Here is a 55,101-nt window from a genome sequence, read left to right on the forward strand (position 1 = left end):
GCTTTTTCGACACGCCCGAGGAGCGGCCCGCGATCTGGGCGAAGTAGAGCTCTGGCATGCCGTCGTTCATCAGGTCGGCCACCTTGATCGCCATGGTCGTGGTGGTGGTGTGGGGCAGCTTGGCATCGGCATGGGTGATCTGGCGCAGCCCGCCCGCGCCGTCGCCCATGTAGAGGTAATCGGGGATTTCGAAATCGTTGCCCACCAGCAGGTCTGCGGCGCCGTCGCGGTCGACATCCGAAAACAGGATCGACAGGGTTTCGCCGGGAATGCCGGGCAGGTCGGTATAGGCGGCCCCGTCGAGCGTGCCGCCGGTGTCGTGGCTGTTCCAGACGATGCGGTTGCGGCTTTCCTCGCCCGGCACGCGGCGGTACCAGCCCGAGGTCCAGTTGCCCAAGGCGAGATCCAGGTCGCCGTCGCGGTCGGGATCGCCAAGGCTCAGGGCGAGCGACAGCACGGCGTTGTCGCGATTCTGAATCGGCGTGGGGGCGTCCGCAAAGCGGCCCTGCAGGTTGCGCCAGAGGTAATTGCCCTCGCCGTAGCTGGCGAGGATCAGGTCGCGCCAGCCGTCGTTGTCCACATCCGCCAGCACCGCGTTGAAGATGGCCATGTCGGCCAGCGGGCCCAGATCGACACTGATCCGGGCGAATTGCCCGGTGCCGTCGTTGGCATAAAGGTAAAGCCCGGCCTCGGTCGAGGCGACGACAAGGTCGAGATCGCCGTCGTTGTCGATGTCGCCCGAGGCCAGGCTGCGGCCTTCCCAGAAGGGCGGCCACATGTCGGTCATGGAGAATTCGAGCGGCTTGTCGATGCCGATCTGCGCCGCTTCCATCCGGGTGAAGCCGGTGTCGGTATCGGCGGCCGGGGATTTGGCGGCAAAGGGCGTGGCGGTGAGGCTGACGCGGTCCGCATCGGCGCTGGTCACGCTCCAGGGATCGGCGGTGGCGGCTTCGGCCGCCCAGATCAGCCGCGGGGCGTCGGTCTGCGCCTCGCCGGTCAGCATCCGCAGCGCCGCGTCGGATTTGTAGTCGTGCCAGGCCTGCGCGCCCCAGCCCGCGATCATGCCGAAGACCATCACCGTCACGGCCAGCATCCAGGCGGCGCGGCGGCCCACCGACTGCGCCACGATGAACCACGAATAGACACTGAAACTGCCCAATGTGAACAAGAGCGCCATGACGTAGCCCTGGCTCATGCCCGAGGAGAGCAGCACCCCCGCCATCACCACGTCGAACCCGATGGGCACCGGCAGGAACACCCCGACAGCGGCCACAGCGATCAGGATCAGAAGCGAAAAGCCTGCGCCCATCACCGCCTCGGTCGGCAGGAAGATCGCCACAACCGTGCCCAGGAACCCGGCGAGGATCATCAGCGGCACGGTCATCTTGACGATGTACCAGAGGTTCTTTGCATAGGCCTTGGCCACTTCCCAGACCGCCACGTGCAGACCTTCGGCGGTGGGCGCGCCCAGCCCCAGTTCCGCCGCCGTCCAGGGCGTGTCGATCCGGTGTTCGGGGGCAATCTCCACCCGCGGCAGGACCCGCGCCATCAGCGGCACCACCGCGAGGATGATGACGAGGCTCAGCGCGATCTTGGTCAGCGCCATGTAGAGCGGCAGCAGCGAAAAGAGCATCGTCAGCACCACGACGTTGAGCGTGGGCGAGGCGATCATCGCCGACAGCGTCGTTTCGGCCCGAAGCCCGCTGGTGTACATGCCCCGCGCGATCGGGGCGGCGCAGTTGACGCAGACCCCCAGCGGCGTGCCGATGACAAGGCCGAGGACCGAGTTCGAGAACCTTCCCTTGAAGCTTTTGGTGCGCAGGTAGCTGGCGGCGGTCAGAAAGGCGGCGGCGAAGAGCACGCCGAAGGTCATGCCCTTCTTGTTGGTGTTGATCCAGTTGAGCGTCGACCAGAAGATCCGCTCGTAGATCGTCATGTCGCCGGTGATCGGGAATTTCGCCTCGAAGCTCAGCGCGTCCTCGAGCTGGATCGCGCCCGACATCATCGCCTTTTCGTTGAGCGCGGGATAGCGCGAGCCGGTCCAGAAGAGATAGGCCAGAATGGCGACGATCAGGACGGCAAGCAGGAAGCGTTTTTCATAGGGTTTGGCGATGAGGCTGGACATGGCGGGTGTGTCACCTGGGGCTGTGGGAAATGGGTTGAGCAAAGGCAATGGACGACGCGGAAACCAATGGCGAAAGGTTAACGGCTTTGTCCGTTTCGCGCCAGTCCCAAGAGCAGGGGCCGACAGCCGGATGGGCGGCATGAGACGGGGCATCGGCGGGCCGCGGTGCGGCGATCCGGGCCTTTGAGCGGCGCGGTTCATGCCTGCCACATCCGGACTCCGTTCCCGCGGTGCGCCAGGCTTTGCCAAATCGCCGTGCCGGGGGGCGGCCCGGCGATGGCGCGGCGGCCTTCGGCCTTGTTCCGCGCCAGGCGTGCGTGCCCCCGGTCCGGCAACCAGATGCGGGGCTAGCCCGTTTTGTCGGCCTCCCGGATCGCGCCTGCCGCGCCAGCGATGAACCGGATCACCCGGCAGATCTCGGCCACGTCGGCCAGATCCGCGGCCCCGCCCCCGGGCAGCAGCATGACCCGGTCGCAAAGCGCCTCGGTCCGGGGCAGCGACAGCTCCGGGTTGGCGGCGGCATGCGGCGGGCTGCGGTGGCCGCCGGGATAGAAATAGCGCCGCGCCCAGATGCCTTCGGCGGTCAGCAGCGCGACCAGCCGGTCGCGGGTCAGGCCAAAGGCCCGGGCATCGACCTCGGTCACCACGTAGTGGTGGTTGTTGTCCTCGGCCTCGGGCGGGCATTTGAGCCGCAGACCGGCCAGCCCCGCCAGCCCGTCGCGATAGGCGGCATGCACCGCGCGGGCCGCTTGCCGCGTGGCGGGAAAGGCGTCGAGATTGGCCAGCCCCATCGCCGCATGCAGTTCCGACATCTTGGCGTTGACCCCCAGACATTCGACCCTGTCACTGCCCGAAAAGCCGAAATTGCGCGCCAGCCGCAGCTGGTCGGCCAGGGCCGCGTCGCAGGTGGTGATCAGCCCGCCCTCGCAGGCGTGAAAGGCCTTGGTGGCGTGCAGGGAAAACACCTCGGCCCGGCCGAACCGGCCCAGCGGGTGGCCGTTGTGACGCGCGCCGAAGGCATGGGCGGCATCGAAGAGCAGCGGAATGCCCGCCGTGTCGCAGAGTGCCTGCAGCGCGTCGATGTCGCAGGGGCTGCCCCAGACATGGGTGGCCACGACCGCGCCGGTACGCCCGGTCAGCCGGGCGGCGGCGTCGGCGGGGTCGAGCGCCATGTCGGCGCCGACCTCGCAAAAGACCGGGGTGAGGCCGCGCAGCGCCAGCAGATGCGCGGTCGAGATGAAGGTGTAGGAGGGCAGCAGCACCTCGCCGCGGATGTCCAGGCAGTGCATCACCAGATCGAGCCCGGCGGTGGCGTTGCTGGTCAGCACGCAGTCCGGCACGTCAAGAAATTCCGACAGGCGGTGTTCCAGCTCCTGCACCAGCGGGCCGTCGTTGGTGAACCAGCGCCGGTCCCAGATGTCGTCGATCATCGCGTCAAAGGCGGCGCGGTCGGGCGCCATGGGGCGGTTGACGTGGCGCGGCGTGTCAAAGACCGGCGGCGCGCCGAACAGCGCCAGATCCTCCGGCCCGGCGAGGGGCTTGTAAGTGTACGCGGGGGCGGGGCTGTCGGGCATTCGGGATCGCGCGCTGGGAAGGTTCGAATATCCCTGACACGTTTCCCCGGGCATCTCAATCGTGCGGGCTGCGGCTCAATCGCCGGAAAACGCCGCCCCCGGGGCGCGGTAGGCGGGAAAGAAGCCACCCGTGGGCACGGCCCCGCCGCACAGGTCGCGGTACCGGGCCGCATCCAGCACCTTGCCGCAGATCAGCGCACTGCGGGTGTCGGTGGTCCAGCCTTTCTTGAACCGCGCCAGCCCGTCGCGGGCGGCGTCGTCATGTCCTGCGGCTCCGCCCAGGTTCGCGTGGTGCAACCCGCGTGCCTCCAGCTCTTCAAGCGTGGCGTGGATCAGCGCATAGCTGGTGTTCTGCCGGTGCGCCCGGGGATCCAGGAACATCAGGTGCAGATTGGCGGTGGCCCCGTGGCAGAAGGTCAGCATCGCCCCGGCCAGACCCGTCGCGTCATGCGCCGCCATCAAAAGTCCGCCGGGCACGGCCAGTTGCTGTGCCACGACATCGCGCGACAGGGCCTGGATGCCGCGCACGTCGTGGCGGGCCACCGTGGTCTGGTAAAGCGCCCAGAGGGCATCTGTCAGCGGCACCGGGTCGGCGACGATCTGCATCTCGTGCGCTTCGAGCGCGCGGCGGGCGATGCGCCGCATTTCCTTTGGCCGGGCCCGACGCCAGTCGGTGCGCAGGTCGGTGACATAATGGGTCTTGAAGGGCCTGCAGAGCGCCCAGTCGCCGGTCGCCTCTTGCACCTCAGCTGCGGCAAACGGATCGCCCACGAAGGTCACCGACACCGCGCCGGGCTGCGCCAGATCGGGCAGGTCGGCGGCCAGTGCGGACCAGTCGGCGCACATGGCGTAAGGATAAAGGCCCATGTAATCGAAGCTGTCCGCCCCCAGCGGTCGCCGCAGAAGTTGCAGGCCGGAGCGGGGCAGCACGAGAGATGTGCCGAATTCCGCGTAGCTTTGTCCAAAGGCGGGCGACAGGTAGCCGGTCATCGCCCGATCAGGATGTCGTGCCGATACCAGGCTCCGGCGACGGCCGGATCGACCGGCGCGAAGCTGGCCGAAAGGCCCAGATCGGCGCAGATCCCGCGCACCTCGTCCTGGCCGTACCAGTGGGTGACAAGGTCCCGGCCCAGCCAGCGGCGCAGCCGCAGTGCAAGGCCTGGGTTCAGCCGCTGGTCGAACTCGGCGCGCCGTGCGGCATCGGGCACGAAGGCAAAGAGCATCTTCGCCCCCGGCGTCGTCATCTCCATGAGCCGGGTCAGCAGCCTGCGGAATTCGGATTTGGAGAAATGCTGGAGGGCGGCGTTCATCAGCACCCGGTCAAAGGGGCCGTCGGCGGCCAGGCCCGTGGGCAGGCTTTTTACATCCACGACCTTGTAGGTCAGATCGGGTGCGGTGCATTCGGCTTGCGCCACCTTGATCATCGCGGGCGAGAAATCCACCGCCAGGGTGCGCGCCACGCTCTGCGCCAGCGGCTTGGTAAAGACACCGTTGCCGCAGCACAGTTCCAGAAGGTTCGTGTCTGGCGCAAGGTCCAGCTGTGCCCTGAGCGCACCCAGCATGGCGTCGAACTGGTCGGGGGTGATCGGTTTGCCCGCCTTGGTGTGGCCGACCTGCCAGAACAGCCCCTTGTCGGCCCCGGCGGCGACGCGGCGGTCGTAATATCTTGAGACCCAATTCATTTGTCGGCTTTCCGGTAAAGACGGCTTTGCAATTACCGTGCGCGGTTTCGTCTTGTCCAGTGTCCATTGCGAAGGGGTGGACGTGCGGGCGCCGCGCGCGGTTTTGGCGGCATCGGAGGGGACGCTCGATTTCCCCTGTCCGAGAATTGTTCTATGACGCAATGACAGGGGACGATGCCGGAGACGATTGAGCGACATGAAGCTGGAATTTTTGCTGTGCGGCAGCCCCACCGACGGGTTCTTTTCCCAGATGGCGTTCTTCCGGCTGTGCCTTGATGCGCTTGGCGGTGACGAGGCGCAGGCGCGGCTGGTCTGTACCTTCGGCGATCATACGGTCGAAGAGATCCCGGCCCGCTGGCAGCCCTGGTTCGAGCGGATCGAGGTGCATTGGGCGCATCCCCCGGGGGCGCCGAACCCCGCCCATATGCATCAGCACGAGATGCGGTTCGACCTGCTGGATCCCGGGGCCGATCTGTCGGTGCTGTGCGATGCCGATGTGACGGTGCTGGCGCCCGTCGGTGCGATGGCGCGGGAACTGCTGACCGAGCAGGCCCTGGGCGGGGTGATCGCGCATTACCATTTCCCCTGGGAGGGGCGTGACCGGAACCCCGGGCGCGACTGGCCCGAGATCGCCCGGGCGGTTCTGGGGCGCGATATCGCCACGCCTTACCGCTATACGCTGGTGCCGCAGGAGGGCCCGCCGGAGACACCGTTCTACATCAACTACGGCATGTTTGCCGGACCGCCGGCGCAATTGGCCGCCTTTCATGCCCGTGACCGGGCGCTGCGCCCCGGGGTGGTGGCGCAGATTGGCGACTGGTGGGCACCGCAGGTGTCTCTGGCGCTGACCTGCATCGATCTGGGCCTGCCGGTGCGCGCCCTGCCGATGCGCTGGAACTTTCCCAACGACCCCATCGCCGACCGGCTGTATCCGCAGGAACTGGAGCAGATCGTGTTCCTGCACTATCTGCGCAGCCGGGGGTTCCGCCGCGACCGTGTGTTTGCCGATGCGCAGGCCTTTGCGCAGTTTCTGGATCAGCCCATGGACGGGTCGAACGCGGTTTTCCAGCGCGCAGTCGCCCGGATCACCGGCGGCCGCTATCCATTCCCGGGATAGGGCCTGCCGCGCCGGGACCCAGTGCCTGTACCTGTGCAAAAAGCCGGTCGCGGGTGGCGTCGTCATGGCGCCGTCCGCCCAGGTCGCCGGTCTGGCATGCGGCATGCGCGGGGTCCAGAAAGCTGCGGGCAAAGCGCCTGTTGCTCTCGGCGAAGTCTGCGCGGATGGCGCGGGCCTGCGCGGCGTCCAGCAGCACCGCGGGCAGATCGCCCGCCGCCTCGAACCCGGCAAAGAGCTTGCGGTAAAGCGACTCGCGGCCCTCGATCTCGATCCCGTTGAGCAGCCGTGCGGCCAGCAGCGCCCGCGCCCCGACAGAGCGGTTGGCATAGGCCGCATCGCCCGCGGGGTCGGGGGCGGGCAGGCCGCTGACCGGCAGGCAGGACAGAAACTGCGCCACCGCGTCGCCCGCGGATGCGTCGTAGACCCGGGCGTGGATGGCATCCGCGCCGAAGCGGTCCCGCCAGGCGGTGCATTCGGCGTCGTAATCGGCCCCCTCCATGGTGGCGGCATAGGCGTCAACGCTGCGTGTCTCGCGCTTGAGCTTGACCATCTGGTTGTACTCGGATTCCGCCAGCTCGTCCTGCGAGCGCACCAGAAAGATCACCTCGAACCGCAAGCGCACCGGCAGGGCGTCGAACCAGGCGCGCAGGTCGCCCAGGTTGGCCAGCGGAAGGTTTTCCGAACTGAGCAGGATCGCGGGCGCGGGGCTGGCGCAGATCTCGGCGGCGGTCTGCTCGCGGATGCCCGCCGGATCCCTGGCGGGGATCATGATGCCGGGCATGTCGGTGATGAAGCTCTTGGCGAAGGCCTGGTGGCCGACGCCGCGCCCGCGGTCGCCCGCCAGCAGATAGTCGACCCCCGCGGCCAGCAGCGCGTCGCGGTTGCGCCCCAGGTAGGCCTGTTGCGCGGTGGTGCCGGTCTTGCCGCGACCGATATGCAGATAGAGGGTTTTCAAGGGGCCGGGTCCGCTGCGAACATCGGCGCCATAGGCCCCCGGGCGGGGACCGCTGTCAACCCCGCAGGCTCAGTCGCGCCGGGCCAGATGCGCCTCGACCGCGGCCAGCCGGGCCTCGAGCTCGGCGATGTAAAGATGCGCTTTCTCCAGCTCGTTGAGCATGCCGCCGGTCATGGCGGTGATGTTGAAGGGGCCATCCTCGGGCGTCGGGCCGACGGCGGGCAGGTGCTTGTTGACGCGCATCATCGCCGCCTGCTCGGCAATCGTGGGCAGCGGATAATCCGGCTCAAAAACCCGGTCGCACCCGGCGGCACAGGACCCGGCGGTAAAAAGCTGGCCCTGGATCGTGAGGTTGCCGCCCGCGGTCAGGCTCATCTCGGCGCCATCGGCCACCGCGTCGGCGATGATGAAACGGTTGGGACTGGCCTGTTCATGGGTGAAGAACCAGGTGGTGCCGGCCTGGGTGTTGTCCATGGTGAAGAACGACCCGCCGTTGCTGCGCATGGTGAACATGCCGCGCGCCGCAGAGGGGCCTGCGGTGTTTTCCACCAGCACCTCGGCTGTGCCATTGGCGCGCTGCACATGCAGCGGTACGGCGGGCGTGCCGGTGCCGATGCCGACACGGGTCGTGCCGGCATCGGCATAGATCAGCGGGGCGAGGCTTACGCCTCGAACCTCGAAATCGTAGTCGTGCCGCCCGGTGTTGAACGAGGTGACCGAGGGTCCGATCACCTGCGTCAGGTCCGGTGCCGAGACACTCAGGGAGAATATCCCCTCTTCGCTGGTCGGGCGTTTGATGGCGAACGCCCCGAAATCCTCGATACCGATCTCATAGCTCAGTCCCCCACCCGCACCGATGTCCGTCCGGTCGATCCGGATCGCGGAGCTGGAGGCTGTCAGCATGTTCAGCCGCGCCTGGGGGAGCGACGTGCCAAGGCCCAGATCGCCATCGGGGGCAATGAAAAACGCGTTGGTGGGGGCCGCGGCGCTGACGGTCAGCGGGGTGGTGCCGTTGGTCAGATCCTGCAGCATGAACTGATCGCGCTGACCGCTCAAGACCTCGTTGGCCTGCAGCGCCCAATCGGCGGTGGGAAAGCCGGAGGTCGTTGAAATGTCTTCGAATTCGATCCGGTTCACGGCGCTTTTCAGCTTGATCTGATTGAAATCGCTGCTGAAGCTTTCGTTGACCGCACAGGCACTGCCCACACACAGATTGTTGAAGATGGTGGGGTTCGTGCTGGACAAGACCTCGGCGCTGGTCAGGCCGGGCAGCAGGCAAAGCGTGGTGGCGAAAAGATGTCTGAAGGTCATTTTACGATCTCCGCCCCTGGGCTTAGCGGGTGGCTTGCAAAAGGGTTTCAATCTGCGCGAGCCGGGCCTCGATCCCGCGCAGGCGGGTCAGTTCGGCCTCCTGCTCGAGCGTATAAAGCGTCAGCTCCTCGACCTTTTTCAGCAGCGCCATCTGCATGGCGGTCATGTCGAGGCCGGTGTCGGCGATCTCTGCTGCCGAGGGCACGTCGGGCAGGTGGGAATGCGCGTCGATGAAGCTTGCAACCTCCGACAGCGGTCGCAGGGCATAATCCTCGGCAAAGACGTAGTCGGGCACATTGAGCGTGGTATTGCCCGAGATGAAGTTGCCCGGGATGGTCACGTCGCCTCCGGCCGTCAGGGTGAACTCCGGCCCGTCGGCCACCGCGTCGGCGATGATGAAGCGGTTGGGCGATGCCTGTTCATGGGTGAAGAACCAGGTGGTGCCGGCGTTCGTGTTGTCGAGCGTGAAGTAGGACCCGCCGTTGTTGCGCATCGCGAACATCTCGCGCGCGGCGACGGGGGCGGCGGCGGTGTTTTCCACCAGCAGCCCGGCGCTGCCGTCGGTGCGCTGGACATGCAGCGCGGCGGCGGGCGTGGAGGTGCCCATGCCAACCCGGTTGCCACTGGTGAGATAGAGGCTGTGGGTTCTCGCGCCGTTTTCAACCGTGAAAGGCAGGAGGCTCAAGATGGTCCCGACGTCGACCAGTTGAAACCCGAAGTCGGACACCTGCACATCCCAGATCTGCGATCCGTTGCCTTCGGACGCATCCTGTTCGAGCCGCAGGGTCGCACCCACGCCATCGACCACGTGCAGTTCGCGCTGCGGCAGGCTGGTGCCAAAACCCACGCCCGCCGGCTCGACGACAAACGACGAGTCGGGCGACTGGCCGTTGATCAGGAACGGCGTCGTCGTGCCGCCGGTCACGCGGGTCGCGGACAGGGCAAAATCCCTGGCCCCGCCGTTTGTCGCAGACCCGGTCAGGGACCAGTCCGTCACCGTGCTGTTGCCGCTGTCGAACAGGATCTTGGGCACTGCGGATTTGATGATGATCCCGTTATAGGGCGCGGCATCGCCATCCCCGGCCACGCATTGCGGACCGATACAGGCGTTGCCGATCACGTTCAGATTGTCGTTGACGAGGTCTTCGGCACTGGCCTGCGTGGCCAGGGGCACGGCCAGGGCAAGGGCGAACAAGGTGGAAATCGGGCGGGTCATGCAATGCTCCTGTCAATCAAATATCGGGCGCCCCCGGGGGCGCCCGGTGGGTCCGGCTTTATGTCAGTCGGCCGTCTCGAGCGCCTCCAGCCGCGCGACAAGCATGACCGACAGCGCCTGTTGGTCTTTTATCACCTCTTTCATCGCGGCGATGTCGTCGTCGCGGGCGGTCAGCCGTTCCTCGAGCTCGGCGATGTAAAGATGCGCCTTTTCCAGCTCGTTGAGCATGCCCCCGGTCATCGCGGTGATGTTGAAGGGGCCGTCCTCGGGCGTGGGGCCGACATTGGGCAGATGCTTGAGATCGCGCATCATCGCCGCTTGCTCGGCGATCGTCGGCAGCGGGTAATCCGCATCGAACACCCGGTCGCATCCCGCCGCGCAGGAGCCGCCGGTGAAAAGCTGGCCGGGAATGGTGAGGTCGCCATCCGCCGTCAGCGTCATCTCCGGCCCGTCGGCGACGCCGTCGGCGATGATGAAGCGGTTGGGGGAGGCGTCTTCGTGAGTGAAGAACCAGGTGGTGCCCGAGGCGGCATTCTCGAAGGTGAAGTAGGACCCGCCGTTGTTGGAGAGCTTGAACAGTTCCTGCGCGCCCGACGCGCCGGTATCCTCGACCAGCACCCGCGCGCTGTTGTCGGTGCGCCGGACGTGCACGGGGGCTGCGGGGGCGGACGTGCCCATGCCGATATTGCCGTCGCTGTCGATGTCTATGGAAGATGAGGGCGCGCCCGGACGGACCTGAAAGGGCAGCCGTAATGTCGTGGCATCGTAGAGATAGAACCCGCTGCTATTGCCCCTCAGGTCCCAGATGTAGGGCGTGCCGGTATTCTCCTCGAGGCGCAGGCGGGCCTCACCGAAAAAGCCGGTGTCGACGATATGCAGGTTCGATTGCGGAATGGACGTCCTCATCCCGATATTGCCGTCGTCGCTGATGAAAAGCGCGTTGCTGGGCGCCTCTTCATCGATCACCAGCGGGTAACGGAACAGGCTCTCGTTCTTGATCGAAAAGCCGTTATTGACCCCCGAGGAGGTGTCGTCGACGGTCATGGTCCAGATGCTGTCACCGCTCGTGGTGTCGTGGAACTGGATCTCGGGGATCGATCCCTTGATCTTGATGTCGGTGGCGCCGAAGCTTTCCCCGTTCTGGCACGTGTTTTCGCCTGCGCAGATGTTGCCGGTGACAATGAGATCGTCGGTGATGACCTGGTCGGCCTGCGCGGCGGAGGACAGGAAAAGGACAAGCGCGCCGCTGCTGGCAATCGGGCGGAACATGAAAAAACTCCTTTGAACATTCTGAAAATGAATGCGTCCGCCCCCGGGGGCGGTGCGGGCACAAAGGTTAACGCCTTCGGGAAACCTGTCAACGCGCGTGGTGCGGCGTCACCGCTCCCGCGCTTCGAGCCGTTCGAGACGGGCCAGCAGGGCCGCGTTGGTGGCATCCTGCGCGGCGATCCGCGCCTCCTGTTCGAGCGTGTAGAGCGTGAGCTCCTCGACCTTCTGCAAGAGCCGCATCTGCATGTCGGTCATGTCGAGGCCGTCCTTGGCGATGTCCGCCGCCGAGGGCACGTCGGGCAGGTGGGAATGCGTGTCGATGAAGGCCTGCACCTCGCTGAGGGGGCGCAGCGCGTAGTCCGGTTCAAACACGTAATCCGGCACGTTGAGCGTGGTGTTGTTCACCACGAACCCGCCCGGCACGGTCAGAATGCCGTCGGCGCTCAGGCTCATCTCCGGCCCGTCGGCCACGGCGTCGGCGATGATGAAGCGGTTGGGGGCATTGTTCTCATGGGTGAAATACCAGGTGGTGCCGGAGTTGGTGTTGGCCAATGTGAAATAGGATCCGCCGTTGTTGCGCATCTCCAGCATCTCGCGCGCGGTGCTGATGCCGGTTTCCTCCTCCACCCGGATCTTGGCCGTGCCATTGTCGCGCCGGATGTGCAGCGACGCGACGGGGGTTCCGGTGCCGTTGCCGAGGTTGCCGTCCTGGGTGATGCGCATGGAATTGGTCGGCGCGTTCTTGAAGATGGAAAACGGCGTCGTGCCCAGGTTCACATCGCGAATGTAGATGTTGCCGTGGTTGAACAGCATGTCCCAGGTCTGCGCAGGCAGGCCGCCCGCGGCGCTTTGTTCCATGCGCAGGGTCGGCGACGTGGTCGAGACGATGTGCAGCTCTCTTTGCGGCATGAAGGTGCCAAAGCCGATCTGACCATCCTCCGCGACGACAAGGCTGTTGGTGGGGGCGGCGCCCAGCAGGGCGAAGGGCCGTGTGTTCTCCGACAGGTTCTCGACCGCGAAAAGCTCGTTGCCGAATTGGAAGTTATCATTCGCCCGCAGCCGCCAGTTGTTCGACGGAAAATCGCCGCTGGGCGTGGAGGTGTCGATGAATTCGAGCCGGGTGTACACGTCCTTCAACCGGACGGTGGCCTCGCCGCCCAGGTAGTTTTCAGGATCGTTGCAGGCCGCGCCGACGCAGAGGTTGTCTTGGATGATGGTGTTGGAATTGATGATGTTGTCGGCGGGGGCCTGGGCCGCGAAAAGGGCCAGTCCAGTGGTCAGGGCTGTAAGGCGCATGTTTCAAACTCCTTTGCGAAATGCCCGGAGTATACAACAGCGGGCGCCGGAATCAGACCCTGGAGTCATTGGTCCTGTCAGGCTTATTTCCGGCTGGCGGTGATCTCTTCCGACAGCGCCGCGACCTGCGCGCGCAGGTCGGCCATCTCATCGCGGTCCCTCTCCAGAACAGCGAGCCGCTCTTCGAGCCGGGCGATGTAAAGATGCGCCTTCTCCAGCTCGTTCAGCATGCCGCCGGTCATCGCGGTGATGTTGAAGGGGCCGTCCTCGGGCGTCGGGCCGACGGCGGGCAGGTGCTTGAGATCGCGCATCATCGCCGCCTGTTCGGCGATGCTTGGCAGCGGATAGTCTGCGTCGAACACCCGGTCGCAGCCCGCGGCACAGGAGCCGCCGGTGAAAAGCTGGCCGGGGATGGTGAGGTCCCCGTCCGCCGTCAGCGACATCTCGGGGCCATCGGCCACCGCGTCGGCGATGATGAAGCGGTTGGGGGCGGCGTTTTCGTGGGTGAAGAACCAGGTGGTGCCCGACGCCGCGTTCTCGAAGGTGAAGAACGACCCGCCGTTGTTCTTGAGCCTGAACATCTCCTGCGCGCCGTTGTTGCCGCTGTCCTCGATCAGGATGCGCGCGCTGTTGTCGGCGCGCAGGATGTGCAGCGGCGCAGCGGGCGTGGTGGTGCCCATACCGGTGTTGCCGTCGGTATTTTCGACGAAGAGGGCCACACCTTCGTCGGAACTGACCTGGAAGTCCACCGTCGACAGGAAGGGCACGGGGTTGACGTGGAACTTGGTCGCATTGGCCTCGAAAAGATAGGGTGCGTCCTGTTCGATGAGAAATACCAAGGCTCTTTCCGTGCGGTTGCTCAGGGAAAATCCGCCTTGGAGATTGACATACATTTCAAAGGCCTGTCGTGGGCCGACGGTGGTGGGGCTGCTGATCGTCAGCCCCTCGTTGATGGACGTTTCGATATGAAGCGCGGTTTCCGGCAGGCTGGTGCCCAGCCCGATATAGCCGTTCTCGGCCATGAAAAAGGCGTTCTCGGGCGCAGAATTGCCGATGTGAAACACCTTGCGCCCGGTCGAGATGTCCACCACCCCGAAATATTCCTGGCCATTGGCGAAACTGTCGCCCAGTCGGATTTCCCAATCGTCGTTGGGGATATTCGAGCCGGTGGTGTCGTCGTCGACAAAGCGGATGCCCACATTGGCGCCCTTGAGCCGCAGCGCCTCGGTGGCGGTAAAGCTTTCGGCAGCGGTGCAGCTGAGGCCCGCGCACAGCCTGCCATCGACGCTGTGATCGCCTGACAAAAGGGTCTGGGCGCTGGCGCCACCGGGCAGCAGGGCGCACAGGGCGAGGGCGGGCAAAAGGCGGGGCATGGGCAAATCCTTTGACAAGACCTTGGGATGAATGCCGGAAAGCCTAGCCGCACATGGCTATTTCACAAGGAAAACATGGTGTTGTTCTGCCCAGGGTTGCGCACCCCCGCCCGACTGCCCGGGGCGGTGTCGCGCGGGGGGCGCGCGGTGGCAAAGCGGTCGAGCCCGCGCCCCGGTCGGGGAGGGGCGCGATGCCGCCCCCGCGCGCGGGGGCGGCGGTCGGCTTATTTCAGCGCGGCGACCTCGGCGCGCAGGGCGGCCAGGGCGCGGTCCTGTTCGGCCAGCCGGTCGTTGAGCGTGGCGATGTAGATATGCGCCTTTTCCAGCTCGTTCAGCATTCCGGCCACCTTCTGCGTGACGTTGAACGGCCCGTCCTCGTCGGTGGGGCCGACATTGGGCAGGTGGCGGTTTTCAAACATCATCGCCGCCTGTTCGCTGATGCTGGGCAGCGGATAGTCGGCATCGAAGACCCGGTCGCAGCCCGCGCCGCAGACAGCCCCCGTGGTGGTCAGATCGCCCGTCAGCACCATGTCGCCGCCTTCGGTCAGCGTCATCACCAGCCCGGTGCTGGAATGGCTGAGCAGAAAGCGGTTGGGGGCGTTGTTCTCATGGGTGAAGAACCACGATTTCCCGGTGCTGGTGTTCTCCATCGTGATGAACGACCCGCCGTTGTTGACGATCTTGACCGCATCCAGCGCGCCGCCGGTGGTGCGGTTGATGTGCACCGCGGCGGTGGCATCGAGGATACCGACGCCGACGTTGTTGTCGTTGTCGATCACCAGCGAATTGCTGTCCGCGCCCGGGCGCACCCGGAACGGCAGGGTCGAGCCGTTGGAGGCGTCGCGCAGGAAGAAGCTGGTTTCGTTCCCGGCCAGGTCCCAGGTCTGCGCGGCAAAGCCCGAAGAGGTGTTCTGTTCCAGCCGCAGGGTCGGTGTGTCGCCGTTGCTGGTGTGCAGTTCCGTCACCGGATTGGCGACACCGAACCCGGCGCGGCCGCCGCTGTCGATCACCAGCGCGTTGTTGGGGGCGTTGGCCTCGAAGGTGGCGACGCTGCGGTTCGCGGTGGCGTCGACGATGCGGAAATACTCGCCCCCGCCGTTGACGTTGGAATTGGCCTCGAGCCGCCAGTCCTGGTTGGGAAAGCTGCCGGCGGTCGAGGTGTCGTCGAAATGGACCCGCAGGTTGTTTTCCTTCAGGCGGATCGTGTCGGCGCCGTAGGTTTCGCTGTTGGCGCAGTCGAAGCCGACGCAGAGGCTGTTGTAGATCGTGGTGTTGGAATTGATCACGTTCTGCGCGCCGACGGTCGTCGCCAGCAGGCACAGGGCCGCCGCCACACCGGCGGGGATCGGGGAAAATCGTGTCATCTGGAATTCTCCTGTCAAAAAGACTTGGGCGTTCTAAAGAGCAGGGACCCCCTGCAATGCCGGGATTTATCGCCCCCGGGGCGGGGGTCGGTCAAGATGTCAGTTCCGTCTGGTCGGTCCCGGCCAGGCCCGCCCGCGCCGCGATCCGGGGTCAACGCGCGGCCAGCGCCGCCTCGAGCCGGGCGATCCGGTCCTCCTGTTCCAGGGTGTAGAGCGTCAGCTCCTCAACCTTTTTCAGAAGCGCCATCTGCATGTCGGTCAGGTCCAGGCCGTCCGCCGCGATCTCGGCCGCCGAGGGTACGTCGGGCAGGTGGCGGTTGGTGCCGATGAACGCCGCAACCTCCGCAAGCGGCCGCAGCGCGTAGTCGGGGCCAAAGACGTAATCCGGCACATTGAGCGTGGTGGCACCCGAGATGAAGTTGCCCTGCACCGTGAGGTCCCCGCCCGCGGTCAGACTCATCTCGGCACCGTCGGGCACGGCGTCGGCGATGATGAACCGGTTGGGCGCGGCCTGTTCATGGGTGAAGAACCAGGAGGTGTTGCTGTCGGTGTTCTCGAGCGTGAAATACGACCCGCCGTTGTTGCGCATCTTGAACATCTCGCGCGCCGCCGCGGTGCTGAGGGCGGTGTTTTCCACAAGGATCGCCGCCGCGCCGTCGTTGCGCTGCAGATGCAGCGCGGTCTCGGGCCCGAAGGTGCCCAGCCCCAGGCGGCTGTTGGCGGCATTGCTGTGCAGGATCATCGCTGTGTCGCCCCACAGGGTGAAATCGTAGTCGCGGTTGTCGGCGTTGATCACCGCCCCGCCCGAGAGCAGTTCGAGCGCCCCGGGCGGTGTGGCCAGGGCCACGCGGAAGGGCACCCAGGAAAAGTTGCCGACATCGATCAGGCTGAGGCCCCCGGCACTGACCGACAGCTCGAAGGCTTCGTTGCCCATCACGGTGCCCGTGTCGGTGGCGTTCAGGCGCAGCCCGGCAGAGCTGCTGCCGACGACATGCAGGTCGGTCTGCGGCAGCGCCGTGCCCAGGCCGACATCGCCGTCGCTGGCCAGGCGGAACCCGTTGGTCGGGGCGCCCGCGTCGATCCGGAAGGGGATGCGAAAGGCGGTGGTGTCCTGGATCGAGAAATAGTTCGCGCCGCTAGACGATATGTCATTGGTGATCAGCGCCCAGTCGTTGCCGGGAAAGGTGGTCGAGGTGTCGACGAAATCGATCCGGGTGCGGTTGTCCATGATATGAAGACCGCCGGAGGCGTTGTCCGGCAGGATCGGTGTCGGGTCGTCCGGGCAGCCAAGTCCGACGCAGAGGGTTTCGCGGATGGTGGCATCCGACAGGGCCTGCAGCACCTGGGCGCTTGCCCCCTGGCTGGACAGGATCAGTGCGGCCAGCGCCAGCGCCGGGCGGACGGGTTGGAACAGACGGGTCATGAAAATCTCCTTTGGAAAAGACTGCGGCGGTCAAGGGCCTGACAGGGCGTCCCGCCTGGCCACAGGGTTGAAAATGAACGGATACGGCGCGTCTGCGGTCGATCCTGTCGCGGCATCAGCGGCTTTCGCGGCGCGTCAACAGCGCCTCGATGCGGGCGACGCGCAGTTGCAGGGCGTGGTTCTCGGCCGCCAGCGCCCGGTCGCGCGCCTCGAGCTCGGCGATGTAAAGATGCGCCTTCTCCAGCTCGTTGAGCATGCCCCCGGTCATCGCGGTGATGTTGAAGGGGCCATCCTCGGGCGTCGGGCCGACGGCGGGCAGGTGCTTGAGATCGCGCATCATCGCCGCCTGCTCGGCGATCGTGGGCAGCGGATAATCCGCATCGAAGACCCTGTCGCAGCCTGCCGCACAGGAGCCGGCGGTGAAAAGCTGGCCGGGGATGGTGAGGTCCCCATCCGCCGTCAGCGACATCTCCGGCCCGTCGGCCACCGCGTCGGCGATGATGAAGCGGTTGGGGCTGGCATCCTCGTGGGTGAAGAACCAGGTGGTGCCCGCATCGGTGTTCTCGAAGGTGAAATACGACCCGCCGTTGTTGGATAGCTTGAAGAGTTCCTGTGCGCCGCTCGCCCCTGTATCCTCGACCAGCACCCGCGCGGTGTTGTCGCTGCGCGCCACGTGCAGGGCGGCGTTGGGGGCGGCGGTGCCCAGGCCGATGTTTCCGTTATAGAAGATGTGCAGGGCGCTATCCGGCGCTCCGGCCCTTATCTCGAAGGGGATATCTAAGGTCTGCGGGTTGGAGACATAAAAGCCCGAGCTGTCGCCCGAGAGATACCAGGAATAGGGGCTGAAGCCGGTATCCTCGAACCGGATGCCCGGATCGCCGCCAGAATCGGCGATGTGCAGATTGGCCTGCGGCAACATCGTGCCCAACCCGATGTTACCGGTTTTCTGGACATAAAGCGCGTTGCTCCGCGTGCCCCCCTCGATCAGGAACGGGACCGAATTGTTGTCCAGATCCCGCACCGCGAAATATTCCCTGCCGCCGTTGGAGAAGGGCAGCGTGGAATTGATCTCGAGCCGCCAGTCGCGGAATGGAAGGGTGCCGTTGTCGGTGGAGCTGTCGATGAACTGGATGCTGGGGCGTGACCAGTTGATCTTGAGCGTGTAGTCGGTGCTGAAACTTTCCGCCCGTACGCAGCTGAAGCCCATGCAGACCTGATCGTCGAGCACGGTATCGTCCTGGACATAAAGCGCGGCACTGCCCGTGTCGCTGTCGCTGATGGTGACGCCGTTGCTGAAAACGTCCTGCGCCGTAGCGGGCAGGGCCGTCAGGGCGGCGCCCAAAGACACGAGGCCGAAGGCAAAAGGGCTGGGAAAGAGGGGATGGATCATCGGCGGGCTCCCGAAAAGGGCGCCAGCCTATGCCGGGGCGCGGCGCGACAAATGGAACGGTCTGAAATCCCGCCACCCCGGACGGCGGGTGGGGCAAAGGTTAACAGGGCAAAAGCCTGCCCTGTCAAATCTTTCGCCCTGCCTCAGCGCGCCGCGAGATTCGCGACAAGCGCCTCGAGCCGGGACACACGCGCGGCCAGGGCGGCGTTCTGGGCCTCCTGCGCGGCGTTGCGCGCCCGCTCGGCGGTCAGCGCGCCGTCCAACTCGGCGATATAAAGATGCGCCTTTTCCAGCTCGTTGAGCATGCCGCCGGTCATCGCGGTGATGTTGAAGGGGCCATCCTCGGGGGTGGGGCCGACAGCTGGAAGGTGCTTGAGATCGCGCATCATCGCGGCCTGTTCCGCGATGGTCGGCAGCGGATAATCCGCATCGAACACCCGGTCGCAGCCCGCCGCACAGCTGCCTGCGGTGAAAAGCTGCCCCGGAATGGTCAGATCGCCCTCTGCCGTCAGCGTCATCTCCGGCCCGTCGGGCACCGCGTCGGTGATGATGAAGCGGTTGGGGGCGGCGTCTTCGTGCACGAAGAACCAGCTGGTTTCGGCACGGGTGTTCTCCAGCGTGAAGTAGGAGCCCGCGTTGTTGACCATCGCGAACATCTCGCGCGGGGCCGGCGGGCTGGACCTGGCATTTTCCACCCGCACCGCGGCGGTGCCGTCATTGCGCGAGATGTGCAAGGGGGCGATCGGGGCGGCGGTGCCCAGCCCCATGCTGCCGCTGTCGCCGGCCACGAACAGCGCGTCGAGGCTCTGCGCCGAGGAATAGTGCAGACCGAAATCCGCCTGGCCCGCGTTCAGCCGCAGCGCGTCCGCTTCGAGGGTCAGACCGTCGTCCGGCGCACCGACGTCGATGGCGAAGGGCGTGAGGCCTGCCGTACGGTTGACCAGTCCCAGCTGGCCAGCCGTGTCGATGTAAATGTCATAGGCCTGTGAACCCAGATCGAAGGGGATGCGCTCGACCAGCACACCGGCATCTGCAGAAGCGCCATTGGGCGCGATCAACACGTGCAGCGGTGCCAGAGGTTCCCGCGTGCCCAGCCCGATATCGCCGCTGCTGTCCACATAAATCGCATGGGTCGGGGCACTGGCTTCGATCGTGAAGGGTCGGCTTGTCGCGTTGAATCCGCGATCCTGCTGGATGGAAAAGAAATTCTCTCCCCCCTGCGCAAGCGGGTCGTAAAAATCATTGGTCCGGATGAACCAGTCCGAGGTCGGGAAAGACGGCGCGGAGGTGTCGTTGAGATGGATCTGCGTGCGCAGGGCACTCAGCTCCAGCGTCGCGATATTGCTATCGGTCTCATCGGGTTCGTCGAAGACCGGATCGTCGATACAATCGGCGCCCAGGCAGAGGCTGTTGCGGATCGTGGCATCGGCGTTCGACAGCACTTGCGCGCCCGCCACCTGGGCGGAAAGCGCCAGCATGGCGGTTCTGGTCAGCCACAGGAGGGCGGTTGCACGGAGGTGGGGCATCGGCATTCCTTTCGTGGGGTCGGCAGGGTACGGGGCGGGGCCCGCGAGGGGGCTACCGGCGGGGCTGCGCGGCCTCGAGCCGCCGCAACCGTGCCGCCTGTTCGGTCAGCCGGGCGTCTTGCCGCGCTAGCCGGGCCTCTTGGGCCCGGTTGGTCCTTTCCAGGTCCAGCGTGTAAAGCGTCAGCTCCTCGACCTTCTGCAAGAGTCGCATCTGCATGGCGGTCATGTCGAGGCCGTCCTGGGCGATCTGGTCTGCCGAGGGCACGTCCGGCAGGTGGCGGTGTTCGGCGATGAAGGCCTGCACCTCCGACAGCGGGCGCAGCGCGTAGCCGTCCTCGAACACGTAATCCGGCACATTGAGCGTGGTGGCGCCCGAGATGAAGTTGCCCGGAATGGTGATATCGCCGCCCGCGGTCAGGGTGAATTCCGGCCCGTCGGCGACCGCGTCGGCGATGATGAACCGGTTGGGCGGCGCGTTTTCATGGGTGAAGAACCAGGTCGTCCCGGCCTGGGTGTTGTCGAGCGTGAAATACGACCCGCCGTTGTTGCGCATGGTCAGCAACCCGCGAGTGGCGGTCGTGCCGCTGGTGTTCCGCACCAGGATGCCCTGCAGGTCATTGGCGGCGGGGCTGTCGCTGAGGATGTCCAGCGGCGCCATGGGGTTGCTGGTGCCCATGCCCACATCGCCGGTCTCCTCGACCCAGAGCGCGTTATTGGGCGCGCTGTTTTCCACGAAGAACGGGAAGGATAGGGCATTGCGTTCGAAATAGCCGATGCCGTCATTGCCGACGCTGACCTCCCAATCGGCGTTGGAGGTGGTCTCTTGCAGGCGGATCTTGGCGGTGCTGGAGGACGCCATGTGCAGATCGGCTGTGGGCAATTCGGTGCCAAGGCCGACCCGGCCATTGTCGTCCAGAACCATCGTCGAGGTCGGCGCCCCGGCCTTGATCGTCAGGATCTCGGCGCCGGTTGCGGCGTCGACGAACAGCAGTTGATCCTCGCCGCCGGAAAACCGGTCATTGGCCTGGATCGCCCAGTTGTGCGTGGGAAAGCTGCCGCCGGGCGTTGATGTATCCTCGAACAGAATGCGCGTGTTGTTGGCCTTGACTTCCAGTTGGTTGAAATTGCCGCTGAAGCTTTCGGCGGCGTTACAATCCAGCCCGATGCACAGGTTGTTGCGGATCGTGGGGTTGGTGGAGGACAGAACCTCGGACTGTGCCGTCGGCGCGCATGTGACGCCCAGCACGGCGGTGCAGAGAAACGGGGCAATTCGGGTCATGACTGTCTCCTGTGGTGTTCGCTTGGCCAGGGCGTGCGATCGTCCGGGGTGGCTGTTATTCGCGCACGCCCACCGGGGCACGGCACGGGGGGGTGCGGGCGGGATCTGTTGCACCGCGCGGCGCCGGGATCAGTCGCCGCGCCCCGCGGCCAGCGCCGCGACCGCCGCCGTCAGCCCGGCCAGTTCCGCGCGCAGGCTGTCCACTTCGCCGCGCAGCGCGGTGTTTTCATCGTCGAGCTGCGCGATGTAAAGATGCGCCTTCTCCAGCTCGTTGAGCATGCCGCCGGTCATGGCGGTGATGTTGAACGGGCCGTTCTCGGGCGTCGGGCCGACATTGGGCAGGTGCTTGAGATCGCGCATCATCTCGGCCTGTTCGGCGATCGAGGGCAGCGGGTAGTCTTCGTCGAACACCCGGTCGCAGCCCGCCGCACAGGACCCGGCGGTGAAAAGCTGGCCGGGGATGGTCAGATCGCCGCCTGCCGTCAGCGACATCTCCGGCCCGTCGGCCACGCCGTCGGCGATGATGAAGCGGTTGGGGGCGGCCTGTTCATGGGTGAAGAACCAGGTCGTCCCGGCCTGGGTGTTGTCGAGCGTGAAATACGACCCGCCGTTGTTGCGCATGGTCAGCATCTCGCGCACCGCCGAGGGGCTTCTGCCGGTATTCTCGACCAGCACCGATGCGGTGCCGTCGGCGCGGGTCACGTGCAGCGGGGCGGCGGGCGCGCCGGTGCCCAGACCCACCGCGCCGCTCGTGGTGTCGACAAGAAGCGCCGCCTCGCCCGCATCGTTGTGCACCCGGAAATCGTAGCCGGAATTGCCGACGTTCACGGCCAGCTCGCCGTCCCGCAGAACCACCGCGTCATCGTCGGCGCCGGTGTCGACGGCAAGGGGGACCGACGCGAGATCGGTGAGGCGGAAGCCGGAACTGTCGACGCCCAGCTGGTACGAAGTCTCGCCCCCCACGCCGGTTGCGGTCAGGCGCATGATGACATTGCCGCCGGTCCCGACCAGATGCAGCCGGTCCTGCGGAATGCTGGTGCCCAGCCCCAGCCACCCAAAGCTGCTGAGATAGATCGCATTTTCCGGCGCGCCCGCCTCAAGCCGCAGCAGATCGCGCCCGGTCTCGACATCCTCGATGGCGAAATACTCGCCGCCAGAGATGTTGGTCTCTATTGCGAAATCGTTGGTGGGCGCGGGGGCATTGCTGCTGTCCTCGAAAATGAGGCGGGGAAAGCTGGTCTTGATCTTCAGGCTGCCACCGAAGCTTTCAGAGCCTGTGCAGTCGATGCCCGCACACAGACGGCCGTCCACGCTGTGATCGCCCGACAGCACGGTCTGGGCGAGGGCAGGCAGGGGCAGGGAAAGGGCAAGGCAGAGGGGCAGGAGGCAAAGCTTGTCGGTCATCGGAAATCCTCGGGTCGGCTGGAATACCCGATCAAGCATAGCCGAGACCGCTCATGCGGCAAAGCAAACCGCGGCTGGCCGCGATCACTCCGCCGCCGCGGCCTCGAGCCGTGCGAGCCGTGCGTCGAGCCCGCGCAGGGCCGCGAGTTCCGCCCGCAGATCGGCGGTTTCGGCCTCCTGCGCCTGCAACCGGCGCTTTTGCGTGTCGATGATTTCCTGCTGCTCCAGCGTGTAGAGCGTCAGTTCCTCGACCTTCTTCAAGAGCCGCATCTGCATGTCGGTCATGTCGAGGCCCTGCGCCGCGATCTCGGCCGCCGAAGGCACATCGGGCAGGTGGCGGTTGGTGCCGATGAACTCCGCGACCTCGGAAAGCGGCCGCAGCGCGTAGCTGTCCTCGAACACGTAATCCGGCACATTGAGCGTGGTATTGCCCGAGATGAAGTTGCCCGGAATGGTCACGTCGCCGCCCGCGGTCAGGGTGAACTCCGGCCCATCCGCCACGCCGTCGGCGATGATCAACCGGTTGGCACCGGCGTTTTCATGGGTGACGAACCAGGTCGTGCCAGAAGCCATGTTTTCGAGGGTGAAATACGACCCGCCGTTGTTGCTGAGCTTCAGCATCTCCTGCGCGCCGCTCGCACCGGTATCCTCGATCAGCAGGCGTGCGCTGTTGTCGGCGCGGGTCACGTGCAGAGGGGCGATGGGGATGTCGGTGCCGACGCCGATATCGCCCGTCACCTCAAGGTCGGCGCGCACCAGCGCGTCGCCGTTCACGTCAAGGGCGGCACGGACATCGACAGTGTTCAATCCGTCGTTGGTGGCGATCCCCACACCGTCGGGTTCCACCACCAGCATGCCGTTCGGCGTACCGGGAAACAGCCGGAACGGCAGCGCCCCGGTGATCACGTCGCGGATGATGAAATTGATCCTGTTGCCCAGGACATCCCATGCATAGTTTCCGGAATTATTCGTCTCCAACCGCATAAAGGCATCGGTCGGGCTGACCATGTGCAGGTCGGCCTGTGGCAGCGATGTGCCCAGACCAAGATTGCCGCTGTTGGCCAGGACAAAGCTGTTGGTCGGTGCGCCCGCATTCAGACGGAACATCCTGCGGTTCGCGGTGACGTCGCTGATGGCAAAGTAATCCGCCCCGTTCTGGAAATTGTCGTTGATTTCGATTTTCCAGTCATTGGTGGGAAAGGGCGCGTCGGACGCGTCTTCGAACACCAGCTCGATGGAATCCTCCTTGAGCACCAGGGTGCGGTCGCCGCTTGCCGAGTAGTCGTCGCATTCGGGGCCGACGCATAGAAAGCCGTCGATCGAGCCGGTGCCGGAGTGGAAGATATCGGCCTGCAGCGCGCCGGGAAGGGTAAGGGTGCCTGCGACGAGCGTCAGGGCTTTGATCGTGGTGTTTTGCATGGGATCGCTTTTTCCTGGGGGCGAAGTTCTCTGTGGGGTGTCCGGGGTCAGTGCTGAGTCAGAAGCGCGCCAAGCTGCGCCTCCAGCCGGGCGATGCGGGTCTCCTGAGTGGCGTTCCGGCTCTGCTCGGCCTCAATCCGGCGATGCAGGCTGGCGATGTATAGATGCGCTTTCTCCAGATCGTTGAGCATGCCGCCGGTCATCGCGGTGATGTTGAAGGGGCCATTTTCGGGCGTGGGGCCGACATTGGGCAGGTGTCTGAGGTTCTGCATCATCTGCGCCTGTTCGGCAATCGTGGGCAGCGGATAATCCTGCTCAAAAAAACCGGTCACAACCCGCGGCGCAGAGCCTGCGGTGAAAAGCGCGCCCTGGATCGTCAGGTCCCCCCCGGCGGTCAGGCTCATCTCGGGACCGTCCTGCACCGCGCCGGCGATGATGAAGCGGTTGGGGGCGCTGTTCTGGTGGGTGAAGAACCATGTCGTGCCCGAGGCGGCATTCTCGAAGGTGAAATACGACTCGCCGGTGTTGGACAGCTTCAGCATCTCCTGCGCCCCCTGCGGACCGTGGCCGTCATGGCGGAAAATGCAGGCAAGGACACACCTGAACGGATCCTCTAAGGGCGGCAGGATACGCACTCGCCTGTGCGCAGTCAAAACGCGTTATGGGCGAGTGAAACGGGATCAATCCTCTCGCGCATTCCGCGCGAGCAGAGCGCGCAGGGCGGCGATCTCCTGCCGCATCCCGGCAAGCTCGGTCTCTTGCGCGCGGCGCGCGGCTTCCTGCTCGAGCGTGTAGAGCGTGAGTTCCTCGACCTTCTGCAAGAGCCGCATCTGCATGTCGGTCATGTCGAGGCCGTGTTCGGCGATGTCCGCCGCCGAGGGCACGTCCGGCAGGTGTTTGTTGTCGGCGATGAAGGCCGCGACCTCCGACAGCGGACGCAGGGCGTAGTCGTCGGCGAAGACGTAGTCGGGCACGTTGAGCGTGGTATTGCCCGAGATGAAGTTGCCCGGAATGGTCACGTCGCCGCCCGCGGTCAGGGTGAATTCCGGCCCGTCGGCCACGGCGTCGGCGATGATGAACCGGTTGGGCGACGCATCCTCGTGGGTGAAGAACCAGGTGGTGCCGGCGGCGGCATTCTCGAAGGTGAAGTAGGATCCGCCGTTGTTGGAAAGCTTCAGCATCTCCTGCGCGCCGGACGCGCCGGTATCCTCGACCAGCAGCTGGGCGGTGTTGTCAGCGCGGATCAGGTGCAGCGCGGCGGTGGGAAAGAGCGTTCCCAGCCCGATATCGCCGCCCGGATCGACCGCAAGGGCGGCCTGCGGCGCGCCTTCGTGCACCGACAAAGGCGCGTTGCCGGTGTCGACGTCGCGCAGCACGAAGCGCCCCGGATCGACGCCCAGCTCCCAGCTTTGCGGGGTGGCGCCGCCGGAATTGCCCTTTTCCATGCGGATCGCGGGGCCGGTGTTTTCGAAGATGTGCAACGCCGCCTGCGGGATCGCGGTGCCCATCCCGACCCGCCCCGAGGCGGCCAGCCAGAAGGCCGATTGCGGCGCCCCGGCCTCGAGGCTGAAGATCGCGTCATCGAAGGCGCCGTCGCGGATGGTGAAGATCGACCCGGCGCCCTGGGACGCTTCGATGGACCAGTCGCCATCGTTGGCGCCGAACAGGATCGCGGCTTCCGGATCGTCGATCTGCAGCGCCCCGTAGCTAAGCGGTTCCGGGCTGCAGCTCTGGCCCAGGCAGGCGCCGGCGCGGAACGCCGCGGCATCGGTGCCGTCGGCTTCGATCGTCCCGTCGAACTGCACCGGCCCGTCCAGCGTGGTCTGGGTGAAGCCATGGACCCGCAGCGGCGCAAAGATGTCGAGCGGGAGGTTGCGCACCTCGAGGCCGTTCCGGGCCGTCATGCGGCCAAAGAAATCGGTGCTGCCGAAGAGGTTGCCGGTGCTGTTGAGGGTAAAGGTGCTGTTGACGGTCAGCGGACCCTGCTGGATGGTGCTGCCCAGCACCTGCGCATTGCCCAGCACCGTCAGGTCGTTGACCGTTTCGTTGGTCTGCGCCCCGGCCGGGGCGGCGGCGAGCAGGGCCAGAAACGGCAGCAGAAGGCAGCGGGCGCGCCACGGCGCGGAACTGGTTAACGGCATGGGGTTGTCCCTTTTTCTTTATGTCTCAGGCGGTTAAATCACCGCGCGCCGGACCTGTCCAGCCTTGTGCCGAGGCGCTCCGGCGGTCCGCTACCGGGTTTCGAGCGTGTCGAGCCGGGCCTGCAGCCGGGCGATGGCCGCGGCCTGTTGCGTCACCGTGGCGTTGAGCTCGGCGATGTAAAGATGCGCCTTCTCCAGCTCGTTCAGCATGCCGCCGGTCATCGCGGTGATGTTGAAGGGGCCATCCTCGGGGGTCGGGCCGACATTGGGAAGGTGCTTGTTGGCGCGCATCATCGCGGCCTGTTCCGCGATGGTCGGCAGCGGATAATCCGGCTCAAAAACCCGGTCGCAGCCTGCCGCGCAGGAGCCTGCGGTGAAAAGCTGGCCGGGAATGGTGAGGTCCCCGTCCGCCGTCAGCGTCATCTCGGGGCCGTCGGCCACCGCGTCGGCGATGATGAAGCGGTTGGGGGCGGCCTGTTCATGGTTGAAGAACCACGTGGTGCCGGCATCGGTGTTGTCGAGCGTGAAGTAGGACCCGCCGTTGTTCTCCATCCGGAACAGCTCGCGCGATGCGGCCACGTTGCTGGTGTTGCGGACTGCGACGGTGGCATCCGCGCCGCGGAACAGCCCGTCGCCCAGGACGTCGAGAATGGCCTGCACATCGACATCGCCGACCGAGTCGTCGGTGTTGATGCCCACCCGCCCGCCGGTTTCGATCACCAGCGTGCCGTTCTCTGCCTCGTTCAGCAGCCGGAAGGGGAAGCTGCCGCCGACGCTGACGTCGCGGATGAAGAAGCCAATCTCATTGCCACCGATATCGAAGGTCTGTTCGCCGAAGCTGCCGCCGATTTGTTCAAACCGGATCGTCGGGGTGTCGGAAGTGACCACATGGATATCCTCGACGGGCAGTCCGGTGCCCAGGCCGATCCGCCCGGTTTGATCGACGACCAGCGCATCGGTGCGCGCCCCGGCGTCGACGCGGAAGGGCTGGGTGTTGCCGTCGACATCCTGAATGCTGAAATAATCCTCGCCGCCGGTGACCGTGTCGTTGGTGATGATCCGCCAGTCGCCCGTGGGCAGACCGGCCGAGGTCGAATTGTCTTCGAAGAGCAGGCGGTTGTTGTTGGATTTGAGCTTGATCTCGTCACCCGCAAAGATCTCGTCGTCGAGGCATCCGGAACCGACGCAAAGCGAATTGCGGATCGTGGGGTTAACGGTCGGCAGCGGGTCGGCCGCGGCCGTCAAAGGGGCCAACGCCGCCAGAGCTGCGAGACAGGGGCGGGACAAACGGTTTGGCATGATAGGGTCCTTGTTCGGTGAAAGAGTGTTCGAGAGCGCAGTCTACCGCGCCTCGAGCGCGGCGAGCCGGGCTTCGAAGGCGGCCATCCGCGCCCGCAGCGCCCGGTTTTCGGCATCGAGCGCGGCGATATAAAGATGCGCCTTCTCCAGCTCGTTCAGCATGCCGCCGGTCATGGCGGTGATGTTGAAGGGGCCGTCCTCGGGGGTGGGGCCGACAGCCGGAAGGTGCTTGTTGGCGCGCATCATCGCGGCCTGTTCGGCGATGCTTGGCAGCGGATAGTCCGCGTCGAACACCCGGTCGCAGCCTGCCGCACAGCTGCCTGCGGTGAAAAGCTGGCCGGGGATGGTGAGATCCCCGTCCGCGGTCAGCGTCATCTCGGGGCCATCGGCCACCGCGTCGGCGATGATGAAGCGGTTGGGAGCTGCGTTCTCATGGGTGAAGAACCAGGTCGTGCCGCTCGCGGTGTTGTCCAGCGTGAAGTAGGACCCGCCGTTGTTGCGCATCGCGAACATCTCCTGCACGCCGGGGTTCGTATCCTCGACCAGCACGCCCGCGCTGCCGTCGCCGCGCAGCAGGTGCAGCGCCGCGGCGGGAACGTTGGTGCCCAGGCCGACGGCGCCGTCCTCGTTCAGGTGCAGGGTGCTGTTGGGGGTGGCGGCGTCGATACGGAACGGCGTGGTGCCCAGGGTCAGGTCGTAGATGCTGAACGCGGTCTGTCCGGCGATGCGCCAGATCTGCGACGGCACCAGAACGTTGCCGGTCTGTTCCAGCCGCAGCGCCGGGCCGAAGCTACCGCTGGCGTGCAGGGTATCCTGCGGCAGGATGGTGCCGAGGCCGATGCGGCCGTTGGTGCCCACGTGCAGCGCCGCGGTGGGCGCTCCGGCGTCGATGCGGAAGGGCACGTTGCCGGTCTCGTCATCCTGCACCGCCAAATAGCTGGCGCCGAAATCGACAAAGTCGTTGGCGAAGATCGACCAGTCGTTGGTGGGGAAGTTGCCGGCCGGGTTCGAGGCATCGACGAATTCGATCCGGGTCCGGTTGTTGTCGATCCGGACGATCGATTCCTGCACCGGTTCGGCCCAGGTTTCGGTCTCGATGCAGCCCGCCCCGACGCAGAGATTGCTCTGGATCGAGGTGTCGCTCTGGATCAGGTTCTGCGCCGTGGCGGGCAGGGCGAGGGTCAGCGCCGCCGCGGCGGGCAGCAGGGCGGCGGGGGCAATGGGACGGAACATGGCAGTCTCCTGTATGGGGTGCGGGGCCGCCGGGCGCGTCAGCGTCCGGCGAGCAGGGCTTCGAGCCGGGTCAGCCGGTCCTCCAGCGCCGCGACCCGGGCGCGTTCGGCGCTGAGGGCGGCCTGCAGGACGACGCGCTCCGCCGCCATCCGGCCGTCGAGCTCGGCGATGTAAAGATGCGCCTTCTCCAGCTCGTTGAGCATGCCGCCGGTCATCGCGGTGATGTTGAACGGGCCGTCCTCGGGCGTGGGGCCGACGGCTGGAAGGTGCTTGTTGGCGCGCATCATCGCCGCCTGCTCGGCAATCGTGGGCAGCGGATAATCCGCATCGAAGACCCGGTCGCAGCCTGCCGCACAGGAGCCTGCGGTGAAAAGCTGGCCGGGAATCGTGAGGTCCCCATCCGCCGTCAGCGACATCTCGGGGCCATCGGCCACCGCGTCGGCGATGATGAAGCGGTTGGGCGACGCATCCTCGTGGGTGAAGAACCACGTGGTGCCGGCCGCCGCATTCTCGAAGGTGAAGTAGGATCCGCCGTTGTTGGAAAGCTTCAGCATCTCCTGCGCGCCCGACGCGCCGGTATCCTCGATCAGCAGGCCCGCGCTGTTGTCGCTGCGCCGGACGTGCAGCGGGGCCATGGCCGCCCCGATCCCGATGCCGACATTCCCGGTCGCGCCGTCGAGCACGAAGGCGACGTTGCTGGTCGCGGAATTCGCGACGAAATCGTAATCGGCGTTGAGACCGTTCACGACCATGGCGTTGTCCCCGATCACCAGGGCGTTCTGCGGCGCGTCTTCGTCGATGCCGACGCTTGCGTAACCGGCGGCGTCGTTGCTCAGGGCCAAGCTGCCGGTCGCCGTGACGGCGGCATCCCAGGCCCCCGACCCGCTTCGGCTGAGCCGCAGGCCGAAGGTGTCCGTGGTTTCGATGTGCAGCCGCGCCTGCGGAAACATCGTGCCCATCCCGATACGGCCGGTGTCGTCGATCCAGAGCGCGTTGTCGGGCGCGCCGCCCTCGATGGTGAAGGGGGTGGTGCCGGCGGTGTCGTCCTCGACCGCGAACTTGTCGATGCCGCCGGAGGAGCGGGGCTGGGGGTCGTTGATGCGCAGCGTCCAGTCGCGGTTCGGGTTGGTCGAGGAGGAGGTGTCATCGAAGACGATGGAATGCTGGGTGTAGATCATCTTGAGCGTTTCATCGTTGGCGAAGGTGGTGGTGGGCAAACAGGCGTTGCCCAGGCACAGGCTGCCGTCGATGACACTGTCGTCTTCGACATAGAGGCTGCCGGTGATGCCCTCGTCGACGCTGAGATCGCCGACGATGACGTGATCGCCGAACAGGGTGGTCTGGGCCAGCGCCGGGACCGTCGGCAGGCCGAGCGTGGCGCAGAGAAAACAGATGATGGGTCTGATCGGCATGACAGCCTCCTTGGGGCACCGGTCGCGCTACCGGGTCACAGGCTGCGGTGCAAAAAAACATTGATGAAAATCAGGACCATCCCGGTGGCCCGGGGCCGCCGCAGCCGCGACGGTCGTAAAAAGCTAACAACGTCGCGATCGACCTGTCAAATGCGCTCAGCGCGCGGCAAGATCCGCGACCAGCGCCTCGAGCCGGGCGATGCGGTCCTGCGTGGCGCGGTCGCGCGCCTCGAGCTCGGCGATGTAAAGATGCGCCTTCTCCAGCTCGTTGAGCATCCCGCCGGTCATCGCGGTGATGTTGAAGGGGCCGTCCTCGGGCGTGGGGCCGACATTGGGCAGGTGCTTGAGGGATTTCATCAGCGCCGCCTGTTCGGCGATCGTGGGCAGCGGGTAGTCGGCATCGAACACCCGGTCGCATCCGGCGGCACAGGAGCCTGCGGTGAAGAGCTGGCCGGGAATGGTCAGATCGCCGCCCGCCGTCAGCGTCATCTCGGGCCCGTCGGCGACGCCGTCGGCGATGATGAAATTGTGGGGGTCCGCATTCTCGTGGACGAGATACCAGGTCGTGCCCGAGTTCGTGTTTTCAAAGGTGGCGTATGAGCCGCCGTTATTGGCGATCTTGAGCATCTCGCGCGTGGCGGTGGAGCCAAAGGCGTTTTCCACCAGCACCGAGGCCGTCCCGTCGGTGCGGAAGACATGAAGCGGTTCTGCGGGCACATTCGTCCCTAGACCGATACGATCGGTAGAGGCATCGGCGAAGAAGAGAGTGGGATCGGTTGTGCCGCGTATCTGGACGTCGTAGTCGGAATCACTGCCGTTGATGCTGAGCGCATCCTCGCCCAGAAACAGCGTCCCCGCCGGCACATTCTCCGCTGCAAAGAAGACCCTGTTTCCGGATACGGCATCGCGCAGAGAGAAGCCGACCGGTTCGACCATCAAGTCAAACCGGGTGTTGGTGTTGTTCTCCAGCCGCACCGCGCTTGCCACGGGGTCGACCACATGCAGATTTGTTTGCGGTATCGCCGTGCCCAGACCGATGTCGCCGCCCGCGGCGATGTAGAAGGTATTGTCGGGCGCGCCGTTCTCGATCACAAGGGGCAAGGTGTTGTCGTTGAAGTCCCGGATCGCGAAGGTGTCGGTCGCGGCCACGGTGTCGATCAGGACTTCCCAGACATTGGTGTCGGCATTGTCCACCAGAACCAGTCCGGCATCGTCGGAACTGAGCAGCACTTGGCCGTCAGGATAGTCGGAGCCCGGGTTTGTGCTGCAGCCGGTGCCGACACAAAGCCCGTCCTCGATCTTGACGTCGTTGGCGATGACCTGAACCTGCGCCTCCGCGCTGCGGATCGGAAAAAGCGCGGCGATCGCGCAAACGACGGCTGTTGAGGTGAGCCTTGCCAGTCTTACTGCTTCAAGTTGCATGGGATAGTATCCTTATTTGATTGCAGTTGTGCCGGAATATGAGCTGTCTGACATCAAAAGTCGCCTGAATCTGCGCGTCGGACGAGCGTTTTCGCCCCGAGCGGTGTCTGCGGCCGCGCGGATGATTGGGGTTGGCGGCAAAGCCATCGCGTCGTTGCCTGAGTGTTTGATCCACCAGATGCCGGGACTGAACACCTGGCGGCTGTCCGCCCGTGCCGCCAAGACGGCAATGCGCGCTCACTCCAGCGCCAGCGCCGCCTCGATCCGCGCCAGCCGGGCGTGCAGGGCGGCATTCTCGGCCTCGAGCGCGTCCACCCGTGCCAGCCGTGTCTCCTGCTCGAGCGTGTAGAGCGTCAGTTCCTCGACCTTCTGCAGGAGCCGCATCTGCATGTCGGTCATGTCGAGGCCCGTGGCCGCGATCTGCGCCGCCGAGGGCACGTCCGGCAGGTGTCTGTTGTCGGCGATGAAGGCCGCGACCTCCGACAGCGGCCGCAGGGCGTAGTCGTCGGCGAACACGTAGTCGGGCACGTTGAGCGTGGTATTGCCCGAGATGAAGTTGCCCGGGATGGTGATATCCCCGCCCGCGGTCAGGGTGAACTCCGGCCCGTCGGCCACGGCGTCGGCGATGATGAAGCGGTTGGGCGACGCGTCCTCGTGAGTGAAGAACCAGGTGGTCCCGGCGGCGGCATTCTCGAAGGTGAAATACGACCCGCCGGTGTTGGAAAGCTTCAGCATCTCCTGCGCACCCGAGGATCCCGTATCCTCGACCAGCAGCCGCGCGGTGTTGTCGCTGCGCGCGATGTGCAGCGGGGCCTGCGGGGTGCTGCCCGCGCTCATGCCGATGTTTCCGTTATCGAGGATGCGCAGGGCATTCTCCGGCGCTCCGGCGTTTATCTCGAAGGGGATATCGAAGGTCTGCGGGTCGTAGACATAAAAGCCCGAGCTGTTGCCCGACAGATACCAGGCATAGGGGCTGAACCCGGTATCATCGAACCGGATGCCCGGATCGCCGTCGGGGTCGGTGATGTGCAGATCGGCCTGGGGCAGCGATGTGCCAAGACCGATGTCGCCATCCTCCGCGATGTAGAGCGCGTTCGTGGGGGCGGCCCCCGCGACGGTCAGGGGACGGGTGCCCGCGCTCACGTTCTGCAGCCGGAAGAAATTCTGCCCGCCGTTCGCGATCGTGGTGTTGTCGTTGATCTCGATCCGCCAGTCGTCGGTGGGGAACGGGTTCGGCGAGCCCGAGCCGGGCCCGGACGAAGCGTCGGTGAACTCGATGCCCGGCCGCGACCAGTTCAGTTTCAGCGTATAGAGATTGATGAAGGTTTCTTCGCGGATGCAGGAGAAGCCGATGCAGGCCTGGTCCTGGAGCACGGAATCATCCTGCACGTAAAGCGCGGCCGAACCGGTGGTACTGTCGGAAATGGTGACGCCGTTGCTGAAGACGTCCTGCGCCGTGGCGGGCAGGGCCGTCAGGACGGCGCCCAAAGACACGAGGCCGAAGGCAAAAGGGCTGGGAAAGAGGGGGTGGATCATCGGCGGGCTCCCGAAAAGGGCGCCAGCCTATGCCGGGGCGCGGCGCGACAAATGGAACGGTCTGAAATCCCGCCACCCCGGACGGCGGGTGGGGCAAAGGTTAACAGGGCAAAAGCCTGCCCTGTCAAATCTTTCGCAGCAGCTCAGCGCGCGGCAAGATCCGCGACCAGCGCCTCGAGCCGTGCGATGCGCGCGTCCTGGGCGGCGTTCTCCGCCGCCCGCACCCGGTCGCGCTCTTCCAGCTCGGCGATGTAAAGATGCGCCTTTTCCAGCTCGTTGAGCATGCCGCCGGTCATCGCGGTGATGTTGAAGGGGCCATCCTCGGGGGTCGGGCCGACGGCTGGAAGGTGCTTGTTGGCGCGCATCATCTTGGCCTGCTCGGCAATCGTGGGCAGCGGGTAGTCTTCGTCGAAGACCCGGTCGCATCCCGCCGCGCAGGAGCCGCCGGTGAAAAGCTGGCCGGGAATGGTGAGGTCCCCGTCCGCCGTCAGCGTCATCTCCGGCCCGTCGGCGACGCCGTCGGCGATGATGAACCGGTTGGGGGCGGCGTTTTCATGGGTGAAGAACCAGGTCGTCCCGGCGGCGGCATTCTCGAAGGTGAAGTAGGACCCGCCGTTGTTCGACAGCTTGAACAGTTCCTGCGCGCCGGAAGATCCCGTATCCTCGATCAGCAGCCGCGCGGTGTTGTCGGTGCGCTGCACGTGCAGGGGGGCCGAGGGCGTGTCGGTGCCGATCCCGACATTGCCGTTGTTCCCAAGGTGCATGGTGTCGGTCGGGGCGCCCGGTTCGATACGGAACGGTTCCGTCAGGTTCGTCCGGTCTATGATCCCAAGATCTGCTGCGGAATACAGCTCCCAGCTTTGTGGATCGGTGACGGTTTCAAGGCGCATCGAGGCGTCCGCGGCGCCGACGATATGCAGGTCCGACAGCGGGATGGAGGTGCCGAGGCCAAGGTCGCCGTCGGCCGCGAGCCAGAAGGCATTTTCCGGAGCGCCGCCGACGATGCTGAAAGGGATCACCTCGTTGCTGTCGTTCCAATCGTTGCCCTCGTCCATGATTATAAAGACACGGGCCGCGCCATTGCGCGCCGGACCGATGCGCCAATCGCGATCGTTGAAGGCCACATTGCTCGTGTCGTCCATCAGGATCTGCGGCTCGGACCATTTCAGCTTGATCGATGGATTGCCAAGGCCGTTGGCTTCTACCGCGGTGCAGGAATTACCAACACACATGGAGCCGTTGAACGAAGAATAATTGCCGTTAAAGAAATTTGTTCCGATCCCGTTCTGGGTGATCTCTCCGGAGAGGATCAGATCGTCGCCGTTTATGTTTTGCGCCATCGCGGGCGCGGACAGTCCGATCGTCAGGCAGGTCAGGGCGGTGGCGGTGCGTAGGACAGATGGCATGGGGCTCTCTCACTAATGAAATGGACTTGGCTTTAGGACGCTCCGCGTGAAAGCCTAAGCAAAATTTTTAACGCCGTCTATTGGCCGGACGGGGCAGAACGTCGGAGGCTCCAACGGCAAAGAGCCGGTGCGAGCGCCCGGATCAATCACCGTTCATGACGCTCTCGATGCGCGCCACGCGGTCCAGCAGCGCCGCGTTGAGCCGCTTTTGCTCGGTCAGCGCATCCCGCTGTGTTTGCAATTCTGCATTCAACTCGGCGATGTAAAGATGCGCCTTCTCCAGTTCGTTGAGCATGCCGCCGGTCATCGCGGTGATGTTGAAGGGGCCGTCCTCGGGCGTCGGGCCGACGGCGGGCAGGTGCTTGTTGGCGCGCATCATCGCGGCCTGTTCGGCGATGGTCGGCAGCGGATAATCCGGCTCAAAAACCCGGTCGCAGCCCGCGGCACAGGACCCGCCGGTGAAAAGCTGGCCGGGAATGGTGAGGTCCCCATCCGCCGTCAGCGACATCTCCGGCCCGTCAGCCACCGCATCGGCGATGATGAAGCGGTTTGGGGAGGCATCCTCGTGAGTGAAGAACCAGGTGGTGCCCGAGGCGGCATTCTCGAAGGTGAAATAGGATCCGCCGTTGTTCGACAGCTTCAGCATCTCCTGCGCGCCGGACGCGCCGGTATCCTCGACCAGCAGGCCCGCGCTGTTGTCGCTGCGCGCCACGTGCAGCGCTGCGGCGGGCGCGTTGGTGCCCAGGCCGACATCGCCAATGGAGCCGACATAGAGGCTGTTTTCCGGCGCGGCGCCGGCAATGCGCAGCGGACGGATCCCGCCGAGGTCTACCCGTCTCAGGTTGAATTCGAAGGGCGAGGCCTCGATATCCCACCGGCTTGGGCTGAGCCCGGCCGAGGTGTCGCGTTCGAGCCGGATGGCGGGGACCATCGGTGACACCACATGCAGGTTGGCTTGCGGCAGGCGGGTGCCGATGCCGATCCCGGTGTCGACGGTATCGTCGCCGCGCAGGATACTGTCGATCGCCAGCGCGTTGCTGGGCGCATCGTCCCAGATCCGGAACGGTGCCGTATTGGCATCGAGATTGCGGATCACGAAGAACTCCGCGCCGTTGCTGCCGATGTCGTTGGCCTTGATCTCCCAGTCGGTGGTCGGAAAGCCGGCCGCGGTCGAGGTATCCTCGAGCACGATGCTGATCGCGGATTGCTTGATCCTGAGATCGGTTTCGCCAAAGGTCTCGCCGCTGGCACAGCCCTTGCCGATGCAGGCGGAGCCGTCGACCACAAGGTCGTCGGCGACGAATTGTTCGGCCAGGGCCGGGGGGGCGAGGTTCAGAGTGGCCCAGAGGGCGAGCGGCAGGATGCCTGGATTGCGGAACATGGTGACTCCTCCAACCGGATATGAACGCGGGGCGCGTCCTTTCGGTATCTGGCCGAACGCGGCACCCCGCCAGTAAAATTGCGCGAAGCCCGAGGCATATGCACGCTCACTCGGCAGCCAGCGCCGCCTCGATCCGGGCCAGGCGGGTCTCCAGCGTGCCGAGCCGCGCCAGTTCCGTTGCCTGCGCCTGGTTGGCCGCTTCCAGCTCCAGCGTGTAGAGCGTCAGCTCCTCGATCTTTTTCAGCATCGTCATTTGCATCGCCGTCATGTCGAGGCCGTCCTTGGCGATGTCCGCCGCCGAGGGCACGTCCGGCAGGTGGCTATGCGTGTCGATGAAGGCCTGCACCTCGCTGAGGGGGCGCAGCGCGTAGTCGTCCGCGAACACGTAATCCGGCACGTTGAGCGTCGTGGCGCCCGAGATGAAATTGCCCGGGATGGTCACGTCGCCGCCCGCGGTCAGGGTGAACTCCGGCCCGTCGGCCACGGCGTCGGCGATGATGAACCGGTTGGGCGACGCATCCTCGTGGGTGAAGAACCACGTGGTGCCGGCGGCGGCATTCTCGAAGGTGAAATACGACCCGCCGTTGTTGCTGAGCTTCAGCATCTCCTGCGCGCCGGACGCACCGCTATCCTCGACCAGCAGACCCGCGGTGTTGTCGCTGCGCGTCACGTGCAGCGCCGCCTGGGGCAGGCGCGTGCCCATGCCGATCCTGCCCTCCCCCAGCACCAGCGCATTGTTGAGCGCGGCGTCCTTGATGATCAGCGGCACGCCGGTCTGCGCCGCGCCATCGAAGAACAGCGCCCCGTTGCCCACATCCGCCCCGTCGCCCGACGAGATCGCCCAGTTCTGAAAGCTTCTGCCGCCCGAGGTGTTGCGCCGCAACTGCAGGGTCGCGACGAGACTGTCCTCTATATGCAGGTTGGCAGAGGGCATCGACGTGCCCAGCCCCAGGTTGCCCTCGTTGTCCAGATACATGGCATGCTGGCGGCTGTTGCCTTCGATGGTGAAGACCTGGGTGTTGAACGCCCCGACATCGCCACGGTCGACGATGGCCATCTTGCCGGCAGAGCCGTTGTTGAATTCGATCGACCAGTCGGTGCTTGGGGCGACCGACGGGTCACTGGTGTCCTCGATGTCGATGGCGACGACGTTCTGCTTGAGCAGCAGGGCGTTGAACGTGCCGCCGACGGATTCCGAATTGGTGCAGAAGTCCCCCGCGCACAGCCCGCCATCGACGCTGTGATCGCCCGACAGGACGGTCTGGGCGGTGCCCGCCTGCGGCGGCAGCAGGGCCAGCGTCAGGGCGGCAAGGCACAGGCGGGGGGTGGCAGAGACAAGGCGGGGGGTGAAACTCATTTGGCACTCCTGGAGGTGCGCGCGAGAGCCGGAATCCAGGGCACCAATACATGACATCAATATCCATGCGGCGCCGACCCGGCCACCGCACCCGAAGACGCTAGGGGATGCCGGGCCGTTGTGTCAAATCGCGAAGCGCATCAGCGGCCTTCCCGCAGGTCCCGGACCTCGGCCTGCAGGGCCGCGATCTGGCTTTGCTGCGCGAGCGTGTAGAGCGTGAGCTCCTCGACCTTCTGCAAGAGCCGCATCTGCATGTCGGTCATGTCGAGGCCTTGTTCCGCGATCTGCGCCGCCGAGGGCACGTCGGGCAGGTGCTTGTGATCGGCGATGAAGGCCTGCACCTCGCTGAGGGGGCGCAGCGCGTAATCGGGGCCAAAGACGTAATCCGGCACGTTGAGCGCGGTGTTTCCCACGACGAACCCGCCCGGCACGGTCAGCACGCCGTCGGCGCTCAGGCTCATCTCGGGCCCGTCGGCCACCGCGTCGGCGATGATGAAGCGGTTGGGGGATGCGTTCTCGTGGGTAAAGAACCAGGTGGTGCCCGAGGCGGCATTCTCGAAGGTGAAGTAGGACCCGCCGTTGTTGGAAAGCTTCAGCATCTCCTGTGCGCCGCTGGCGCCGGTATCCTCGATCAGCAGGCCCGCGCTGTTGTCGCTGCGCGCCACGTGCAGGGCGGCGTCGGGGGCGGCGGTGCCCAGGCCGGTGTCGCCGTCGTTGGCGACATAGACCGCGCTGTCGGGCGCGCCGTAGCGGATCTCGAAGGGGATGGCGGACGCCGCCGGATCGAAGAGGTAGAAGCCGCCGCCGTTGCCGTAAAGCTGCCAGCGCCGGGACGTGAGCGTATCCTCGAAGGTGATGCCGGGATCGCCGGGATCGACCAGGTGCAGGTCGGTCAGCGGGATCGAGGTGCCCAGCCCCAGGTCGCCGTTGTCGCCGAGATAGAAGGCATTGGTGGGGGTGCTGTCTTCGATCAGGAACGGCACGGTGCCCGCGCTTTCGTCCCGGATGGCGAAATATTCCGTGCCGCCGGCGGCGATGCTGAGATCGGGCTCATTGAACTGGATCGCCCAGTCGGTGTCGGGAAAGCTGGATGACGACGTGTCGACGAAATCCATCCGGCTGCGGAAGTCGCGCAGTTCGAGCGACGAGGTGAAGCTGTCGGCGACGAAGTCGGGCGACGGATCGTCGGCGCATTCGTCGCCCACGCAGAGCCGGTTGCGGATGGTGGCATCAGAGTTGGCCTGGAGCACCTGCGCAAGGGCGGGGCCGACGGGCAGAAGGCCGGCAAGGGCCAGGGCGAGGACGAAGCGGGGCATGAAACTCTCCTGTGGCATGTGTCTGGGAGCCGGAAACGGCACGGGTCTGCGCCCGTGCCAGCCTATCCGATGCCGGGAGGTTCACAAAACGGTCTTGCGGCCCGCGCGTTTCCGGTTCACCCGGTAACAGGCATCGCATGTCGGGTTCGAGGCATGGCCGAGAGGCAGCGAAATGCGATGCCGAAGACCCTGGAATTGCTTTAGCGGGCCGCCAGCGCCGCCTCGACCTGGCGCAGCCGCGCCTCGAGCCTGCGCAGGCGGGCGATCTCTGCGTCCTGTTCGAGCGTGTAGAGCGTCAGTTCCTCGATCTTGCGCAGCATGGCCATCTGCATGCCGGCCACATCGAGGCCGTCCTCGGCGATCGTGGCCGCCGAGGGCACGCCCGGCAGGTGCCTGTTGTCCGCGATGAAGGCCGCGACTTCGGAAAGCGGCTTCAGCGCGTAATCGGGGCCAAAGACGTAATCCGGCACATTGAGCGTGGTGCTTCCCACCACGAAACCGCCCGGCACGGTCAGGATGCCGTCGGCGCTCAGGCTCATCTCGGGCCCGTCGGCCACCGCATCGGCGATGATGAAGCGATTGGGCGCGGCCTGTTCGTGGGTGAAGTACCAGGTCGTGCCGCTCGCGGTGTTGTCCAGCGTGAAATAGCTGCCGCCGTTGTTGACCATGGCGAACATCTCGCGCGCGGCGACGGGGGCGCCCGGGCTGTTCTCGACCCGTATCCCGGCGTCGCCGTCGTTGCTAAGCATGTGCAGGCCTGCGGCCGGCGCGGTCGTTCCGATGCCGATATCGCCGGTTCCGGCATCGGCGAACAGCAGCGCCGCCCCGTCCGCGCGGCCGAAGATGATGTCGTAATCGTTCACCCCGCTGTTCAGCGACATGTAGGTCTCGCCGATGAACAGCGCCCCGCCCGGGGCGGTCTGCGTGACCTGCAGGACATCGCGATCGGCCGCCGCGTTGCGCAGCACCAGGCCGCTTGCATCGGCCCGCAGGTCGAAGATGCTGGGCGCGCCGGTGGCGATGTTGGCGCTCAGGCGCAGGTCGGCGGTGGTGCCGCCAAAGATATCCAGGTCGGTCTGCGGGATGGTGGTGTTCAGGCCGATCCGACCGGTGGCATCGATGTGCAGCGCGGCGGTGGGGGCGCCGCCCTCGATGCGGAAGGGCACGGTGTTGGTGCTGCGGTTCTGGACCGAGAAGTGATCGATCCCGCCATTGGCGAAGCTTGCCGTATCGTTGAACAGAAGCGACCAGTCGGCGCTCGGGAAAGTGACCCCGGTGGAGGCGTCGATCGTGTCGATCCGCACGCGGGTGTCGTAAAGCAGGAGCGCCGACGCGAAATCGTCCAGGAAACTCGGGGTGGGGTCGTCGGCGCAGTCTTGTCCGACGCAGAGATTGTTGCGGATGGTGGCGTCCGATGCCGGTTCCAGAACCTGGGCGAGGGCCGGGGCCGGGGCGGCAAGCAGGCATGCAAGGACGGCGGCACGGGACAGGGGCAGGGGGGGCATCGCGGATCTCCTCCGAAGGGTCCGCGAAGCCGGGGGGCGCGGAGCCGGGCCTTGGGAAAATCACAGGGGCGGTCCGCCCCCCCCGGGTGGCGGACGGCCAAGCATAGCAGCGCCCGCCCCGGTGCTGTCAAATCTCAGCGCGACTCCAGCGCCGCCTCGAGCCGCGCGATGCGGGCCTCCTGGCGGGCGTTCTGGGCATGCAGCTGGGCGATGTAAAGATGCGCCTTCTCGAGCTCGTTGAGCATACCCCCGGTCATTGCGGTGATGTTGAAGGGGCCATCCTCGGGCGTCGGGCCGACGGCGGGCAGGTGCTTGAGGTCGCGCATCATCGCTGCCTGTTCCGCGATGGTCGGCAGCGGGTAGTCTTCGTCGAAGACCCGGTCGCAGCCCGCCGCACAGCTGCCTGCGGTGAAAAGCTGCCCCGGAATGGTCAGATCGCCCTCTGCCGTCAGCGTCATCTCCGGCCCGTCGGGCACCGCGTCGGTGATGATGAAGCGGTTGGGGGCGGCGTCTTCGTGCACGAAGAACCAGCTGGTTTCGGCACGGGTGTTCTCCAGCGTGAAGTAGGAGCCCGCGTTGTTGACCATCGCGAACATCTCGCGCGCGGCAGGCGGGCTGGACCTGGCATTTTCCACCCGCACCGCGGCGGTGCCGTCATCGCGCGAGATATGCAGCGATGCGTCGGGGGCGGCGGTGCCCATGCCCACATCGCCCGCGCCGGTCAGAACCCAGGCATCGTCGGGCGCGCCTTCGAGGATGGCAAAGGGAAAGGTGCCGCCACCGCTGCCGTCGCGGTCGAACCAGCCCATGCCGTTCGTCGCCACGATCAGCGACCAGTCGGCGCCCGACCCCGCATCCTGCAGCCGCAGCTTTTCGGTCAGGTTCGACACCACGTGCAGATCGGCCTGCGGGATCGAGGTGCCCAGGCCCACGCCGTTCGTGCCGATCCAGAGCGCGTTGGTCGGCGCATCGCCCTCGATGCTGAACGGCGTGGTCACGGCGGCGCGGTCCATGATGCGGAAGACACCGCGCGCCGCCGCCGTGTCGTTCGCCCGGATCTGCCAGGCGCGGTTCGGCTCGGTTTCGGAGGTGTCTTCGAAGATGAGCCGCGGCTCGCTGCCGCGTATCTGCAGCAATGACGTCGTGGATGCGGCCAGAGCGGCCGCGTCGCAACCGAACCCGATGCAGGCGGAGCCTTCGAAGAAATTTCGGTTGCCGCGAAAGTGGTTGACCAGCGGGCCCGGCGCGGGTTGGGTGATGCGGCCCGTGACGGTAAGCCGGTCGCCCACGTCCAGATCGTCGGTCACGGTCAGGTCGCTGAATTCTCCGACGGGTTGTGCAGCTGCCGACGCGGCGAGCATGAGCAGGAGAGCGGGCAAATACGCGATACGAGGCATGGGCTGATGGTTCCTTGGCAAATCTGGTGTGCAATGCACCTATTCTAGCAGGGTTTCGACCAGCTTGCGCAGATCGGCGATCTCGCGCGCCTGTGCCTCGAGCCGCGCCTCCTGCGCGAGCGTATAGAGCGTGAGCTCTTCGATCTTCTTGAGATGCCGCATCTGCATGTCGGTCATGTCGAGGCCGTCCCTTGCGATCTGCGCGGCGGACGGCACGTCCGGCAGGTGCCGGTTTTCGGCGATGAAGGCCGAGACTTCGGAGAGCGGTGTGAGATCGTACTCCGGCGCGAATACGTAATCGGGCACATTGAGCGTGGTGGAGCCCACCACGAACCCGCCCGGCACGGTCAGCACGCCGTCGGCGCTCAGGCTCATCTCGGGCCCGTCGGCCACCGCATCGGCGATGATGAAGCGGTTGGGGGCTGCGTTTTCATGGTTGAAGAACCAGGTGGTGCCGCTGTCGGTGTTGTCGAGCGTGAAGTAGGAGCCGCCGTTGTTCGTCATGTTGAACATCTCGCGCGCCACGCCCGGATCGCCGCCGGTGTTCTCGACCAGCACGCGGGCGGTGCCGTCGTCGCGTTGCACATGCAGCGGCGCGGCGGCGGCGGAAGGGCCAATCCCGATTTCGCCATCGCCGAAGACCGACAGGGCATAGGTCGGTGCCTCGGCGTTGACCCGGAATGGAAAGGTGCCCGCCAGCTCGTCATGCACGACAAAGCCCCCTGGGGCGAGATAAAGATCAAATATCCGCGGCGTGAGCGCCGAAGCATCCAGCTCAAGCCGGATCGTAGGGCTGTTGGTGGCAACCATATGCAAAGCCTTTTGCGGCAGGCTGGTGCCCAGCCCGACATTGGACCCTGACAGGACCAGTGCACTCTCCTGTGCCCCGCCCGTCACGGTGAAAGGGATATTGCCGGTTTCCCCGTCCTTGATCGAAAACCGCTCCAGCCCGCCGCTGTCGGGATCATTGACCACCAGCTTCCAGTCACGGTCCGGAAAGGGTGGGCTGGAGCTGTCGATAAAGGTGAGCGACGGGGTCGCATCGCGCAGCTTCAGCGTCACATCGCTGCCAAAGGTCTCATCACTGACGCAGCCATTGCCAATGCAGGTCTCCCCGTCCAGCACGCTGACGTCGGTGACAAAGAGATCCGCCTCGGCGCTGTCGCTGTCCGAGATCGTCACCCCGCTGGTGAAGGTGTCCTGCGCGGCGGCCGGCAGGGCGAGACCAAGCGCGCAGAGGCCGCAGGCGGCGAGCCGTGTCAAATCCATCAGATCAAATCTCCCGCCGCCCGCGCGGGGTCGGGTGGCCAAACGCCTGTGACAGTGACAACCCGCCCCCGCCGGGTTGCAGGGGCAAGGCTAGCGGCGCGGGGCCGGTCCTGTCAAAGTGCGATCAGCGGGCCTCGAGCACCTCCAGCCGCGCCTCGAGCGCGCGCAGGCGGGTCAGTTCGGCCTCCTGCGCCAGGGTGTAGAGCGTCAGCTCCTCGACCTTTTTCAGCAGGCGCATCTGCATGTCTGTCATATCAAGGCCGTCTTCCGCGACCTCGGCGGCGGAGGGGATGTCGGGCAGGTGCTTGTTGTCGGCGATGAAGGTCTGCACTTCGGACAGGGGCCGCAGATTGTAGTCGTCGGCGAAGACATAATCGGGCACATTGAGCGTGGTGGAGCCCACCACGAACCCGCCCGGCACGGTCAGCACGCCGTCGGCGCTCAGGCTCATCTCCGGCCCGTCGGCCACCGCATCGGCGATGATGAACCGGTTGGGCGCGGCGTTTTCATGGGTGAAGAACCAGGTGGTGCCCGCATCGGTATTGTCGAGCGTGAAGAACGACCCGCCATTGCTGCGCATGGTGAACATGCCGCGCGGCGCCGAGGGGCCTGCGGTGTTTTCCACCAGAATTTCGGCGGTGCCGTTGGTGCGCCGCACATGCAGCGGGGCGGCGGGGCCGCTTGTGCCCAGGCCCACGGAGCCGTCGTCGTCAATGGCCAGGCTGTTGTCGGGCGCGCCGCTGTCGACCAGCAGCGGCAGCGTACCGGCATCGGCGTCGCGGATGGCGAAAGAGATCTCGTTGCCGTTCAGCTCCCATTTCTTGTTGCCGAAGGTGCCGCTGATCTGCTCGAGGGTGATGCCCGGCGTGTCGTTTGACAGGATGTGCAGATCGGTTTCGGGCAGGCCGGTGCCCAGCCCCACGTCGCCGGTGGTGGCCTCGATGAACAGCGCGTTGCTGGGGGCGTCGCGTTCGATGTCGAACGGCGTGGCGCCGGAATCGGGATCGATCAGGATGAACCGCGAGGCGGTGCCCGCAAGGTTCCAGGTGCCGCTCGATGAACCGGCCTCCTCGAACCGGATGGTGGGGGCGGCGCCCTCTTCCCGGATATGCAGGCTCGCCTGAGGGGAGAATACGCCAAGCCCGACATGACCGGTGGTGCCTGCGATGACCAGGGCATCGGCGGGCGCCCCGTTATTGATCGCGAAGGCGGACCTGTTTTCGTCCACGTCTACTATGATGAACCTGTCGGCGGTATCCGTCCCGATGCTCCAGATCTCATCCGTCACACCCGTTCGCCTCATCTCGATGCCCGGCGCGGTATCCTGAATGACCAGCGGCGGGACAAAGGCGTTGCCGAAGACGTAGCTGTCGGTGCATTCGAACCCGACGCAGACGAACCCGCTGAGCGAGGTGGCGTCACCCACGAACAGATCGGCGCTGCCGGCATCGGAATCCGACACGTCGAGCCCGGTGGTGATGGATTGTTCCTGCGCCGCGGCGGCGCTGGCCTGACAGAGTGCCGCGGCGGCGCTGGCAAGGCAGAGGGCGGCGGCGGCAAGGCGGGGGGCGGTTGTCATGAAAGGGCTCCTCGAAGTCTGGGAAGAATATGGGAAAGAAACGGGTGGGGGCTGTCAGCGGCGGGCCCGCGGCAGTGGGGCCGGATCGGCGTCGGCCTCGGCCGCGCTTTTCTGCTGTTCAGGCGTGACGATGACGCCACGCTCGACCACGAAGCTGCCGCCGCGGCTGAACACCTTCGCGACGGTCTGCGGCAGCGCGGACCCGCCCCGGCGGCCGGGGTTGGGCACGAAGGCGACGCGCTCTTCGGTGTCGGCGCGCAGCTCGTAGCGCCAGGTGCCGTCCGCCGCCGGATAGCTCAGGGTAAAGACCGGCGTGCCGCGCGCCTGGGTGAGCGTTCTGACCCGGCCATCGGGGCCCGCCACCTTGAGCGTGGCGTTTTCCAGCCCGATCCAGTTCTCGAACCACAGGGCGTTGGTGTTGTGCTGCGCGACCGGATCGGGCGGCTCGATGGGGTCGACGCTCTGCGCCAGCGCCGGAAGGGCCGACGCCAGCAGGACGGCGACAAGGGCGGCACGGGGCGCGCGGCCGCCGGTAGGCGGAGAATGGGTCATAAGCGCAATCCTTCAGTCTGAAATGACTTCTGGAAAAAGGTTAACGGCTGTGCGCCCGGTGCCAAAGACAAATCGGCCCCGGGCGTCCCTTCGAACCGGCCCCGCCTACCTTTCTGCCAGCGCGGCTTCGATGCGCGCAAGCCGGGCCGCTAGGGCTGCGTTTTCCGCCTCGACCTGCGCGAGCCGGGCAAGCTCTTGCTGTTGCGCGCGCCGCGCCGCCTCCAGGTCGAGCGTGTAGAGCGTGAGCTCCTCGACCTTCTTCAAGAGCCGCATCTGCATGTCGGTCATGTCGAGGCCGTCCCTTGCGATCTGCGCGGCGGACGGCACGTCCGGCAGGTGCCGGTTTTCGGCGATGAAGGCCGAGACTTCGGAGAGCGGTGTGAGATCGTACTCCGGCGCGAACACGTAATCGGGCACGTTGAGCGTGGTGTTGTTCACGACGAAGCCGCCCGGCACGGTCAGGATGCCGTCCGCCGTCAGGGTCATCTCCGGCCCGTCCGGCACGGCGTCGGAGATGATGAATCGGTTGGGCGTCCTGTTTTCATGGGTGAAGAACCAGGTGGTGCCGCTGTCGGTATTCTCCAGCGTGAAATACGACCCGCCGCTGTTGCGCATGGTCAAAAGCCCCCGGGGCCCGGGAAGGCCGCTGATGTTCTGCACGATGATCCCCTGCAGGTCATTGGTGGCCGTATCGGTGTTGTTGATCTGCAGCGGGGCCTGCGGGTTGGTCGTGCCCATGCCCACCTTGCCATCGAATTTGACCCACAGGGCCCCCTCAGGCGCATTGTCCGCGATGTTGAAAGGGTAATTCAGGGTGCCCCTGTCCTGCAGCCGGAACCCACCATTGGCAAAGGTGATCATCCATTCCGAGCCGCCAAAGGTATCGTGCATCCGGATCTTGCTGGGGCTGGCCGTCACGATGTGCAGATCGGCCTGCGGCAGTTCGGTCCCGATGCCCACCTTCCTGTCCCGGGCAAGCACCAGGGTCGAAGAATTCGCCAGAGCCTTGATCGTCATGACTTCAAGCCCGGTTGTCGCGTCGACGAACATCAGCTGGTCTTCGCCGCCCGAGGTCGTGTCATTGGCCTGTATCGCCCAATCGTTCGAGGGAAAACCGCCAAAGCTCGAGGTGTCGTCAAACAGGAGCCGCGTGTTGTTGGACTTGAGTTCGATCTGGTTGAAATTGCTGTTGAAGCTCTCGCTGATCGCGCAATTCGCACCCACGCACAGGTTGTCCAGGATGCTGGGATTGGTGGTCGACAGCACCTCGGCCCCGGCAGGGCCGGCAAGAGGCAGGATGCACAGGGCGATCCGGAAAAATCGGGAAAGGCGGGGCATGATACGCTCCTTGAAAGGCTTTCGGAAAATGCATGTGTTCTTGGCACGGGGGGCCTGCAGACCCCCGGTGCATCCTATCCCGCTTCTGATCCGCGCCAAAGTCCTTGCTCCGGGCCGCGGGATCGGCCCGCCATGCTCAGGGCTGCTGCAGGAGCGCCTCGATCCGCGCCAGCCGCGTGGCCAGGGCCGCCGTCTCGCGGGTCAGTACCGCGTTTTCCGCCGCCTGCGCCTCGATCACCGCCTGCTGCCCGAGCGTGTAGAGCGTCAGCTCCTCGATCTTCCTCAGCTGCGCGAGCTGCATCTGGGCCATATCCAGCCCGTCGCGCGCCACATCCGCCGCCGAGGGCACGTCTGGCAGGTGCCTGTTGTCGGCGATGAAGGCCGAGACTTCGGAAAGCGGCTTCAGCGCGTAATCGTCGGCGAATACGTAATCCGGCACGTTGAGCGCGGTGCTTCCCACGACGAACCCGCCCGGCACGGTCAGGATGCCGTCGGCGCTCAGGCTCATCTCGGGCCCGTCGGCCACCGCATCGGCGATGATGAAGCGATTGGGCGCGGCCTGTTCGTGGGTGAAGTACCAGGTCGTGCCGCTCGCGGTATTGTCGAGCGTGAAATACGACCCGCCGTTGTTCGTCATGTTGAACATCTCGCGGGCGCCAACCGGGCTGCTGCTGTTGTTCTCGACCTTGATCCCGGCGGTGCCGTCGCCCCGTTCGACATGCAGCGCGGCGTCGGGCTGCGATGCCCCGAGGCCCACATCTCCGTTATCCGTAACGCGTAAGGAATCCGTGGGCGCGCTGAGCGAAAAGCTCACCGGTGCCGTGATGCCCGCGGCGCCGAGAAAGGTCAGCGTTCCCTCTCCGAAAAGGCTGGCCCCCATGACGATCCGGCCCGTGTCCGAATAGATGACACTCCCGGTGGTGCCCTCCGCAGTCAGTTCGATCGCGGTCCCGAACCCGTTGACCGTTGAATCGTAAATGGCCATTTCGCTTTGCGGTATGCTGGTGCCGACCCCGATGGCGCCTTGGCCGCTCACGAACAGGGCATTGCTGCGTGCCCCGGCCTCAAGCGCGAGGACCGCCCTGCCGGCATCGTCATCCAGAAACAGCAACCTGTTCTGGTTGTCGGCAGAGGCGCCGTTGCCCTGGATCTTCCAGTTCGTATTCGGATATCCGGCGGATGTGGAGGTATCCTGGAATTCGATGCCAGGAACGACGGCCTTGAGCCTGAGCATGTTGCCGACACTGTCCGGATAAACTTCGGTGTTCAGGCAATCCGCGCCGATGCACAGGTGATCGTAGATGGTGGTGTTCTGGGGATGCACGTTCTGCGCCTGTGCCGAAAGCGGCAAAAGAGCCAGGGCAGACCCCGCCAGACACCACAGACGGCGACCGGATATCCCGAGGAAAATGTGAAACATGGATCAATACCTTTCTCCAGGTGGGCGAAAATGGTCCCTTCAGGGGTAAAGAGGCGAAATCAAATATCTTGCGGTCTCGATGCGGTATGTCCCGGTCCGATGGCCGCACGAAAAAGGATGTGCGGGGGCCTCTCGGGACGGTTCTCACGACCGATCCGAACGCCCGAGGTGCGGTTCTTTCCTTACCCGGGATAGGTCATGGCACCGCCGGTGCTGATCTGTCAATTCAGGCAGATCACTTGCCGGACAGGGCCGAGACGAGCGCCTCCAGCCGTGCGACACGCCCCTCCAGCTCGGCGATGTAAAGATGCGCTTTCTCCAGCTCGTTGAGCATGCCGCCGGTCATCGCGGTGATGTTGAAGGGGCCATTTTCGGGCGTGGGGCCGACGGCGGGAAGGTGCTTGTTGGCGCGCATCATCGCCGCCTGTTCCGCGATGGTCGGCAGCGGGTAGTCTTCGTCGAAGACCCGGTCGCAGCCCGCCGCACAGGACCCGCGGGTGAAAAGCTGGCCCTGGATGGTGAGGTCGCCACCGGCCGTCAGCGTCATCTCGGGCCCGTCGGCCACCGCGTCGGCGATGATGAAGCGGTTGGGGGCGGCATCCTCGTGGGTGAAGAACCAGGTCGTGCGCGACCTCGTGTTGTCGAGCGTGAAATACGACCCGCCGTTGTTGCGCATCGCGAACATCTCGCGCGCGGCCGGGGGCGAGCCGATCAGGTTCTCGACCAGCAGGCTGGCGCTGCCGTCGTTCTTTTGCACGTGCAGGGCCGCGGCGGGGCTGTCCGTTCCCATGCCGATGGCGCTGTTGTCGGCGATATAAAGGCTGCCGTTTTTGGCCCCGGCGCGCACCACCACCGGCACCTCTTTGCCGTCGATGTTCTGGAGAAACCAGTTGAGGCTGTTGCTGAGAACCTCCCAGTTGCCGGCCAGGCTGCCGGTGGACTGCATCCGCAGCCGGGCGGTCGATCCGCCCACCAGGTGCAGATCGGCCAGCGGCATGGCGGTGCCCAGGCCCAGTCGCCCGGCGCTGTTGAGCCAGAAGCTGTTGTCGGGCGCGCCGGGCAGGATGGTGAAGGGGGTTCTGTCGGAGTCGAAATCATGCACCGAAAAGCGGTCGATACCGCCGGCCGAATAGGATTCCGCGTCGTTGACCAGCAACCCCCAGTGGTGGCTGGGATGTGTAGAAACGGATTGATCGTCGAATTCGATGGCGACGCGGCTATAGGAGAACTTGAGCGGATAGTTGACGTCGAAGCTCTGCGCGGCGGCGGTGGTGGCGCAGCTGTCACCGAGGCAGAGATAGCCCTGGATCACGCTGTTGTCCCGGGTATGCAGGCTGCCGTTGAGATCGAGATCGCCGTTGATGGTTTCGTCCTGCGCCATGGCGGGGGTGGCGGACAGCAGCAGGGCCAGGGCCAGGCCGACGGGACGGAAAAGCGGGGGAACGGGCACGGCAGTATCTCCTTGCTGGAAACGGACGCCGCGGGAGCGGCGTGGAAAAACATCCATGATCAAAGGCCCGCCCCCGGGGGCAGGCGGCGCCAGTCTAGGGGCGTTTGGCGCATCTGTCACATCGGGGGGACGGTCAGGGGCGCGCCAGCAGCGCGTCGATCTGCGCCTCGAGCCGGGCGATGCGCGCGCCCTGGGCGGCGATCGTCCGGTCCTGACCGTCGAGGCGCTCCTGCTGTTCGGCGATGTAGAGATGCGCCTTTTCCAGCTCGTTGAGCATGCCGCCGGTCATCGCGGTGATGTTGAAGGGACCATCCTCGGGGGTCGGGCCGACTGCGGGCAGGTGCTTTTTGGCGCGCATCAGTGCTGCCTGTTCGGCGATGGTCGGCAGCGGGTAGTCTTCGTCGAAGACCCGGTCGCAGCCCGCCGCACAGGAGCCGCCGGTGAAAAGCTGGCCCGGGATGGTGAGGTCGCCATCCGCCGTCAGCGACATCTCGGGGCCATCGGCCACCGCGTCGGCGATGATGAAGCGGTTGGGGGCTGCGTTTTCATGGTTGAAGAACCAGGTGGTGCCGGCATCGGTGTTTTCGAAGGTGAAATACGACCCGCCGTTGTTGGAAAGCTTGAACATCTCCTGCGCACCGGAGGCGCCGTAATCCTCGACCAGCACCCGGGCGCGGTTGTCGTCGCGCAGAACGTGCAGCGGCGCGTCGATGGTTTCGGTGCCGCTCCCGACGGCTCTGACGCCCAGTCCCAGGTCCCCGTTCGGCTTCATGGCGAAAGATCCGGGCAGCAGGCCTTCTTCGAGCTGGAACACCGTGAATTGGTTCTCGGCGATGGCAATGCCGTTGTGGCTGGCCGATATGCGGTAGTCCGCCGCCGGCAGGCCGCCCGAGGTGTCCTGTTCCAGCGTGACAGCGGGAAACGACGCGCTGAGGATGTGCAGCTCGTCGCGGGGCAGCATCGTGCCCAGCCCGACGGTGCCAAGCTCGGTGATCCAGAGCGCATTTTCGGGCGCGCCGGCCTCGACGGTGAAGGGCACCGTGCCGTCGTTGAGATCGGCGATGGAAAACCGGCCGAGCCCGCCCGACCCCCCATCGTTGATCTGCAAGGCCCAGTCGTTGCTGGGGAAGGTGCCGGCCTCGAAGCTGGTGTCGATGAATTCGACCCGGATCGCGGTATTGGTGATCCTGAGCAGCGTGGACTCGGGAAAGACCTCGGCCTCGGTGCAGGCGTTGCCGATGCAGACGCTGTCGTCGAGCACGGTGTCGCCGGTGACGAAAAGATCGGCCTGGGTGGTGTCGGTGTCCGAGATATCGACACCTTCGCCGAACACCGCCTCTTGTGCCGGGGCGGCGGCGGCCAGGACGATCAGCGGCAGAGCGGGCAGAAAGCGGGACATCGAAAACTCCTTTGGCAAACGGGCGATCAAATCATGCCGAAGGGTAGCCGATTTCGGTGATATCACAAGGAAATCACCGGCTTTCTCTGCCTGGGGTTGTGCCGTTTGCGGGGCACTGCCCGGCCTGCGTCACCTGGCCAGCGCCGCCTCGATCCGGGCCAGCCGGGCGTGCAGGGCGGCGATCTCGGACGCCTGGGCGGCCTTGTCGCGTTCCAGCTCCAGCGTGTAGAGCGTGAGCTCCTCGACCTTCTGCAAAAGCCGCATCTGCATGTCGGTCATATCAAGGCCGTCCTTGGCGATCTGCGCCGCCGAGGGCACGTCGGGCAGGTGCCTGTTGGCGTCGATGAAGGCGGCGACTTCCGACAGCGGACGCAGGGCATAGTCGTCGGCAAAGACGTAGTCGGGCACATTGAGCGTGGTGCTGTTTACGGCAAACCCGCCCTGCACGGTCAGGACGCCGCCGGCGGTCAGGCTCATCTCGGCGCCATCGGCCACGGCGTCGGCGATGATGAAGCGGTTGGGGCTGGCCTGTTCATGGGTGAAGAACCAGGTCGTTTTGGCCTGGGTGTTGTCCATGGTGAAGAACGACCCGCCGTTGCTGCGCATGGTGAACATGCCCCGCGCCGCAGAGGGGCCTGCGGTGTTTTCCACCAGCACCTCGGCTGTGCCGTCGGCGCGTTGCACATGCAGCGGCGCGTCGGGGTTCGTGGTGCCCAGGCCGATCTCGCCGCTGACCGCGATCACCAGCGCGTCGTCGGGGGCCTGGTCGTCGATGCTGAAGGGCAGGGTGTTGCTGTCGCTGTCGCGGATGACAAAGCTGGTCTCGTTGCCGATCATTTCCCAGCGCTGGTTGCCGAAGGTGCCGCCGGTCTGCTGAAGCATGATGCCGGGGCTGTCGGCGGCGACGATGTGCAGGCTGTTCTGCGGGATCGAGGTGCCCATGCCGATACGACCGTTGGTGTCGAGCCAGAGCGCGTTGTCGCGCACCCCGCCCTCGATGGTGAAGGGGATGGTGCCGCCGTCGATGTCCTGCACCGCGAACTTGGTGATGCCCGTGTCGTTGATCACCAGCCGCCAGTCGTTGCTGGAAATCCCGCCGGTGCTGGAACTGTCCTCGAAGAGAATGTCCGGCTCCGACCACTTGAGCCGCAGCGGCCCCTGTTCGAAGGGCTCTGTCCCGTCGCAGGCCCCCCCGATACAGGCGCGCCCGTCGAAGATGTTGTTGCCGGCGCCGAAGTAGTTCGGACCGAAACCGTTCTGGGTGATGTCGCCCGACAGGGTCAGGTTGTTTCCCGAGATGTTCTGCGCCGTGGCGGGCAGGGCGGCAAGGCAAAGGGCGGCCAGCGAAAGGGCGAGGGGGCGGTAAAAGGGCGTCATGGCTAAATCCTTCTTCTTCGAAAACAAAGCCCCGTCAGGGAGGTATGCGGAGAAGTCTAGGCGCCCGGGGCCCCTGCGTCCACCTCGACAACCCTGGGCAGAGCGATGGGCGCCATGCAAAACGCCGCGCGGGTGGTCCCGCGCGGCGTTCCGGTTTTCGGTTCCCTGGTCGGGGCGATCAATCAGTCGGCGATCTGCGCCTCGAGCGATTCCAGCCGCGCCGACAGCGTCGCGATCAGCGCCTGCTGTTCGGTGTTCTGCGCATGCAGCGCCTGGATCGCCGCAAGCGCCACGCCCGAGGTGTCCAGGGTCGAGATCGTGGTGTCGGAATGGCCGGTGCCGAAGGCGGCATAGAAATCCTGCGCCATCGGACCGATGTGCCGGGTGCCGGTCTCTGCATCGTGCTTGTAGGTCCAGCTGCTGACCGGCAGCTGCGACACCTTCGCCAGCACGTCGTGGCTGTCGATCGGTTCGATCGCCATCTTGGCGTTCTTGTCCGAGCTTTCCGACAGCGTGCCGGCGATGATCAGGTTGCCCGCTGCGGTCAGCGTCAGCTCGGCCCCGTCAGCCACCGCATCGGCGATGATGAAATCGTTGTTGCCACCGTTTTCATGGGTGAAGAACCACGACGTGCCCGAGCTGGTGTTCTCCATCGTGATGAAGGACCCCCCGTTGTTGACGATCTTGAACGCGTCGAGGGAGCCGCCGCTGCTGCGGTTGATGTGCACGGCGGCGGTCGGGCTCTGGATGCCCATGCCGATATCGCCGGTGCTGCCTTCGACGATCAGCGCGTTGGTGGGGGCGTTGGGGAACACCTTGAACGGCAGCTTGCTGCCGTTGGTGACGTCGCGCACGAAGAAGTTGGTCTCGTTGCCCGCGAGGTCCCAGGTCTGTGCGGTAAAGCCGCTCGATCCGTCCTGTTCCAGCCGCAGGGTCGGGGTGTTGCCCTGCTTGACGTGCAGATCGACCACCGGCGTCGAGGTGCCGAAGCCCACCTTGTTGTTGTCGGCCAGGTACAGCTGGTGGCTGCGGGTGTTCGCCTCGATGGTGAAGGGCGTGCGGCCGCTGTCGATATCGTCGATCGAGAACTTGTTGGCCCCACCATTGGCGCTGTCGTTGAAGGTGATCTGCCAGTCGACGGTCGGGAAGGAGCCTGAACTCGAGGTATCCTGCGCCTTGATCCGCAGGTTGTTTTCCTTGAGCCGGATGGTGTCGAAGCCGAAGCTTTCGCCGTTGACGCAATCGACGCCGACGCAGAGCGAGCCGTCGACGATCACGTCGTCGGTGAACACCTGGTCTGCCTGGGCCATGCCGGCCATGGCGATGAGCGCGCTGGTCCCGAGCGCTGCCTTGAGCGAATAAGTCATTTGAAATCTCCTTTGTGACTATGCTTTCGTGAGTATGGGCGGGGCCAGCCCGGGAAACCGGTCAGCTTTCTTCTTCCTGGATTTCCTCGGGGGTGATGATCGCGCCGCGTTCGACGACGAAGAACCCGGTGCTGTAATAGGGAACGGCAGAGGTGTCACGCTGGTCTTCGCCGCGGCCCTGGTTGGACGGGTTGACGATGGCCTGGCGTTCCTCGGTGGCGGCGCGCAGCTCGTAGCGGTAGACGCCGTCCATCGCATCGGCGCGGTCAAGCTCGAAGACCGGGGTGCCGGATTCCGCATAGATCTGGGTGATCTTGCCGTTGGGGGCCGCGACCACCAGCGTGGCATTCGACAGGCCGATCCAGTTTTCGAACCAGACGGCGTTGGAATTGTGCTGCTGGATCGGATCGGCGGCGCGCGCCGGACCGGCGGCGGCAAGGGCAAGGCTGGCACTGAGCAACAGGGATCCGAGAAATCTGCGGGACATAAAGCGGGTAACCTCGTGGCTGGTAAGGACGTATGATGGATTTGTGGCGGAACTTTGGTGAAAGACCGAATGCCACGCAAGCATACATTAAGTTTTCTTAACCACTAAGCGCTAATTGCGCTCACTCCGTATCCTGCGGACCCGTCCAGCGCGCCTCGGCGCGGGCCTGGGCCTCGTTGATCTGATCGGGGGTCATCCGGTCGCGCAGCCCCAGGCCAAGCGGCAGCGCCGCCTCGAGCCCCGCCGAGCCGGCCAGCGCCAGCCACATCTGCGCCAGCACGTAATCCTGCGGCACGCCGGTGCCGCGGATATAGAGCAGCGCGAGATTGGCCATCGACGCCGGGTGCCCCTTTTCGGCGGTCGCGGCGAACAGCGCCGCGGCCTCCTGCCAGTCGGCGGGGCCGGGGGGTTCCAGGTGCACCAGCAGCCAGCCCATCTGGAAGGCCGCCACCGGATCGCCCGCCCGGGCGGCGTCGCGCAGCGCGGCGATGTCCTGCGGCTCCGACGGCGGTGGGGCGAGGCGCGGATCATAGACGAAGGCCGCCGCCTCGTCCGCCTCTCCGGCGCCGCCCAGCCGGTAGAGCCGGGCCGCCTCGGCATCGCTTTGCGGCACGCCAAAGCCGTTTTCATACATCACGCCCAGGTTGGTCATGGCGGTGCGCAGCCCCTGTTCCGCGGCCCCGGCAAAAAGCTGTGCGGCGCGGTCGTAATCCTGCGGCACGCCGTGGCCGCGCACGTAAAGCAGGCCAAGGTTGTTCTGCGCCCGGGCATCGCCCGCCGCCGCGGGCCCTTCGTAAAGCGCCCGCGCCCGGGCGTGGTCCTGTGCCACGCCGCGGCCGTTCTGGTAGAGCATCCCCAGGCTGACCGCGGACCGGATGTGGCCCGCCTCTGCCGCCTGGCCGTAAAGCGCGGCGGCCTCGGCCAGGGTGGCGTCATCGGTGGCGGTTTCCTCGAGCACCGCGGCCAGGTCGTGCAGATGCTCGGGCGCGCCCTGATCCGCGGCGGCGCGCAGCCACCGGAGCGCCTGGCCGGGGTCGGCTTCGACGCCGAGGCCGGTGTGGTAATAGCGCCCCAGCTGGTTCTGCGCCTGTGCATCGCCGGCCTTGGCCGCGCGGGCATACCAGTCGGCGGCCTGGGCAAAGTTCTGCACCACCCCCGCCCCGTCGTGGTAGCGCTGGCCCAGGGCGATCTGCGCGGCGGTTTCGCCCGCCTCGGCCTGCGCCTGCAGCTGCGCCACGGGCCGCTCTGCGAGGTCCTGCGCGGGCAGGGCCTGCGGCAGCAGCAGCGCCAGCGCCAGCAGCCCTGCGCGCAGGCCGCGGATCATTCGCTCCCCCGCACGGTCTGCCGCGTCCGGGGGGTGCGGGCCAGGATGGCGGCATGCAGGTCGCGGGCGCGGGCCTGGGCTTGGGCGATCTGCTCGGGCGTCATCAGCGCGGCGATCACCTCGCGGGTCTCGGCAGCCTCGGCATGCCCCGCCGCCCCGGCGAGGTTGAGCCAGGCATGGGCGGCGACGTAATCCTGGTCCAGCCCGTCGGCGCCGCTGGCATAGGCCTGGCCCAGCAGCGCCTGGGTGGCGACATCCCCGGCTTTGGCCGCGCGGAGGCGCCAGTCGTTGGCGCGGGCCTGATCCTCGGGGGTGATGTCGGGGGTTTCCAGCAGCAGCGCCCCCAGCGCGGCCTGGGCGCCGCGCAGCCCGTCCTCGGCCCGGGCGGTCAGCCAGTCGCGCGCGGGCACG

At 65.8% G+C, this 55,101-nt stretch carries 42 protein-coding genes and 1 pseudogene (1 of these 43 cut by a window edge); 1 reads left to right on the forward strand and 42 read right to left on the reverse strand.

The window, feature by feature from the left end; all coding sequences use genetic code 11:
- The 4 genes from ACOXXX_RS18240 to ACOXXX_RS18255 form a co-directional block, all read right to left on the reverse strand.
- On the reverse strand, positions 1-2,125 hold the 5' portion of the coding sequence (locus ACOXXX_RS18240; protein ID WP_422828043.1) for an FG-GAP-like repeat-containing protein. The gene continues 977 nt to the left of window position 1, outside the view; 2,125 of the gene's 3,102 nt are visible here — the first part of the coding sequence; it begins with the start codon at positions 2,123-2,125; its stop codon lies off the left edge, out of view.
- 347 nt (positions 2,126-2,472) lie between these two features.
- Positions 2,473-3,699, reverse strand: a complete 1,227-nt coding sequence (locus ACOXXX_RS18245; protein WP_422828044.1) for a DegT/DnrJ/EryC1/StrS family aminotransferase — start codon at positions 3,697-3,699, stop codon at positions 2,473-2,475.
- Positions 3,700-3,774: 75 nt separating this feature from the next.
- Positions 3,775-4,689, reverse strand: a complete 915-nt coding sequence (locus tag ACOXXX_RS18250) for a GNAT family N-acetyltransferase (protein WP_422828045.1) — start codon at positions 4,687-4,689, stop codon at positions 3,775-3,777.
- A complete protein-coding gene (locus ACOXXX_RS18255) occupies positions 4,686-5,381 on the reverse strand; it encodes a class I SAM-dependent methyltransferase (RefSeq protein ID WP_422828046.1) in 696 nt (231 codons plus the stop codon). Before ACOXXX_RS18255 ends, ACOXXX_RS18250 begins: the two co-directional genes overlap by 4 nt.
- 196 nt (positions 5,382-5,577) lie before the next feature.
- Here ACOXXX_RS18255 and ACOXXX_RS18260 point away from each other — a divergent pair, with 196 nt between their 5' ends.
- A complete protein-coding gene (locus tag ACOXXX_RS18260; RefSeq protein ID WP_422828047.1) occupies positions 5,578-6,498 on the forward strand; it encodes a hypothetical protein in 921 nt (306 codons plus the stop codon).
- On the opposite strand, the gene ACOXXX_RS18265 is transcribed toward ACOXXX_RS18260, so the two are convergent.
- The 38 genes and pseudogenes from ACOXXX_RS18265 to ACOXXX_RS18450 all read right to left on the reverse strand — a co-directional run.
- Positions 6,467-7,453, reverse strand: a complete 987-nt coding sequence (locus ACOXXX_RS18265; RefSeq protein ID WP_422828048.1) for a hypothetical protein — start codon at positions 7,451-7,453, stop codon at positions 6,467-6,469. The genes ACOXXX_RS18260 and ACOXXX_RS18265 overlap by 32 nt on opposite strands.
- A 69-nt stretch (positions 7,454-7,522) precedes the next feature.
- Complete coding sequence (locus ACOXXX_RS18270; RefSeq protein WP_422828049.1) at positions 7,523-8,764, reverse strand: hypothetical protein; 1,242 nt, start codon at positions 8,762-8,764, stop codon at positions 7,523-7,525.
- Positions 8,765-8,786: 22 nt separating this feature from the next.
- Positions 8,787-9,980 (reverse strand): hypothetical protein, encoded by a 1,194-nt coding sequence (locus tag ACOXXX_RS18275; RefSeq protein WP_422828050.1) that lies wholly within the window; start codon positions 9,978-9,980, stop codon positions 8,787-8,789.
- Between the two features lie 63 nt (positions 9,981-10,043).
- The gene (locus ACOXXX_RS18280) at positions 10,044-11,249 is read right to left on the reverse strand and encodes a hypothetical protein (protein ID WP_422828051.1); all 1,206 of its coding nucleotides are present in this window, start codon (positions 11,247-11,249) and stop codon (positions 10,044-10,046) included.
- 108 nt (positions 11,250-11,357) lie between these two features.
- The gene (locus tag ACOXXX_RS18285; protein WP_422828052.1) at positions 11,358-12,545 is read right to left on the reverse strand and encodes a hypothetical protein; all 1,188 of its coding nucleotides are present in this window, start codon (positions 12,543-12,545) and stop codon (positions 11,358-11,360) included.
- A gap of 83 nt (positions 12,546-12,628) precedes the next feature.
- On the reverse strand, positions 12,629-13,918 hold the full coding sequence (locus ACOXXX_RS18290; protein ID WP_422828053.1) for a hypothetical protein: 1,290 nt from the start codon (positions 13,916-13,918) through the stop codon (positions 12,629-12,631).
- A 224-nt stretch (positions 13,919-14,142) separates the two neighbouring features.
- The gene (locus tag ACOXXX_RS18295; RefSeq protein ID WP_422828054.1) at positions 14,143-15,282 is read right to left on the reverse strand and encodes a hypothetical protein; all 1,140 of its coding nucleotides are present in this window, start codon (positions 15,280-15,282) and stop codon (positions 14,143-14,145) included.
- A 151-nt stretch (positions 15,283-15,433) separates the two neighbouring features.
- Positions 15,434-16,705, reverse strand: coding sequence for a hypothetical protein (locus ACOXXX_RS18300; RefSeq protein WP_422828055.1), 1,272 nt, complete (start codon positions 16,703-16,705; stop codon positions 15,434-15,436).
- A 115-nt stretch (positions 16,706-16,820) separates the two neighbouring features.
- Positions 16,821-18,095 (reverse strand): hypothetical protein, encoded by a 1,275-nt coding sequence (locus tag ACOXXX_RS18305; RefSeq protein ID WP_422828056.1) that lies wholly within the window; start codon positions 18,093-18,095, stop codon positions 16,821-16,823.
- Between the two features lie 143 nt (positions 18,096-18,238).
- Positions 18,239-19,621, reverse strand: coding sequence for a hypothetical protein (locus tag ACOXXX_RS18310; RefSeq protein ID WP_422828057.1), 1,383 nt, complete (start codon positions 19,619-19,621; stop codon positions 18,239-18,241).
- Between the two features lie 52 nt (positions 19,622-19,673).
- Positions 19,674-20,900 (reverse strand): hypothetical protein, encoded by a 1,227-nt coding sequence (locus tag ACOXXX_RS18315; protein WP_422828058.1) that lies wholly within the window; start codon positions 20,898-20,900, stop codon positions 19,674-19,676.
- A gap of 129 nt (positions 20,901-21,029) precedes the next feature.
- Positions 21,030-22,304, reverse strand: coding sequence for a hypothetical protein (locus ACOXXX_RS18320; RefSeq protein WP_422828059.1), 1,275 nt, complete (start codon positions 22,302-22,304; stop codon positions 21,030-21,032).
- Between the two features lie 84 nt (positions 22,305-22,388).
- A complete protein-coding gene (locus ACOXXX_RS18325) occupies positions 22,389-23,723 on the reverse strand; it encodes a hypothetical protein (protein WP_422828060.1) in 1,335 nt (444 codons plus the stop codon).
- Positions 23,724-23,770: 47 nt separating this feature from the next.
- Positions 23,771-24,265: a hypothetical protein gene (locus tag ACOXXX_RS18330; RefSeq protein ID WP_422828061.1), complete on the reverse strand. Its 495-nt coding sequence runs from the start codon at positions 24,263-24,265 to the stop codon at positions 23,771-23,773.
- A gap of 138 nt (positions 24,266-24,403) precedes the next feature.
- Positions 24,404-25,864, reverse strand: a complete 1,461-nt coding sequence (locus ACOXXX_RS18335; RefSeq protein WP_422828062.1) for a hypothetical protein — start codon at positions 25,862-25,864, stop codon at positions 24,404-24,406.
- Between the two features lie 90 nt (positions 25,865-25,954).
- Positions 25,955-27,163: a hypothetical protein gene (locus tag ACOXXX_RS18340; RefSeq protein ID WP_422828063.1), complete on the reverse strand. Its 1,209-nt coding sequence runs from the start codon at positions 27,161-27,163 to the stop codon at positions 25,955-25,957.
- Positions 27,164-27,205: 42 nt separating this feature from the next.
- Positions 27,206-28,396: a hypothetical protein gene (locus ACOXXX_RS18345; protein WP_422828064.1), complete on the reverse strand. Its 1,191-nt coding sequence runs from the start codon at positions 28,394-28,396 to the stop codon at positions 27,206-27,208.
- Between the two features lie 38 nt (positions 28,397-28,434).
- A complete protein-coding gene (locus ACOXXX_RS18350; RefSeq protein WP_422828065.1) occupies positions 28,435-29,808 on the reverse strand; it encodes a hypothetical protein in 1,374 nt (457 codons plus the stop codon).
- Positions 29,809-29,964: 156 nt separating this feature from the next.
- The gene (locus tag ACOXXX_RS18355) at positions 29,965-31,230 is read right to left on the reverse strand and encodes a hypothetical protein (RefSeq protein ID WP_422828066.1); all 1,266 of its coding nucleotides are present in this window, start codon (positions 31,228-31,230) and stop codon (positions 29,965-29,967) included.
- 237 nt (positions 31,231-31,467) lie between these two features.
- Entirely contained in the window at positions 31,468-32,766 is a 1,299-nt protein-coding gene (locus tag ACOXXX_RS18360) for a hypothetical protein (protein ID WP_422828067.1), read from the reverse strand.
- A 143-nt stretch (positions 32,767-32,909) separates the two neighbouring features.
- Complete coding sequence (locus tag ACOXXX_RS18365) at positions 32,910-34,172, reverse strand: hypothetical protein (protein ID WP_422828068.1); 1,263 nt, start codon at positions 34,170-34,172, stop codon at positions 32,910-32,912.
- A 142-nt stretch (positions 34,173-34,314) separates the two neighbouring features.
- Positions 34,315-35,553 (reverse strand): hypothetical protein, encoded by a 1,239-nt coding sequence (locus tag ACOXXX_RS18370; protein WP_422828069.1) that lies wholly within the window; start codon positions 35,551-35,553, stop codon positions 34,315-34,317.
- A gap of 106 nt (positions 35,554-35,659) precedes the next feature.
- Positions 35,660-36,910, reverse strand: a complete 1,251-nt coding sequence (locus tag ACOXXX_RS18375) for a hypothetical protein (protein ID WP_422828070.1) — start codon at positions 36,908-36,910, stop codon at positions 35,660-35,662.
- 140 nt (positions 36,911-37,050) lie between these two features.
- Complete coding sequence (locus tag ACOXXX_RS18380; RefSeq protein ID WP_422828071.1) at positions 37,051-38,226, reverse strand: hypothetical protein; 1,176 nt, start codon at positions 38,224-38,226, stop codon at positions 37,051-37,053.
- Between the two features lie 200 nt (positions 38,227-38,426).
- Positions 38,427-39,731 carry a hypothetical protein gene (locus ACOXXX_RS18385; RefSeq protein ID WP_422828072.1) on the reverse strand — a complete coding sequence of 435 codons (1,305 nt, stop codon included), beginning with the start codon at positions 39,729-39,731 and terminating at the stop codon, positions 38,427-38,429.
- 134 nt (positions 39,732-39,865) lie between these two features.
- Positions 39,866-41,092 (reverse strand): hypothetical protein, encoded by a 1,227-nt coding sequence (locus ACOXXX_RS18390; protein ID WP_422828073.1) that lies wholly within the window; start codon positions 41,090-41,092, stop codon positions 39,866-39,868.
- A gap of 75 nt (positions 41,093-41,167) precedes the next feature.
- The gene (locus ACOXXX_RS18395) at positions 41,168-42,391 is read right to left on the reverse strand and encodes a hypothetical protein (RefSeq protein WP_422828074.1); all 1,224 of its coding nucleotides are present in this window, start codon (positions 42,389-42,391) and stop codon (positions 41,168-41,170) included.
- Between the two features lie 130 nt (positions 42,392-42,521).
- The gene (locus tag ACOXXX_RS18400) at positions 42,522-43,976 is read right to left on the reverse strand and encodes a hypothetical protein (protein ID WP_422828075.1); all 1,455 of its coding nucleotides are present in this window, start codon (positions 43,974-43,976) and stop codon (positions 42,522-42,524) included.
- Between the two features lie 54 nt (positions 43,977-44,030).
- Positions 44,031-44,528: a hypothetical protein gene (locus tag ACOXXX_RS18405; RefSeq protein WP_422828076.1), complete on the reverse strand. Its 498-nt coding sequence runs from the start codon at positions 44,526-44,528 to the stop codon at positions 44,031-44,033.
- Between the two features lie 105 nt (positions 44,529-44,633).
- Positions 44,634-45,866, reverse strand: coding sequence for a hypothetical protein (locus tag ACOXXX_RS18410; protein WP_422828077.1), 1,233 nt, complete (start codon positions 45,864-45,866; stop codon positions 44,634-44,636).
- Positions 45,867-46,002: 136 nt separating this feature from the next.
- Positions 46,003-47,286 (reverse strand): hypothetical protein, encoded by a 1,284-nt coding sequence (locus ACOXXX_RS18415; protein WP_422828078.1) that lies wholly within the window; start codon positions 47,284-47,286, stop codon positions 46,003-46,005.
- A gap of 235 nt (positions 47,287-47,521) precedes the next feature.
- Positions 47,522-48,736, reverse strand: coding sequence for a hypothetical protein (locus tag ACOXXX_RS18420; RefSeq protein WP_422828079.1), 1,215 nt, complete (start codon positions 48,734-48,736; stop codon positions 47,522-47,524).
- A 133-nt stretch (positions 48,737-48,869) separates the two neighbouring features.
- On the reverse strand, positions 48,870-50,135 hold the full coding sequence (locus ACOXXX_RS18425) for a hypothetical protein (RefSeq protein ID WP_422828080.1): 1,266 nt from the start codon (positions 50,133-50,135) through the stop codon (positions 48,870-48,872).
- A 129-nt stretch (positions 50,136-50,264) separates the two neighbouring features.
- Positions 50,265-51,512, reverse strand: coding sequence for a hypothetical protein (locus tag ACOXXX_RS18430; RefSeq protein ID WP_422828081.1), 1,248 nt, complete (start codon positions 51,510-51,512; stop codon positions 50,265-50,267).
- A gap of 182 nt (positions 51,513-51,694) precedes the next feature.
- The gene (locus ACOXXX_RS18435; RefSeq protein ID WP_422828082.1) at positions 51,695-52,879 is read right to left on the reverse strand and encodes a tail fiber domain-containing protein; all 1,185 of its coding nucleotides are present in this window, start codon (positions 52,877-52,879) and stop codon (positions 51,695-51,697) included.
- A 61-nt stretch (positions 52,880-52,940) separates the two neighbouring features.
- Positions 52,941-53,366 carry a hypothetical protein gene (locus tag ACOXXX_RS18440; protein WP_422828083.1) on the reverse strand — a complete coding sequence of 142 codons (426 nt, stop codon included), beginning with the start codon at positions 53,364-53,366 and terminating at the stop codon, positions 52,941-52,943.
- A 121-nt stretch (positions 53,367-53,487) separates the two neighbouring features.
- Positions 53,488-54,690 carry an SEL1-like repeat protein gene (locus ACOXXX_RS18445; RefSeq protein WP_422828084.1) on the reverse strand — a complete coding sequence of 401 codons (1,203 nt, stop codon included), beginning with the start codon at positions 54,688-54,690 and terminating at the stop codon, positions 53,488-53,490.
- Positions 54,687-55,101 (reverse strand): annotated as a pseudogene (locus tag ACOXXX_RS18450) (hypothetical protein); the annotation flags it as partial. The gene ACOXXX_RS18445 and the pseudogene ACOXXX_RS18450, both read right to left, overlap by 4 nt.

This window comes from Thalassococcus sp. BH17M4-6 (assembly GCF_049323015.1).
Classification (GTDB): Bacteria; Pseudomonadota; Alphaproteobacteria; order Rhodobacterales; family Rhodobacteraceae; genus Puniceibacterium.

Coding starts and splice junctions, on each gene's coding strand:
- ACOXXX_RS18340 (WP_422828063.1), bottom strand. CDS start 27,163: ATGCCAAACCGTTTGTCCCGCCCCTGTCTCGCAGCTCTGGCGGCGTTG.
- ACOXXX_RS18415 (WP_422828078.1), bottom strand. CDS start 47,286: ATGTTTCACATTTTCCTCGGGATATCCGGTCGCCGTCTGTGGTGTCTG.
- ACOXXX_RS18440 (WP_422828083.1), bottom strand. CDS start 53,366: ATGTCCCGCAGATTTCTCGGATCCCTGTTGCTCAGTGCCAGCCTTGCC.
- ACOXXX_RS18260 (WP_422828047.1), top strand. CDS start 5,578: ATGAAGCTGGAATTTTTGCTGTGCGGCAGCCCCACCGACGGGTTCTTT.
- ACOXXX_RS18285 (WP_422828052.1), bottom strand. CDS start 12,545: ATGCGCCTTACAGCCCTGACCACTGGACTGGCCCTTTTCGCGGCCCAG.
- ACOXXX_RS18410 (WP_422828077.1), bottom strand. CDS start 45,866: ATGCCCCGCCTTTCCCGATTTTTCCGGATCGCCCTGTGCATCCTGCCT.
- ACOXXX_RS18385 (WP_422828072.1), bottom strand. CDS start 39,731: ATGCCCCCCCTGCCCCTGTCCCGTGCCGCCGTCCTTGCATGCCTGCTT.
- ACOXXX_RS18305 (WP_422828056.1), bottom strand. CDS start 18,095: ATGATCCATCCCCTCTTTCCCAGCCCTTTTGCCTTCGGCCTCGTGTCT.
- ACOXXX_RS18360 (WP_422828067.1), bottom strand. CDS start 32,766: ATGATCCACCCCCTCTTTCCCAGCCCTTTTGCCTTCGGCCTCGTGTCT.
- ACOXXX_RS18355 (WP_422828066.1), bottom strand. CDS start 31,230: ATGCAACTTGAAGCAGTAAGACTGGCAAGGCTCACCTCAACAGCCGTC.
- ACOXXX_RS18400 (WP_422828075.1), bottom strand. CDS start 43,976: ATGACAACCGCCCCCCGCCTTGCCGCCGCCGCCCTCTGCCTTGCCAGC.
- ACOXXX_RS18330 (WP_422828061.1), bottom strand. CDS start 24,265: ATGCTGAAGCTGTCCAACACCGGCGAGTCGTATTTCACCTTCGAGAAT.
- ACOXXX_RS18310 (WP_422828057.1), bottom strand. CDS start 19,621: ATGCCCCACCTCCGTGCAACCGCCCTCCTGTGGCTGACCAGAACCGCC.
- ACOXXX_RS18270 (WP_422828049.1), bottom strand. CDS start 8,764: ATGACCTTCAGACATCTTTTCGCCACCACGCTTTGCCTGCTGCCCGGC.
- ACOXXX_RS18295 (WP_422828054.1), bottom strand. CDS start 15,282: ATGACACGATTTTCCCCGATCCCCGCCGGTGTGGCGGCGGCCCTGTGC.
- ACOXXX_RS18430 (WP_422828081.1), bottom strand. CDS start 51,512: ATGACGCCCTTTTACCGCCCCCTCGCCCTTTCGCTGGCCGCCCTTTGC.
- ACOXXX_RS18405 (WP_422828076.1), bottom strand. CDS start 44,528: ATGACCCATTCTCCGCCTACCGGCGGCCGCGCGCCCCGTGCCGCCCTT.
- ACOXXX_RS18345 (WP_422828064.1), bottom strand. CDS start 28,396: ATGTTCCGTCCCATTGCCCCCGCCGCCCTGCTGCCCGCCGCGGCGGCG.
- ACOXXX_RS18255 (WP_422828046.1), bottom strand. CDS start 5,381: ATGAATTGGGTCTCAAGATATTACGACCGCCGCGTCGCCGCCGGGGCC.
- ACOXXX_RS18365 (WP_422828068.1), bottom strand. CDS start 34,172: ATGCCATCTGTCCTACGCACCGCCACCGCCCTGACCTGCCTGACGATC.
- ACOXXX_RS18290 (WP_422828053.1), bottom strand. CDS start 13,918: ATGCCCCGCCTTTTGCCCGCCCTCGCCCTGTGCGCCCTGCTGCCCGGT.
- ACOXXX_RS18335 (WP_422828062.1), bottom strand. CDS start 25,864: ATGCCGTTAACCAGTTCCGCGCCGTGGCGCGCCCGCTGCCTTCTGCTG.
- ACOXXX_RS18425 (WP_422828080.1), bottom strand. CDS start 50,135: ATGTCCCGCTTTCTGCCCGCTCTGCCGCTGATCGTCCTGGCCGCCGCC.
- ACOXXX_RS18445 (WP_422828084.1), bottom strand. CDS start 54,690: ATGATCCGCGGCCTGCGCGCAGGGCTGCTGGCGCTGGCGCTGCTGCTG.
- ACOXXX_RS18300 (WP_422828055.1), bottom strand. CDS start 16,705: ATGACCCGTCTGTTCCAACCCGTCCGCCCGGCGCTGGCGCTGGCCGCA.
- ACOXXX_RS18435 (WP_422828082.1), bottom strand. CDS start 52,879: ATGACTTATTCGCTCAAGGCAGCGCTCGGGACCAGCGCGCTCATCGCC.
- ACOXXX_RS18245 (WP_422828044.1), bottom strand. CDS start 3,699: ATGCCCGACAGCCCCGCCCCCGCGTACACTTACAAGCCCCTCGCCGGG.
- ACOXXX_RS18325 (WP_422828060.1), bottom strand. CDS start 23,723: ATGCAAAACACCACGATCAAAGCCCTGACGCTCGTCGCAGGCACCCTT.
- ACOXXX_RS18275 (WP_422828050.1), bottom strand. CDS start 9,980: ATGACCCGCCCGATTTCCACCTTGTTCGCCCTTGCCCTGGCCGTGCCC.
- ACOXXX_RS18380 (WP_422828071.1), bottom strand. CDS start 38,226: ATGCCCCGCTTCGTCCTCGCCCTGGCCCTTGCCGGCCTTCTGCCCGTC.
- ACOXXX_RS18350 (WP_422828065.1), bottom strand. CDS start 29,808: ATGCCGATCAGACCCATCATCTGTTTTCTCTGCGCCACGCTCGGCCTG.
- ACOXXX_RS18390 (WP_422828073.1), bottom strand. CDS start 41,092: ATGCTCGCCGCGTCGGCAGCTGCACAACCCGTCGGAGAATTCAGCGAC.
- ACOXXX_RS18315 (WP_422828058.1), bottom strand. CDS start 20,900: ATGACCCGAATTGCCCCGTTTCTCTGCACCGCCGTGCTGGGCGTCACA.
- ACOXXX_RS18280 (WP_422828051.1), bottom strand. CDS start 11,249: ATGTTCCGCCCGATTGCCAGCAGCGGCGCGCTTGTCCTTTTCCTGTCC.
- ACOXXX_RS18370 (WP_422828069.1), bottom strand. CDS start 35,553: ATGTTCCGCAATCCAGGCATCCTGCCGCTCGCCCTCTGGGCCACTCTG.
- ACOXXX_RS18375 (WP_422828070.1), bottom strand. CDS start 36,910: ATGAGTTTCACCCCCCGCCTTGTCTCTGCCACCCCCCGCCTGTGCCTT.
- ACOXXX_RS18250 (WP_422828045.1), bottom strand. CDS start 4,689: ATGACCGGCTACCTGTCGCCCGCCTTTGGACAAAGCTACGCGGAATTC.
- ACOXXX_RS18320 (WP_422828059.1), bottom strand. CDS start 22,304: ATGACCGACAAGCTTTGCCTCCTGCCCCTCTGCCTTGCCCTTTCCCTG.